Annotated in this window: 53 protein-coding genes and 1 tRNA gene (1 of these 54 running past the window's edge); 23 read left to right on the forward strand and 31 right to left on the reverse strand. The window is 64.9% G+C overall.

Going from position 1 to position 56,852, the window contains the following annotated elements:
- The 3 genes from AO057_RS13145 to lgt all read right to left on the reverse strand — a co-directional run.
- Window positions 1-1,247 (reverse strand): malonyl-CoA decarboxylase domain-containing protein (locus AO057_RS13145; RefSeq protein WP_240480784.1); only part of this gene is annotated, 1,247 nt, incomplete at its 3' end.
- Window positions 1,244-1,912: a GntR family transcriptional regulator gene (locus AO057_RS13150; protein ID WP_057677293.1), complete on the reverse strand. Its 669-nt coding sequence runs from the start codon at window positions 1,910-1,912 to the stop codon at window positions 1,244-1,246. The genes AO057_RS13150 and AO057_RS13145, both read right to left, overlap by 4 nt.
- A gap of 172 nt (window positions 1,913-2,084) precedes the next feature.
- Window positions 2,085-2,897 (reverse strand): prolipoprotein diacylglyceryl transferase, encoded by an 813-nt coding sequence (lgt, locus tag AO057_RS13155; RefSeq protein WP_057677294.1) that lies wholly within the window; start codon window positions 2,895-2,897, stop codon window positions 2,085-2,087.
- A 92-nt stretch (window positions 2,898-2,989) separates the two neighbouring features.
- On the opposite strand from lgt, the gene ilvD reads away from it, so the two are divergent.
- On the forward strand, window positions 2,990-4,684 hold the full coding sequence (ilvD, locus tag AO057_RS13160; RefSeq protein ID WP_057676381.1) for a dihydroxy-acid dehydratase: 1,695 nt from the start codon (window positions 2,990-2,992) through the stop codon (window positions 4,682-4,684).
- A gap of 63 nt (window positions 4,685-4,747) precedes the next feature.
- On the opposite strand, the gene AO057_RS13165 is transcribed toward ilvD, so the two are convergent.
- Window positions 4,748-4,984 carry a TIGR04438 family Trp-rich protein gene (locus AO057_RS13165; RefSeq protein ID WP_057676382.1) on the reverse strand — a complete coding sequence of 79 codons (237 nt, stop codon included), beginning with the start codon at window positions 4,982-4,984 and terminating at the stop codon, window positions 4,748-4,750.
- A 105-nt stretch (window positions 4,985-5,089) separates the two neighbouring features.
- On the opposite strand from AO057_RS13165, the gene AO057_RS13170 reads away from it, so the two are divergent.
- Window positions 5,090-5,395: a c-type cytochrome gene (locus AO057_RS13170; RefSeq protein ID WP_057676383.1), complete on the forward strand. Its 306-nt coding sequence runs from the start codon at window positions 5,090-5,092 to the stop codon at window positions 5,393-5,395.
- Between the two features lie 85 nt (window positions 5,396-5,480).
- On the opposite strand, the gene acs is transcribed toward AO057_RS13170, so the two are convergent.
- Window positions 5,481-7,475, reverse strand: a complete 1,995-nt coding sequence (acs, locus tag AO057_RS13175; protein ID WP_057676384.1) for an acetate--CoA ligase — start codon at window positions 7,473-7,475, stop codon at window positions 5,481-5,483.
- Window positions 7,476-7,904: 429 nt separating this feature from the next.
- On the opposite strand from acs, the gene AO057_RS13180 reads away from it, so the two are divergent.
- From AO057_RS13180 to murI, 3 genes are read left to right on the forward strand one after another with little or no spacing between them, the layout of a single operon-like run.
- On the forward strand, window positions 7,905-8,507 hold the full coding sequence (locus tag AO057_RS13180; protein WP_057676385.1) for a TIGR00645 family protein: 603 nt from the start codon (window positions 7,905-7,907) through the stop codon (window positions 8,505-8,507).
- 23 nt (window positions 8,508-8,530) lie between these two features.
- The gene (locus AO057_RS13185; RefSeq protein WP_057676386.1) at window positions 8,531-10,084 is read left to right on the forward strand and encodes a fumarate hydratase; all 1,554 of its coding nucleotides are present in this window, start codon (window positions 8,531-8,533) and stop codon (window positions 10,082-10,084) included.
- Window positions 10,081-10,884: a glutamate racemase gene (gene murI, locus AO057_RS13190; RefSeq protein WP_057677295.1), complete on the forward strand. Its 804-nt coding sequence runs from the start codon at window positions 10,081-10,083 to the stop codon at window positions 10,882-10,884. The genes AO057_RS13185 and murI overlap by 4 nt, the downstream gene beginning before the upstream one ends.
- Before the next feature lie 53 nt (window positions 10,885-10,937).
- Here the strand turns inward: murI and AO057_RS13195 are convergent, their stop codons facing one another.
- Window positions 10,938-11,432 (reverse strand): thermonuclease family protein, encoded by a 495-nt coding sequence (locus AO057_RS13195; protein ID WP_082605557.1) that lies wholly within the window; start codon window positions 11,430-11,432, stop codon window positions 10,938-10,940.
- 18 nt (window positions 11,433-11,450) lie between these two features.
- A tRNA-Pro gene (locus AO057_RS13200) sits at window positions 11,451-11,527 on the reverse strand.
- Between the two features lie 72 nt (window positions 11,528-11,599).
- Here AO057_RS13200 and aat point away from each other — a divergent pair.
- From aat to AO057_RS13215, 3 genes are read left to right on the forward strand one after another with little or no spacing between them, the layout of a single operon-like run.
- Window positions 11,600-12,364: a leucyl/phenylalanyl-tRNA--protein transferase gene (aat, locus tag AO057_RS13205; protein ID WP_057676387.1), complete on the forward strand. Its 765-nt coding sequence runs from the start codon at window positions 11,600-11,602 to the stop codon at window positions 12,362-12,364.
- Window positions 12,361-13,128 carry an arginyltransferase gene (locus tag AO057_RS13210; protein WP_057676388.1) on the forward strand — a complete coding sequence of 256 codons (768 nt, stop codon included), beginning with the start codon at window positions 12,361-12,363 and terminating at the stop codon, window positions 13,126-13,128. Before aat ends, AO057_RS13210 begins: the two co-directional genes overlap by 4 nt.
- Before the next feature lie 42 nt (window positions 13,129-13,170).
- Window positions 13,171-13,962, forward strand: a complete 792-nt coding sequence (locus AO057_RS13215; protein ID WP_057676389.1) for an IclR family transcriptional regulator — start codon at window positions 13,171-13,173, stop codon at window positions 13,960-13,962.
- A gap of 25 nt (window positions 13,963-13,987) precedes the next feature.
- Here the strand turns inward: AO057_RS13215 and AO057_RS13220 are convergent, their stop codons facing one another.
- From AO057_RS13220 to AO057_RS13245, 6 genes are all read right to left on the reverse strand, one after another.
- Complete coding sequence (locus AO057_RS13220) at window positions 13,988-15,034, reverse strand: serine hydrolase (protein ID WP_240480785.1); 1,047 nt, start codon at window positions 15,032-15,034, stop codon at window positions 13,988-13,990.
- A gap of 140 nt (window positions 15,035-15,174) precedes the next feature.
- Window positions 15,175-16,713 (reverse strand): 2-isopropylmalate synthase, encoded by a 1,539-nt coding sequence (locus AO057_RS13225; protein WP_057676391.1) that lies wholly within the window; start codon window positions 16,711-16,713, stop codon window positions 15,175-15,177.
- A 211-nt stretch (window positions 16,714-16,924) separates the two neighbouring features.
- Window positions 16,925-17,740: a CDP-diacylglycerol--serine O-phosphatidyltransferase gene (pssA, locus tag AO057_RS13230; RefSeq protein ID WP_057676392.1), complete on the reverse strand. Its 816-nt coding sequence runs from the start codon at window positions 17,738-17,740 to the stop codon at window positions 16,925-16,927.
- Between the two features lie 141 nt (window positions 17,741-17,881).
- Window positions 17,882-18,898 carry a ketol-acid reductoisomerase gene (gene ilvC / locus AO057_RS13235; RefSeq protein WP_057676393.1) on the reverse strand — a complete coding sequence of 339 codons (1,017 nt, stop codon included), beginning with the start codon at window positions 18,896-18,898 and terminating at the stop codon, window positions 17,882-17,884.
- A gap of 38 nt (window positions 18,899-18,936) precedes the next feature.
- A complete protein-coding gene (ilvN, locus tag AO057_RS13240) occupies window positions 18,937-19,428 on the reverse strand; it encodes an acetolactate synthase small subunit (RefSeq protein WP_057676394.1) in 492 nt (163 codons plus the stop codon).
- A 114-nt stretch (window positions 19,429-19,542) separates the two neighbouring features.
- Entirely contained in the window at window positions 19,543-21,321 is a 1,779-nt protein-coding gene (locus AO057_RS13245) for an acetolactate synthase 3 catalytic subunit (protein WP_057676395.1), read from the reverse strand.
- Window positions 21,322-21,613: 292 nt separating this feature from the next.
- Between AO057_RS13245 and AO057_RS13250 the strand changes: the two genes are divergently transcribed.
- Genes AO057_RS13250 through AO057_RS13275 form a run of 6 tightly spaced genes read left to right on the forward strand, consistent with a single transcriptional unit; the run spans window position 21,614 to window position 24,914 of the window.
- Window positions 21,614-22,180 carry an RNA polymerase sigma factor gene (locus AO057_RS13250; RefSeq protein ID WP_057676396.1) on the forward strand — a complete coding sequence of 189 codons (567 nt, stop codon included), beginning with the start codon at window positions 21,614-21,616 and terminating at the stop codon, window positions 22,178-22,180.
- On the forward strand, window positions 22,177-22,620 hold the full coding sequence (locus AO057_RS13255) for a DUF3619 family protein (RefSeq protein ID WP_057676397.1): 444 nt from the start codon (window positions 22,177-22,179) through the stop codon (window positions 22,618-22,620). Before AO057_RS13250 ends, AO057_RS13255 begins: the two co-directional genes overlap by 4 nt.
- A gap of 9 nt (window positions 22,621-22,629) precedes the next feature.
- Window positions 22,630-23,373, forward strand: coding sequence for a DUF3106 domain-containing protein (locus AO057_RS13260; RefSeq protein WP_082605558.1), 744 nt, complete (start codon window positions 22,630-22,632; stop codon window positions 23,371-23,373).
- The gene (locus tag AO057_RS13265; RefSeq protein ID WP_082605559.1) at window positions 23,370-23,906 is read left to right on the forward strand and encodes an RDD family protein; all 537 of its coding nucleotides are present in this window, start codon (window positions 23,370-23,372) and stop codon (window positions 23,904-23,906) included. Before AO057_RS13260 ends, AO057_RS13265 begins: the two co-directional genes overlap by 4 nt.
- Before the next feature lie 28 nt (window positions 23,907-23,934).
- On the forward strand, window positions 23,935-24,333 hold the full coding sequence (locus tag AO057_RS13270) for a diacylglycerol kinase (protein ID WP_057677297.1): 399 nt from the start codon (window positions 23,935-23,937) through the stop codon (window positions 24,331-24,333).
- Entirely contained in the window at window positions 24,330-24,914 is a 585-nt protein-coding gene (locus AO057_RS13275; RefSeq protein WP_057676400.1) for an LOG family protein, read from the forward strand. The genes AO057_RS13270 and AO057_RS13275 overlap by 4 nt, the downstream gene beginning before the upstream one ends.
- Here the strand turns inward: AO057_RS13275 and AO057_RS13280 are convergent.
- Both AO057_RS13280 and AO057_RS13285 read right to left on the reverse strand, forming a co-directional pair.
- Window positions 24,911-25,249 carry a P-II family nitrogen regulator gene (locus AO057_RS13280; protein ID WP_057676401.1) on the reverse strand — a complete coding sequence of 113 codons (339 nt, stop codon included), beginning with the start codon at window positions 25,247-25,249 and terminating at the stop codon, window positions 24,911-24,913. The genes AO057_RS13275 and AO057_RS13280 overlap by 4 nt on opposite strands.
- A gap of 55 nt (window positions 25,250-25,304) precedes the next feature.
- Window positions 25,305-26,990: an NAD+ synthase gene (locus AO057_RS13285; protein WP_057676402.1), complete on the reverse strand. Its 1,686-nt coding sequence runs from the start codon at window positions 26,988-26,990 to the stop codon at window positions 25,305-25,307.
- 27 nt (window positions 26,991-27,017) lie between these two features.
- Between AO057_RS13285 and AO057_RS13290 the strand changes: the two genes are divergently transcribed.
- Complete coding sequence (locus tag AO057_RS13290; protein ID WP_057676403.1) at window positions 27,018-28,190, forward strand: GNAT family N-acetyltransferase; 1,173 nt, start codon at window positions 27,018-27,020, stop codon at window positions 28,188-28,190.
- Between the two features lie 11 nt (window positions 28,191-28,201).
- Here AO057_RS13290 and AO057_RS13295 read toward each other — a convergent pair whose 3' ends face one another.
- From AO057_RS13295 to ppa, 3 genes are all read right to left on the reverse strand, one after another.
- Window positions 28,202-29,956: a methyl-accepting chemotaxis protein gene (locus AO057_RS13295; protein ID WP_057676404.1), complete on the reverse strand. Its 1,755-nt coding sequence runs from the start codon at window positions 29,954-29,956 to the stop codon at window positions 28,202-28,204.
- Between the two features lie 81 nt (window positions 29,957-30,037).
- Window positions 30,038-30,538 carry a chemotaxis protein CheW gene (locus tag AO057_RS13300; RefSeq protein ID WP_057676405.1) on the reverse strand — a complete coding sequence of 167 codons (501 nt, stop codon included), beginning with the start codon at window positions 30,536-30,538 and terminating at the stop codon, window positions 30,038-30,040.
- 176 nt (window positions 30,539-30,714) lie between these two features.
- Entirely contained in the window at window positions 30,715-31,257 is a 543-nt protein-coding gene (ppa, locus tag AO057_RS13305; protein WP_057676406.1) for an inorganic diphosphatase, read from the reverse strand.
- 224 nt (window positions 31,258-31,481) lie between these two features.
- Between ppa and AO057_RS13310 the strand changes: the two genes are divergently transcribed.
- The 3 genes from AO057_RS13310 (at window position 31,482) to AO057_RS13320 (ending at window position 35,169) form a co-directional block, all read left to right on the forward strand.
- Window positions 31,482-33,548 carry a sodium-translocating pyrophosphatase gene (locus tag AO057_RS13310; RefSeq protein ID WP_057676407.1) on the forward strand — a complete coding sequence of 689 codons (2,067 nt, stop codon included), beginning with the start codon at window positions 31,482-31,484 and terminating at the stop codon, window positions 33,546-33,548.
- A 333-nt stretch (window positions 33,549-33,881) separates the two neighbouring features.
- Window positions 33,882-34,397, forward strand: coding sequence for a hypothetical protein (locus AO057_RS13315; RefSeq protein WP_205630025.1), 516 nt, complete (start codon window positions 33,882-33,884; stop codon window positions 34,395-34,397).
- 112 nt (window positions 34,398-34,509) lie between these two features.
- On the forward strand, window positions 34,510-35,169 hold the full coding sequence (locus tag AO057_RS13320) for a response regulator transcription factor (RefSeq protein ID WP_240480786.1): 660 nt from the start codon (window positions 34,510-34,512) through the stop codon (window positions 35,167-35,169).
- Window positions 35,170-35,182: 13 nt separating this feature from the next.
- Here the strand turns inward: AO057_RS13320 and AO057_RS13325 are convergent, their stop codons facing one another.
- Genes AO057_RS13325 through AO057_RS13335 form a run of 3 tightly spaced genes read right to left on the reverse strand, consistent with a single transcriptional unit; the run spans window position 35,183 to window position 39,983 of the window.
- Window positions 35,183-37,108: a hybrid sensor histidine kinase/response regulator gene (locus AO057_RS13325; protein ID WP_057676409.1), complete on the reverse strand. Its 1,926-nt coding sequence runs from the start codon at window positions 37,106-37,108 to the stop codon at window positions 35,183-35,185.
- The gene (locus tag AO057_RS13330) at window positions 37,105-38,049 is read right to left on the reverse strand and encodes an ABC transporter substrate-binding protein (RefSeq protein ID WP_057676410.1); all 945 of its coding nucleotides are present in this window, start codon (window positions 38,047-38,049) and stop codon (window positions 37,105-37,107) included. The genes AO057_RS13325 and AO057_RS13330 overlap by 4 nt, the downstream gene beginning before the upstream one ends.
- Window positions 38,049-39,983, reverse strand: a complete 1,935-nt coding sequence (locus AO057_RS13335) for a TonB-dependent receptor plug domain-containing protein (protein ID WP_057676411.1) — start codon at window positions 39,981-39,983, stop codon at window positions 38,049-38,051. The genes AO057_RS13330 and AO057_RS13335 overlap by 1 nt, the downstream gene beginning before the upstream one ends.
- A 92-nt stretch (window positions 39,984-40,075) precedes the next feature.
- Between AO057_RS13335 and moaA the strand changes: the two genes are divergently transcribed.
- From moaA to glp, 3 genes are all read left to right on the forward strand, one after another.
- Window positions 40,076-41,227, forward strand: coding sequence for a GTP 3',8-cyclase MoaA (gene moaA, locus AO057_RS13340; RefSeq protein ID WP_057676412.1), 1,152 nt, complete (start codon window positions 40,076-40,078; stop codon window positions 41,225-41,227).
- An 88-nt stretch (window positions 41,228-41,315) separates the two neighbouring features.
- Complete coding sequence (gene mobA / locus AO057_RS13345; protein WP_057676413.1) at window positions 41,316-41,939, forward strand: molybdenum cofactor guanylyltransferase MobA; 624 nt, start codon at window positions 41,316-41,318, stop codon at window positions 41,937-41,939.
- Window positions 41,940-41,952: 13 nt separating this feature from the next.
- Window positions 41,953-43,218 carry a molybdopterin molybdotransferase MoeA gene (gene glp, locus AO057_RS13350; protein ID WP_057676414.1) on the forward strand — a complete coding sequence of 422 codons (1,266 nt, stop codon included), beginning with the start codon at window positions 41,953-41,955 and terminating at the stop codon, window positions 43,216-43,218.
- Here glp and AO057_RS13355 read toward each other — a convergent pair whose 3' ends face one another.
- From AO057_RS13355 to AO057_RS13375, 5 genes are all read right to left on the reverse strand, one after another.
- On the reverse strand, window positions 43,219-45,729 hold the full coding sequence (locus tag AO057_RS13355) for a cation-translocating P-type ATPase (protein WP_057676415.1): 2,511 nt from the start codon (window positions 45,727-45,729) through the stop codon (window positions 43,219-43,221).
- Window positions 45,730-45,763: 34 nt separating this feature from the next.
- Window positions 45,764-48,853 carry an efflux RND transporter permease subunit gene (locus AO057_RS13360; protein ID WP_057676416.1) on the reverse strand — a complete coding sequence of 1,030 codons (3,090 nt, stop codon included), beginning with the start codon at window positions 48,851-48,853 and terminating at the stop codon, window positions 45,764-45,766.
- A 21-nt stretch (window positions 48,854-48,874) separates the two neighbouring features.
- The gene (locus AO057_RS13365) at window positions 48,875-50,008 is read right to left on the reverse strand and encodes an efflux RND transporter periplasmic adaptor subunit (RefSeq protein WP_082605560.1); all 1,134 of its coding nucleotides are present in this window, start codon (window positions 50,006-50,008) and stop codon (window positions 48,875-48,877) included.
- Window positions 50,009-50,143: 135 nt separating this feature from the next.
- Window positions 50,144-50,593: a ribonuclease HI gene (gene rnhA, locus AO057_RS13370; protein ID WP_057676418.1), complete on the reverse strand. Its 450-nt coding sequence runs from the start codon at window positions 50,591-50,593 to the stop codon at window positions 50,144-50,146.
- Window positions 50,590-51,387 carry a class I SAM-dependent methyltransferase gene (locus AO057_RS13375; RefSeq protein ID WP_205630026.1) on the reverse strand — a complete coding sequence of 266 codons (798 nt, stop codon included), beginning with the start codon at window positions 51,385-51,387 and terminating at the stop codon, window positions 50,590-50,592. The genes rnhA and AO057_RS13375 overlap by 4 nt, the downstream gene beginning before the upstream one ends.
- On the opposite strand from AO057_RS13375, the gene gloB reads away from it, so the two are divergent.
- Complete coding sequence (gene gloB, locus AO057_RS13380; protein ID WP_057676420.1) at window positions 51,386-52,228, forward strand: hydroxyacylglutathione hydrolase; 843 nt, start codon at window positions 51,386-51,388, stop codon at window positions 52,226-52,228. The two genes, AO057_RS13375 and gloB, sit on opposite strands and share 2 nt — an antisense overlap.
- Window positions 52,225-53,742, forward strand: coding sequence for a transglycosylase SLT domain-containing protein (locus tag AO057_RS13385; protein WP_057676421.1), 1,518 nt, complete (start codon window positions 52,225-52,227; stop codon window positions 53,740-53,742). The genes gloB and AO057_RS13385 overlap by 4 nt, the downstream gene beginning before the upstream one ends.
- Window positions 53,743-53,751: 9 nt before the next feature.
- On the opposite strand, the gene AO057_RS13390 is transcribed toward AO057_RS13385, so the two are convergent.
- The 5 genes from AO057_RS13390 to AO057_RS13410 all read right to left on the reverse strand — a co-directional run.
- Entirely contained in the window at window positions 53,752-54,597 is an 846-nt protein-coding gene (locus AO057_RS13390) for an ABC transporter permease (RefSeq protein ID WP_057676422.1), read from the reverse strand.
- A 1-nt stretch (window position 54,598) separates the two neighbouring features.
- Entirely contained in the window at window positions 54,599-55,414 is an 816-nt protein-coding gene (locus tag AO057_RS13395) for an ABC transporter ATP-binding protein (RefSeq protein ID WP_057677299.1), read from the reverse strand.
- A gap of 19 nt (window positions 55,415-55,433) precedes the next feature.
- Window positions 55,434-56,072, reverse strand: a complete 639-nt coding sequence (locus AO057_RS13400; RefSeq protein WP_057676423.1) for a hypothetical protein — start codon at window positions 56,070-56,072, stop codon at window positions 55,434-55,436.
- Window positions 56,069-56,629, reverse strand: coding sequence for a hypothetical protein (locus AO057_RS13405; RefSeq protein WP_057676424.1), 561 nt, complete (start codon window positions 56,627-56,629; stop codon window positions 56,069-56,071). The genes AO057_RS13400 and AO057_RS13405 overlap by 4 nt, the downstream gene beginning before the upstream one ends.
- Window positions 56,630-56,734: 105 nt before the next feature.
- Window positions 56,735-56,852 carry the 3' portion of an ABC transporter substrate-binding protein gene (locus AO057_RS13410; RefSeq protein WP_057676425.1) on the reverse strand. 929 nt of this gene lie beyond the right edge of the window, so 118 of the gene's 1,047 nt are visible here — the last part of the coding sequence; the start codon falls outside the window, past its right edge — the gene reads right to left on this strand; the stop codon is at window positions 56,735-56,737.

Genomic DNA, 56,852 nt, shown 5'->3' on the forward strand with positions numbered 1-56,852 from the left:
ATCAGCTCACGCCCCAGGTAATGGGCGGCGCAGTGTAGCAGCCAGCGCTGCAGCGCGGACTTCGCGTCCAGCGACTCGACCTTGTCCAGGGCCAGCAGCACGTGGGCCGCGGCGGGCGGCTCAAAGCCCACGGACCGCCCCAGTTCGGCCAGCTCCTTGTCCGGCGTCAAGGCCAGCATGCGGTCGGCGTTCTGCGTCAGCCAGGACCGCAGCCCCGGGATCGGCGAGAGTGTGGCGAAATGCCTGAGCCGGGGGAACTCGGCGCACAGCGTCTCCACCACCCGCTTGATCAGCGAATCCCCGAAACTCACACCGCGCAGTCCGGTCTGGGTATTGCTGATCGAATAGAAAATCGCCGTGGTGGCCTTGTCCAGGTCGGAAGCCGCGGCCTGCTCGTCCAGCAGCGGGGGGATGCTGCCGGCCATATGGTCGATCAGGGCGACCTCCACGAAAATCAAAGGCTCCCCGGGCAGTCGGGGATGGAAAAAGCCGTAGCAGCGACGGTCGGAATCGAGCCGGTTCTTGACGTCGGCCCAACTGCGGATATCGTGCACGGCCTCGTACTTGATGAGCTTCTCGACCAGGGAGGCCGGCGAATCCCAGCTGATGCGCTGCAACTCCAGAAAACCGACATCGAACCAGGTGGAGAACATGTACTCCATCTCCACGTCCAGCGCCTGCAGCCGCTTGTCTTTCTTCAGGAAAGGCTGCATCTCGGCCCGCAGGTCCACCAGGAAACGGATGCCCTCGGGCAGCACGCTGAAACGCTGCAGCAGGCGCCGGCGCGGCGACACCGTGGCCCGGCGGTACTGCACTTCCGCGGCCGCCTCATCGGGTGTGCCCACGGCGGCAGCGAACTTGGCCTGCGCGCTTTTGACCTTTTCGGTATCGGCCGTGAACATCTCGCTCATCAGCAGCCACATGTCACGCCGCCGGGCCACCGTGGCACCCGCATAACGTTCGATCAGGACCTGGGCGCGCCGCCCGCCCTCGACCTCGCTGATGCGCGGATCGATGGTGGCCTTCAGCTCATCGAGCACGAGTCGCAGCATGCGCGGCGACATCGCCTCTTCCTTGTGGCGCCGGCTGGCCGCCAGGCGCTCACGCGTGGGCCGTTCAGCGGCCGGGCCCACCGCGCCGCCACGCACGGCCGGTGCGGGGCCGGCGGCATCGCTTGCCAGCAGACCCTTGCGGTCGATGGGGAAGAGTCGCGAGACGTTGCGGCTGATCCAGCTCGTTGCGTTCATGCCAGTCTCCGGCTTTTTTGATGACGGGCCAATTCGCGCAGGGCTTCGCGCTGGCGCGTCAGATGCGTGCGCATCGCCGCCTCCGCGCCCTCGCCGTCGCGCGCCTTGAGCGCGGCGAACACGGCCAGGTGCTCACTCAGGCTTTGCTCCAGCCGCCCCGGCGCATGCAGCTGCTGCAGCCGGGCCAGCTTGAGAATCTTGCGCAGGTCGCCAATGACCTGGGCCAGCCAGCGGTTGTTGGCCAGCGTAATGATGGCCTCGTGGATGGCGAAATTGGTTTCGTAGTAGTCGACGATGCGCTTGCTGCGCGCCGCCTTCTGCAAACGCTCATGCAAGGCCTCCAGGGCCTCCAGGTCGGCATCGCTGGCATGGCTTGCGGCCTCGTGCGCACACCGCCCCTCCAGCAGGGCGATCACGGGAAAGATTTCGTCGAGATCCTGCTCGGTGACCTCGTTCACGAAGCAGCCGCGCCGCGGCTCGTGCCGTACCAGCCCCTCGGCTGTCAAGACCTTGAGCGCTTCCCGCAAGGGCGTGCGCGAAATCTCCAGCCGCACACACAGGACGGCTTCGTCCACGAAGCTGCCCGGCGCCAGGGTGCCATTGAAGATCTCCTGCCGCAGGGTGTCTGCGACCTGTTCGTGCAAGGAGTTGTGGACGACACGCATGGGCAGGCTGACCGGGATGAGGAAACACCCTGCCACTTCGAGAACGGGCCTCGGCAGCAGCAGGACCATGGCTGTAATTTTACGTAATTACGCATAATTACAAAACTAGGTAATAACCCTGAGTCTCATGGGCGCAACAAAAGGCAGCCCAACCAGTGAAAACCAACCCGGCTCAAGGCCGCTGTGGCTGGCGGCCGAACCACCACCAAAGCCCCGCCCCCAGGGCGATCATGGGCAGGCAGAGCCATTGCCCCATGCTGAGGTTCAGGGCCAGCAGGCCGAGATAGTCATCGGGCTCGCGGAAGTATTCGGCAATGAAACGCAGCAGCCCATAGCCCAGCAAAAAGACGGCAGCCACCTGGCCGGTGCGCCGCGGCTTGCGGGCATAAAGCCACAGCAGCACGAACAGCAACAGGCCTTCGAGCAGGAACTGGTAGAGCTGCGAGGGATGGCGCGGGGCATCCCCGGCGCCGCGAAACACCATGGCCCAGGGCAAGGACGGGTCGGCCACGCGCCCCCAGAGTTCGCCATTGATGAAGTTGCCGATACGGCCTGCCGCCAGGCCCGTGGGCACACAGGGCGCCACGAAATCGGCGACCTGCAGCCAGTGCTTGTGGCGGGCACGCGCAAACCAGAGCATGGCGACCACCACCCCCAGCATGCCGCCGTGAAAGCTCATGCCACCCTGCCAGAGCGCAAAAATCTCCAGCGGGTGGCTCAGGTAATAGGCCGGCTTGTAGAACAGGCAGTAGCCCAGGCGCCCGCCGATGACCACGCCGATCACACCGTAGAACAGCACATCCTCGACGTCACGCCGGCTCCAGGCCCCTTCCCCGCGGGCCGAGGCATAAGGTTCGTGCCGCAGCCGGCGCAGACCCAGGAACATGAAGAGGGCAAAGGCCACCAGATAGGTGATGCCGTACCAGTGGATGGCCAGGGGTCCCAGGCGCAAGGCCACCGGATCGATCGCGGGGTGTATCAGCATGGGCGCCATTGTGCCGCAGCACCGCCCCGACCGGCCACGGCTTACACTCACGGTCTGCACTGATTTTTCGGCTCATTTACTGCACACGAACCATGGTTACCAAAGTCATCCAGATCAACCGCCGCTCGGCCAATATCACCGAGGGCAAGTCCCGCGCACCCAACCGCTCCATGTACTACGCCATGGGCTACGAGGAAAGCGATTTCAAGAAACCCATGGTCGGCGTGGCCAACGGCCACAGCACCATCACCCCCTGCAACTCGGGCCTTCAGAAGCTGGCCGACGCCGCGATCGCCGGCATCGAAGAGGCTGGCGGCAACGCCCAGGTCTTCGGCACACCCACTATCAGCGACGGCATGGCCATGGGCACCGAAGGCATGAAGTACTCGCTGGTCTCGCGTGAAGTGATTTCCGACTGCATCGAGACCTGCGTGCAGGGCCAGTGGATGGACGGCGTGCTGGTGGTCGGCGGCTGCGACAAGAACATGCCCGGCGGCATGATGGGCATGCTGCGCGCCAACGTGCCCGCCATCTACGTCTACGGTGGCACCATCCTGCCCGGCCACTACAAGGGCCAGGACCTGAACATCGTCAGCGTGTTCGAGGCCGTGGGCCAGAATGCCGCCGGCAACATGAGCGATGCCGACCTGCGCGAGATCGAGATGCGCGCCATCCCCGGCACCGGCTCCTGCGGCGGCATGTACACCGCCAACACCATGTCCAGCGCCTTCGAGGCCCTGGGCATGAGCCTGCCCTACTCCTCCACCATGGCCAATCCGCACGACGAGAAGCAGAACTCGGCCAAGGAATCCGCCAAGGTGCTGATCGAGGCGATCAAGAAGGACATCAAGCCGCGCGACATCGTGACGCGCAAGAGCATCGAGAACGCCGTGGCCGTCATCATGGCCACCGGCGGCTCCACCAACGCCGTGCTGCACTTCCTGGCCATCGCGCATGCGGCGGATGTGGAATGGACCATCGACGACTTCGAGCGCGTGCGCAAGAAGACCCCCGTGCTGTGCGACCTCAAGCCCAGCGGCAAGTACCTGGCGGTGGACCTGCACAAGGCGGGCGGCATCCCCCAGGTCATGAAGGTTTTGCTGAACGCCGGTCTGCTGCACGGCGACTGCATCACCATCACCGGCCAGACCATCGCCGAAGTGCTCAAGGACGTGCCGGACCAGCCGCGCGCCGACCAGGACGTGATCCGTCCCATCAACAAACCCATGTATGCCGAAGGCCATCTGGCCATCCTCAAGGGCAACCTCTCGCCCGAGGGCGCGGTCGCCAAGATCACCGGCCTGAAGAACCCGGTCATCACCGGCCCGGCCCGCGTGTTCGACGACGAGCAGTCGGCCCTCAAGGCCATCCTGGACGGCAAGATCAAGGCCGGGGACGTGATGGTGCTGCGCTACCTGGGCCCCAAGGGCGGCCCGGGCATGCCCGAGATGCTAGCCCCCACCGGTGCGCTGATCGGTGCCGGCCTGGGCGAGAGCGTGGGCCTGATCACCGACGGCCGCTTCTCCGGCGGCACCTGGGGCATGGTGGTGGGCCACGTGGCGCCCGAAGCCGCAGCCGGCGGCACCATCGCCTTCGTCAAGGAAGGCGACAGCATCACCATCGACGCGCATGAACTCAAGCTGGAACTGAATGTGCCGGCAGCTGAGTTGGCCAAGCGCCGCGAAGGCTGGACGCCGCCGCAACCGCGCTACACGCGTGGCGTTCAGGCCAAGTTCGCCTTCAACGCCTGCTCGGCCAGCAAGGGCGCGGTGCTGGACAACTACTGATCCGGCCAACCCAACAAAAAGCCCCGGCATGCCGGGGCTTTTTGTTGGGCCGCCATCGGAGGCTCAGCGTTTGCGTTTCATGCCCATGGCGTCACGCTGCTTGTTGATGCGGTCCAGGCGCCGTTTGTCCTCGCGCTCCATGGCCTTGCGCCGCGTATAGCCGCTGGCATCGGCCCAGGACCACCAGGCAACCGCCAGGCCAAACGGCGCCAGCACGATCAGCCAGCTCCAACTCACGACCGGATCGATATCGAGATATTTCATCAGCAGAAGAATGATGCCCAGTCCCAGCAAATACATGTGTAGCCCTCGGTCTTGGTGCTGCCGGCCCACCACGCAGGTCAACGGCAGCCCTTACAATTGCGTTCATTGATTATGTATTAACCCCCAGCCTAGAGGAAATCAATGAAACGCGCCCTGTTCATCCTGTTTGCCGCCACCGCCATCAGCGCCCCCGCGCTGGCCGATCAGGCCCTGGCCACTTCCAAGAACTGCATGGCCTGCCATGCCGTCGACAAGAAGCTGGTCGGCCCGTCCTTCAAGGACGTGGCCAAGAAGTATGCAGCCGACAAGTCCGCCGGCGACAAACTCGCCACCAAGATCATCAAGGGTGGCTCCGGCGTCTGGGGCCCCGTGCCCATGCCGGCCAACCCGCAAGTCAGCGAAGCCGAGTCCAAGAAGCTGGCTGCTTGGGTGCTGGCTGCCAAATAAGGCTCTCCCCTTGCATGAAAAAGCCCGCTCACGCGGGCTTTTCTGTTTGGGCGCCAGGCGCCACCAACGGCGCCGTGACATCGGCTCAGTTGTTCTGCGACAACTGATCCAGGATGGCCGGGTTCTCTAGTGTCGAGGTGTCCGAGGTGATGGCCTCGCCCTTGGCGATGGAGCGCAGCAGGCGGCGCATGATCTTGCCGCTGCGGGTCTTGGGCAGGTTGTCGCCAAAGCGGATGTCCTTGGGTTTCGCGATCGGACCGATCTCCTTGGCCACCCAGTCGCGTAACTCCTTGGCAATGGCCTTGGCTTCATCGCCGGTCGGACGCGAGCGCTTGAGCACGACAAAGGCGCAGATGGCCTCACCGGTCAGGTCGTCCGGGCGCCCCACCACGGCGGCCTCGGCCACCAGGTCGGTCTTGGAGACCAGGGCAGACTCGATCTCCATCGTGCCCATGCGGTGACCGGAGACGTTGAGCACGTCATCAATGCGGCCCGTGATGCGGAAATAACCGCGGTCGACACTGCGCACGGCGCCGTCGCCGGCCAGGTAATAGCCCTTGAGCTCCTCGGGGAAGTAGCTCTTCTTGAAGCGCTCGGGATCGCCCCAGATGGTGCGGATCATCGAGGGCCAGGGTTTCTTGATCACCAGGATGCCGCCCGAGCCGTTGGGCACGTCATGGCCCGCCTCGTCCACGATGGCCGCGGCGATGCCCGGCAGCGGCAGGGTGCAGGAGCCCGGCACCAGCGGCGTGGCGCCCGGCAGCGGGGTGATCACATGGCCGCCGGTTTCGGTCTGCCAGAAGGTGTCCACGATGGGGCAACGCTCGCCGCCGACATGCTTGTGGTACCACATCCAGGCTTCCGGATTGATGGGCTCGCCCACCGAGCCCAGGATGCGCAGGCTGCTGAGGTTGGAGCGGGCCGGATGCACGGCGGCATCGCCCTCGGCCGCCTTGATCAGCGAACGGATGGCCGTGGGTGCCGTGTAGAAGATCGTGCACTTGTGCTTCTCGATCATCTGCCAGAAGCGGCCGGCGTTCGGGTAGGTCGGCACGCCTTCGAAGACGATCTGCGTCGCGCCAGCGGCCAGCGGGCCATAAGCCACATAGGTGTGGCCGGTGATCCAGCCGATGTCGGCCGTGCACCAGAAGACATCGCTGGGCTGGAGGTCGAACGTCCAGTCCATGGTCAACCGGGCCCACAGCAGGTAGCCACCAGTGGCGTGCTGCACGCCCTTGGGTTTGCCGGTGGAACCCGAGGTGTAGAGGATGAAGAGCGGGTGCTCGGCGCCCACGGCCGTCGGCGCGCAGGTGCTGCTCTGCCCGGCCAAAGCCTCGGCAAAGGTCTTGTCGCGGCCGGCGACCATGTTGCAGGCCGTCGCCGTGCGCTGGTAGACCAGCACAGTCTTGATGGAGTCGCAGCCGCCCATGGACAGGCCCTCGTCCACGATGGCCTTGAGCGGCAGCTCCTTGCCGCCGCGCATCTGGTAGTTGGCCGTGATCACGGCCACGGCGCCGGCGTCGATGATGCGTTCCTGCAGCGACTTGGCCGAGAAGCCGCCGAACACCACCGAGTGGGTGGCACCGATACGCGCGCAGGCCTGCATGGCAACCACACCCTCGATGGTCATGGGCATGTAGACCAGGACGCGATCGCCCTTCTTGACGCCCTGGGCCTTGAGCGCGTTGGCAAACTGGCTGACCTTGGCCAGCAGTTCCTTGTACGTCACCTTGGTCACGGCGCCATCGTCGGCCTCGAAAATGATGGCGGTCTTGTTCTCGGTGGACGTGCCCATGTGCTTGTCCAGGCAGTTGGCCGAGGCGTTGAGTTCGCCGTCGTCGAACCACTTGTAGAAAGGCTTCCTGGAAGCATCCAGGGTGCGGGTGAAGGGCTTGTTCCAGACCAGGTTCTCACGTGCCAGCCTGGCCCATGTCCCCTCGAAATCCTTGTCGAAGGCGTCGCACATCGCCTGGTACTGCGCCATGCCGGAGATACGTGCCGCCTTGACGACCGCATCCGCCGGGGGAAAGACACGGTTCTCGACCAGGACGGACTCGATGGCGGACGAAGGTGAACTCATGGTTTGTTTCCTCTGGTTGAAATTGGATCGCCCCGCAATGTCGGGTTTTGCCCTTACAAGTCACTGACTTGACACCATCCTGCAATGTACCGAATCCCGGTCCGGTTTGAAATGCGGCCTAAAATCACGGGAGGGTATTCAAAACTCGCGCCGTGCGCGGCGTGGCTTTTGCGGGATGAGCCGCAAGGCGCAAAACCCAAGGCAAGCCTGGACGGCTTGCCTGGTTTTGCAACGCCGCGGATCGCCCGCAAAACCGCGCCCCTACGGGTTCGGCCAAAAACGGGCCCTTTGCCCACCAAACCGCTTGCGTGTGCTTCAGCACACGCTGCGTGGTGTTGGCGGTCAAATCATCCCGTTTTTGACTCGAACGCGCAAGGCGGGAGTTTTGAATACCCTCCCCAATCTACATAGAAACCCGCAGAACGCCCCATGTCCACCCCTGAACCGTCGAAGACCTCCCCCCTGCGCCCCCTGCCCGCGCTTATTTTTTCCAGCCGCTGGCTGCAACTGCCCCTCTACCTGGGTCTGATCGCGGCCCAGGGCGTCTACGTTTATCACTTCCTGTTCGAGCTGCTGCACCTGATCGAGGCCGCCTTTGGCAGCCAGGCCGCCCTGCAGGCCCTGGTCACGAGCATCGGCTACAAGACGACGGCGCCCATCACCACGCTGAACGAGACGGTCATCATGCTGGTGGTGTTGGCCCTGATCGACGTGGTCATGATCTCCAACCTGCTGATCATGGTGATCGTCGGCGGCTACGAGACCTTCGTCAGCCGCATGGATCTCGAAGGCCACCGCGACCAGCCCGAGTGGCTGAGCCACGTCAACGCCTCGGTCCTCAAGGTCAAGCTGGCCACCGCCATCATCGGCATCAGCTCGATCCACCTGCTCAAGACCTTCATCAACGCGGACAACTACACCGACCGGGTGTTGATCGCCCAGACGGCCATCCACATCACCTTCCTGCTGTCGGCCATCGCCATTGCCTACACCGACCGGTTGATGTCGGCCCCCGCCGCAGACCATCACTGACCCACTCTCCGAGCTTTCGCATCATGACCACGCACATCAAGCAGGCCGACCTGATCGAATCCGTCGCCGCCGCCCTGCAGTACATCAGCTACTACCACCCGGCCGACTACATTGCCCACCTGGCCCGTGCCTACGCGCGCGAGCAGAGCCCCGCGGCCAAGGACGCCATTGCGCAGATCCTGACCAACAGCAAGATGAGCGCCACGGGCCACCGCCCGATCTGCCAGGACACCGGCATCGTCAACGTCTTCCTCAAGGTCGGCATGGATGTCCGCTGGGAAGGCTTCAGCGGCAGCCTGGAAGACGCCATCAACGAAGGCGTGCGTCGCGCCTACAACCACCCGGACAACATGCTGCGCGCCTCGGTGCTGGCCGACCCGCAGTTTGCTCGCAAGAACACCAAGGACAACACCCCGGCGGTCATCTTCACCGAGATCGTGGCCGGCGACAAGGTCGAGGTCACTGTGGCCGCCAAGGGCGGCGGCAGCGAGAACAAGAGCAAGATGGTCATGATGAACCCCAGCGACTCCATCGTCGACTGGGTGCTCAAGACCGTGCCCACCATGGGCGCCGGCTGGTGTCCGCCGGGCATGCTGGGCATCGGCATCGGTGGCACCGCCGAGAAGGCCGTGCTGATGGCCAAGGAAAGCCTGATGGAAGACCTGGACATGTACGAGCTGCAGGCCAAGGCCACCAAGGGTGAAAAGCTCACCCAGGTGGAAGAGCTGCGCCTGGAACTGCACGAAAAGGTCAACGCGCTGGGCATCGGTGCCCAGGGCCTGGGCGGCCTGACCACGGTGCTGGACGTGAAGATCAAGATGTACCCCACGCATGCCGCCAGCAAGCCCGTGGCCATGATCCCCAACTGTGCCGCCACGCGCCACGCGCACTTCGTCATGGACGGCTCGGGCCCGGTCTATCTGGATCCGCCCAGCCTGGACCTCTGGCCCAATGTGAACTGGACGCCCGATACCCAGAAGAGCAAGCGCGTGAACCTCGACAAACTCAGCAAGGACGAAGTGGCGAGCTGGAAACCCGGCGACACCCTGCTGCTCAACGGCAAGATGCTCACCGGCCGCGACGCCGCGCACAAGCGCATCGCCGACATGCTGGCCAAGGGCGAGAAACTGCCGGTGGACTTCACCAACCGCGTGATCTACTACGTAGGCCCGGTGGACCCGGTCAAGGGTGAGGCCGTGGGCCCCGCCGGCCCGACCACCGCCACGCGCATGGACAAGTTCACCGAGACCATGCTGGGCCAGACCGGCCTGATCGCCATGATCGGCAAGGCCGAGCGCGGCCCCGAGGCCGTCGAGGTCATCCGCCAGCACAAGAGTGCCTACCTGATGGCCGTGGGTGGCGCCGCCTACCTGGTCAGCAAGGCCATCAAGACCGCCAAGGTGGTGGGGTTTGCCGACCTGGGCATGGAAGCCATCTACGAATTCGACGTGGTGGACATGCCGGTCACCGTGGCGGTGGACGCCGGTGGCACCAGCGCGCACGTGACCGGCCCGGCCGAGTGGAGCCGCCGCATCGCCAGCGGCGAGTTCAAGGGCATCGCGCTCGCCACCGCCTGAGTAGAGTGACAACACGACCGGTCGGCGTCTTCGATAGCGGCATCGGGGGCCTGAGCGTCCTGCAGGCGCTGCGCGCCGAGTTGCCGCACCAGCCCTTTGTCTACCTGGCCGACAGCGGCCACGCACCCTATGGGGAGCGTGAGCCTGGTCACGTGATCGAGCGCTCGCAGGCCATCGCGCGCCACCTGATCGAGGCCCATGACATCCAGGCCCTGGTTGTGGCCTGCAATACCGCCACAGCTGCTGCCATCAGCCTGCTGCGCGAACAGCACCCCGAACTCCCCATCGTGGGAGTGGAACCCGCCCTCAAGCCCGCTGTGCAACTCAGCAGGACCCGGCGCGTGGGCGTGCTGGCCACACGCAGCACGCTGCAAAGCACCAAGTTCCGGGTCCTGCTGGAATCCCTGCAAGGCCAGGTCGACTTCATGCTGCAAGCCTGCGACGGCCTCGCCGACGCCATTGAGCATCAGGACAGCGCACGCATCGAATCCCTGGGCCGCCGTTACACGCAGGCCCTGGGCGCCTGCGGCCGCGAGGCAGGCCAGATCGACACCGTGGTGCTGGGCTGTACCCATTACCCGCTGGTCGCCGAGAACCTGCAGTCCCTGTTGGGACCCGGTGTGGAACTGATGGCCAGCGGCGCCCCGGTCGCGCGACAGACGCGCCGCGTGCTGCAGCAAGTCGTTGACACAGGCCAGCCTACCTTGCGCTGGCTGACCACCGGCCCGGCGGATCAGCTGCAGATTGCCGTGCAACGCTGGCTGCAACCGCAGGCGCGTGTCGAGACATTGAAAATCTGAGGATGGCCTGCGCACAGCAGGCGACAGCACACCGGATACGGGCGGATCAAGACCTATTTGCGACGACCAGCCCGGTAGTCCCAGGGAGGGATGGGCTTGCTGTCACGCCAGAGTCCGGCACGCCGCTCACGGGCATCGGCCTGCGCGGCAGCATAGGCCTGACGATCCTGCGCCGCCAGGTCCTGCGCGCGGGATGGGTCGTACCAGGCAGCGCCGTCGGCAAGCAGTTCCAGGCCGACATCACGCCCTGCAACCACCACCTTGCCCAGACGCGGTGAGCCGCCCTGGCGTGGCACCTCCACCGTCACGTATTTCTGAAAAACGAACTCGCGCAAGGCGTCCTCCGAGCGCTGGGCATGCTTCTGGAACTTCTCCGGCGCATCGATACCCGCCAGGCGCACCGTGTGCTGGACCTTGCGCTCATCGCGCACGCGGATGGTGTCACCATTGACGATGGCGACCACCTGGCCCTGCAGGGTCCAGGCCACTGCCATCGGGCTCGACAGCAACAGGAACAGGAACGCGAAGTTGGTGAGGATGGATCTCATCGAGATCAGACAGAAAGATGGTCGGGGCGATACGATTCGAACGTACGACCCTCTGCTCCCAAAGCAGATGCGCTACCAGGCTGCGCTACGCCCCGACAAGCTGCGTATTCTACCGGCACACCCCGGCCATTCCACGTGACACGACGTCCTTGGGATAAAGTTTCTCCATGCGCACACGCTCCGTTCCCCTGCCCTGGCTCGAACCGGGCGAAGAATTTCCGGCCGCCAGCCAGGCGTGGGGGCCCGGCTCCGACGCTCCCGGCCTGCTGGCCGCTGGTGGCAGCCTGGATGTCGACAGCCTGTGCCGGGCCTACGGGCACGGCATCTTCCCGTGGTTCAGCACGGGGCAGCCCATCCTCTGGTGGAGCCCGGACCCGCGGATGGTGCTGAAGGTGGACCAGTTCAGGCTACATCGCTCACTGCGCAAGACCTTGCAGAAATTCATCTCGACCGACGGATGCGAAATCCGCTTCGATTCCGCTTTTGACGATGTGATCAGCGCCTGCGCCAACAGCCCGCGCGAAGGCCAGGACGGGACCTGGATCGTGCCGCCCATGGTGCAGGCCTATGGCGAACTGCACCGCGCCGGCCACGCACACAGCGTGGAGACCTGGATCAACGGACGGCTCGTGGGCGGGCTCTACTGCATGGCCCTGGGTCGCGCGGTGTTCGGTGAATCCATGTTCGCCCGCATGACCGACGCCTCCAAGATCGCGCTGGCCGCCCTGGTGGCCTTTTGTCGCCACCAGGGCATCACCCTGATCGACTGCCAGCAGAACACCCAGCACCTCGCCTCGCTGGGCGCCCATGAGATAACGCGTGTGGATTTTTTGCGCCATATCGCGGCGGCACAGGCGCAGCCCGGACCCCGCTGGCAGTTCGACCCCCTATACTGGCGTGAACTGATGATGTCCCCCGCGGAGTCGACGTGACGCACCTCAAGGACCTGCCCCTCCAGAGTCTGCAGTTCTATGCCACGGCCCCCTACCCGTGCAGCTACCTGAGTGGCCGTCTGGCACGCTCCCAGGTGGCCACACCCAGCCATCTGATCAACAACTCCACCTATTCGGAACTGGTCGCCCAGGGATTTCGCCGCAGTGGCATGTTCACCTATCGGCCGCACTGTGATGGCTGCCAGGCTTGCGTCCCGCTGCGCGTGCGCGTGCAGGACTTCCAGCCCACACGCAGCCAGCGCCGCGCCTGGAAGCAGCATCAGAACCTGCAGGCCCGCGTCTCGCGCCTGTGCTTCGTGCCGGAGCACTACCAGCTCTATCTGCGCTACCAGAACGGCCGGCACGCCGGCGGTGGCATGGACCAGGACAGCATCGACCAGTACACCCAGTTCCTGCTCCAGAGCCGGGTCAATTCGCGCCTGGTCGAGTTCCGCGAAACGCTGGGAGACGGCTCGCCCGGCCCGCTGCGCATGGTTTCCGTGCTCGACGTCCTGGACGACGGCCTCTCGGCGGTCTACACCTTCTACGAGCCGGGACGCGAAGCCAGTTATGGCACCCACAGCGTGCTCTGGCAGATCGAACAGGCGCGCCTGCTGGGGCTACCGCATGTCTATCTGGGCTACTGGATCGAGGACAGCCCGAAGATGAACTACAAGGCCCGTTTCAGCCCTCACGAACTGCTGCTGCAAGGACAATGGCAAGCTGTCAGCCCCGCGAGCAAGATGCCGCCGGCCAGAGGGTGATTTCACGAGGTAAAATCGGGGCCAGATGCAGGAGAGTACCCGATGAAGAAAAAAGATCCGGATGCCGTCGTCACGCCGACCGTGCAGGTAATTGAACGGATGTTCACCCTCATGGACGTGCTGGCCTCGCGCGAAGAAGCCATCTCACTCAAGGAAATCAGCGAGAAGACCGGGCTACACCCCTCCACGGCGCACCGCATCCTCAACGACCTGGCCACCGGCCGTTATGTCGACCGCCCCCAGCCGGGCACCTACCGCCTGGGCATGCGCCTGCTTGAACTGGGTAATCTGGTCAAGGCTCGCCTCAACGTGCGCGACGCAGCCATCACCCCCATGCGCGAACTGCACCGCCTGATCCAGCAACCGGTGAACCTGAGCATGCGCCAGGGGGACGAAATCGTCTACATCGAACGCGCCTACAGCGAACGCTCGGGCATGCAGGTGGTGCGCGCCATCGGCGGACGGGCGCCCCTGCACCTGACCTCGGTGGGCAAGCTCTTCCTGGCTGCCGACGATCCCCAGCGTGTCCGTGCGTACGCCACCCGTACGGGTCTGGCCGGCCACACCAAGAACAGCATCACCCAGCTGCCCGTGCTCGAACGCGAACTGGCCAAGGTACGCCAGTACGGGACCGCCCATGATGATGAGGAACTGGAACTGGGTGTGCACTGCATGGCCGCCGGTATCCATGACGATCAAGGCAAGCTGATCGCCGGCCTGTCGATCTCCGCGCCCACGGGCCGGCTCGACAAGGAATGGCTTCCCAAGCTGGAAGCGGTGGCCAGTGAGATTTCCCGCATGCTGGGCTATCAGCCCGGGGCAGAAAAGCGCTAGGCGGGCCTGGTGCCCGCCAGCCTCTTCAGAAGAAGACTGGCGACTTCGCGTCGAGGTGATTCTCGGTCAGGGGAACGACCGGCCGGGCGGGGATGGACTCGACCCAACGGCGCACGCGCTCGGCATCGCCCAGACGACTGAGCTTGCCAGCGGAATCCAGGAACACCATGATCAGATTACGCCCAGCCACCCTGGCTTGCATCACCAGGCACTGACCGGCCTCGGAGATGTAGCCTGTCTTCTGAAGACCGATCTCCCAGGTCGGGTTCTTGACCAGCCGATTGGTGTTGCTGAACATGAGTTTGCGCCGCCCCACGGCGACCTGATAGGCAGGAGAGGTGGAGTACTCGCGCAACAGCGGGTCGTCCGACGCCACGTTCACCAGCACCGCCAGGTCCCTGGCACTGGAGCGGTTCTTGCTGGACAGCCCCGTGGGCTCGACATATTGCGTGTCCTGCATACCCAACAGTTGTGCCTTGGCGTTCATCATTTCGACAAACACCTGCAGGCCACCCGGATAGGTTCGACCCAAGGCATGCGCCGCACGGTTTTCACTGGCCATCAGCGCCAGATGCATCAACTCCCCGCGGCTCAGGGTTGAGCCCACGCGCAAGCGAGAAGTGCTGCCCTTTTCGGTATCCACATCGGCCTGGGTGATGGTGACCATCTCGTCCAGGGGCAGCTCAGCCTCGCTGATCAGCAGGCCTGTCATGAGCTTGGTCAGTGACGCAATCGGCAGCACGGCCTCTTCGTTCTTGCTGAGGAGCACCTCCTGGGTTTCCTGGTCGATGACGTAGGCCACGCTGGAACGCAGGGACAGGGGATCGGTGGCGCCATGCAAGCCGGCGCGCATGCCATCCGAGGGACGGGCCGGGCGCACGATGCGGGCGGAGGGGCGCTTGGCATAAGCCTTGCGCTTGGCCTGGTAGGCGGTCTTGATGACCTTGGGTTTGGCGCCGGGCTGGGCGCTGCTGCTGCCAGACGGCGCAGCAAAAGCCTGCCCGGATGCAACCGACAGCGTCACAAAGAGCGACGCCGCCCAAGCCCAGATAAAACGATGTAAGTGGTTCACCAGTCCGACCCTGCACTAGAAAAAAACGGCACCCTCTCTTCATGGCACCCTCTGAAGAAAGGTTATACCGAAAATCTCATGCAGGATCAACCACTTGTGTGGCTTTTCTCAACAAACTCTTACATATATAGGTGGTAACCCTAGCCTTGCGCCGCTACCCGATCAGCTTTGCTGTGCAACTTGTTGAGCGCACTCAGATAAGCCTTGGCCGAGGCGACCACGATATCGGGATCAGACCCGACACCATTCACCACGCGGCCACTGTTTTGCAGGCGCACGGTCACCTCACCCTGGCTTTCGGTCGAGCCGCTGATGGCGTTGACTGAATACAACACCATCTCGGCACCGCTCTTGACGTTCGATTCGATGGCCTTCAGCGAAGCGTCCACCGGGCCGTTGCCATCCGACTCGCCATGCACCTCCTTGCCCTCTACCGTGATCACGATGGATGCATGCGGCCGTTCGCCGGTTTCGCTGTGCTGTGAAAGCGAGATGAAACCGTACTGCTCCTTCTCGCTGGTCACGCTCTCATCGCTCACCAGGGCCAGGATGTCCTCGTCGAAAATCTCGCTCTTCCGGTCAGCCAGTTCCTTGAAGCGGGCGAAGGCGGTGTTGAGCTCACCCTCGCTCTCCAGGCTCACGCCCAGATCCTGCAGGCGTTGCTTGAAGGCATTGCGCCCACTCAGTTTGCCCAGCACGATCTTGTTGGCGCTCCAGCCCACATCTTCGGCACGCATGATTTCATAGGTGTCGCGCGCCTTGAGCACGCCATCCTGGTGAATGCCGGAGGCGTGGGCAAAGGCATTGGCGCCCACCACGGCCTTGTTGGGCTGCACCACAAAACCGGTGGTCTGGCTCACCATGCGGCTGGCCGGAACGATCTGCGTGGTATCGATGCCGACATCCAGGTTGAAGTAGTCGCGGCGCGTCTTCACGGCCATGACAATCTCTTCCAGGCTGCAGTTACCCGCACGCTCGCCCAGGCCGTTGATGGTGCACTCGACCTGACGCGCACCGCCGATCTTCACGCCGGCCAGGGAATTGGCCACCGCCATGCCCAGATCGTTGTGGCAATGCACCGACCAGATCGCCTTGTCCGAGTTGGGAATGCGTTCGCGCAGGGTCTTGATGAAGTTGCCATACAGCTCGGGCACGGCATAACCCACAGTGTCCGGGATGTTGAGGGTGGTGGCGCCCTCCTTGATCACCGCCTCCAGCACGCGGCAGAGGAAGTCCACGTCGCTACGGTAACCATCCTCCGGGCTGAACTCGATGTCTTCCACCAGATTGCGCGCATAACGCACGGACAGCTTGGCCTGCTCCAGCACCTGCTCGGGGCTCATGCGCAGCTTTTTCTCCATGTGCAGGGCCGAGGTGGCAATGAAGGTGTGGATGCGAGCCCGGTTGGCACCCTTGAGCGCTTCGGCCGCGCGTGCGATATCGCGGTCGTTGGCACGCGAGAGCGAGCAGATCGTGGAATCCTTGATGGTGTTGGCAATGTTCTGGATCGCCTCGAAGTCCCCGTTGGAGCTGGCGGCGAAACCGGCCTCGATCACGTCCACCTTCAGGCGTTCGAGCTGGCGGGCGATACGCAGCTTCTCGTCCTTGGTCATGGAGGCGCCGGGCGACTGCTCACCATCACGCAGGGTGGTATCGAAAATGATCAGTTTCTCAGCCATTTCAAACTCCTGTTTGTCTTCAACTCAAAATCAACAACCGTAAAAGCAAAAGGCCCGCTGCGGATGCATACGGGCCTTTGATGGGAATTTCGCGCGCGCTACTAATTCCGCCCGTTGTGGCGTTGCAGCAGTAGTGCTAGCAGGAATTTCTTCATGCCTTCAATGTACCACAATCAAACGCCATATGCATAGCCATATCCTATGGTTTCAATTACTGGTGCAGTCCACGCTCTTCGGGCTCGTCGGTCGAAGTGCTGATGACGCTGGTCGGCTTGCCCTTGGCCTTGCGCCAGGCATAGACAAAATAACCACTCAGGCCATAGACCACGAAAACACCGAACAGCACCACAGGCGGATGGATGTTGACGACGGCAATGCCCAGGGCAATCAGGACGATCACCACGAAGGGCACGCTCTTCTTCATGTGGATATCCTTGAAGCTGTAGAACGGCACATTGCTGACCATGGTCAGGCCGGCATACAGGGCCAGCACGAACATGGGCCATGCCACGGCCGGGCCCGCTACGTCCAGCTCGGTCATGATCCAGATGAACCCCGTGACCAAGGCCGCTGCGGCAGGAGAGGGCAAGCCTTGGAAATAGCGCTTGTCCACCACGGCCGTGTTGACGTTGAAACGCGCCAGGCGCAATGCGGCACAAGCACAGTAGACAAAAGCCGCAATCCAGCCCCAACGTCCCAGCCCCTTGAGCGCCCACTCATAGGCGATCAGGGCCGGCGCCGCACCAAAGGACACCATGTCGGACAGCGAGTCCATCTGCTCGCCAAAAGCGCTCTGGGTATTGGTCATGCGCGCCACCCGCCCGTCCAGGCTGTCGAGCACCATGGCCGAGAAGACGCCGATGGCGGCCAGGTCGAACCGGCCATTCATGGCCATGACGATGGCATAAAAGCCGCCAAACAAGCCGCCCAGGGTGAACAGATTGGGCAGGATGTAGATGCCCTTGCGGCGCTTGCGCACCATCACGGCTTCCCCTTCGCCGATGCGCTCATCTGCACCATCATGCATATCGCACCTCCGTCCCGCAACCGCAGGTCTGTGTATCAAGGTCTTGAGTATTCATGGCGGCAAGTGTAAAGCAGGCCACGCCTGCGTGAGACAAAAAAAACAAGGCCACCGAAGTGGCCTTGTTGCAAGCGGCAAAACCGATCAGTTGCGGGTCTGGTCGACCAGCTTGTTCTTGGCAATCCAGGGCATCATGGCGCGCAGTTGGGCACCCACCACCTCGATCTGATGATCTGCAGTGTTGCGACGACGAGCCGTCATGCTGGGGTAGCCGGTACGGCCTTCCAGGATGAACATCTTGGCGTAGTCGCCGTTCTGGATGCGCTTGAGCGCATTGCGCATGGCGGCGCGCGACTGCTCGTTGATCACCTCGGGGCCGGTGACGTACTCGCCATACTCGGCATTGTTGGAGATCGAGTAGTTCATGTTGGCGATGCCGCCTTCATAGATCAGGTCCACGATGAGCTTGAGCTCGTGCAGGCATTCGAAGTAAGCCATCTCGGGAGCGTAGCCGGCCTCGACCAGGGTCTCGTAACCCATCTTGATCAGCTCGACAGCACCGCCGCACAGCACGGCCTGCTCGCCGAACAGGTCGGTCTCGGTCTCTTCCTTGAAGTTGGTCTCGATGATGCCGGCCTTGCCGCCACCATTGGCCATGGCATAGGACAGGGCCAGGTCACGGGCCTTGCCGCTCTTGTCCTGGTGCACGGCCACCAGGTGGGGCACGCCGCCACCCTGGGTGTAGGTGTTGCGCACCGTGTGGCCGGGGGCCTTGGGCGCCACCATCCACACGTCCAGATCAGCGCGCGGCACGACCTGGTTGTAGTGCACGTTGAAACCGTGGGCGAAGGCCAGCGAAGCACCCTTCTTGATGTTCGGCGCCACGTTGTTGGTGTACACCTCGGCGATCTGCTCGTCGGGCAACAGGATCATGACCACATCGGCCATCTTGACGGCGTCGTTCACTTCCATCACGGTCAGGCCGGCCTTGCCGACCTTGTCCCACGAGGCACCGCCCTTGCGCAAGCCGACCACGACCTTGACGCCGCTGTCGTTCAGGTTCTGGGCGTGGGCATGGCCCTGGCTGCCGTAACCGATGATGGCCACGGTCTTGCCCTTGATCAGGCTCAGGTCACAGTCCTTGTCGTAGAAAACTTTCACTTCTTTCTCCTTGGGATAAAACGGGTCTGTTAATTGATTCAAACGCGCAGAATGCGCTCGCCGCGACCGATGCCGCTGCTGCCGGTACGCACCGTCTCCAGGATCGCGCCGCGATCGATCGCCTCGATGAAGGCGTCGTTCTTGGACTGGTCACCCGTCATCTCGATGGTGTAGCTCTTGTCGGTGACGTCGATGATACGACCGCGGAAGATGTCCGCCATGCGTTTCATCTCCTCGCGCTCCTTGCCCACCGCCCGCACCTTGACCATCATGAGCTCGCGCTCGATGTAGGCGCCTTCGGTCAGGTCGACGACCTTGACGACCTCGATCAGACGGTTCAGGTGCTTGGTGATCTGTTCGATCACGTCATCGGAACCGGTGGTTTCAATGGTCATGCGCGAGAGGCTCGGGTCTTCCGTCGGTGCGACGGTCAGGGACTCGATGTTGTAGCCACGGGCCGAAAACAAGCCCACCACGCGGGAGAGCGCGCCAGGCTCGTTCTCCAGCAATACTGCAATGATGTGTTTCATGAATGGATTCCTCTTTTCGCCGCCCTCCCCCGGTCGCGGTAACGACCGGGCTCGGCGGACAATAGATTCGTCTTTGATAGGTAGTGACGCGACCTGAACGGCCGCACCACCGGCTTACAGGTCTTCGGCTCCCAACAGCATCTCGGTAATGCCCATGCCGGCCTTGACCATCGGGAACACGTTCTCGGTGGGGTCGGTGCGGAAGTCCATGAAGACCGTACGGTCCTTGAGCTTGCGCGCTTCACGCAGCGCCGGCTCCACGTCCTGCGGCTTCTCGATCAGCATGCCGACGTGACCATAGGCCTCGGCCAGCTTCACGAAGTCGGGCAGCGCATCCATATAGCTGTGGCTGTAGCGGCCGGAGTACTCGATCTCCTGCCACTGGCGCACCATGCCCAGGTAGCGGTTGTTCAGCGACAGGATCTTGATCGGCGTGTTGTATTGCAGGCAGGTCGAGAGTTCCTGGATGCACATCTGCACCGAGCCTTCACCCGTCACGCAGTAGACCTCGCTCTCGGGCTTGGCCAGCTTGATGCCCATGGCATAGGGGATGCCCACGCCCATGGTGCCCAGACCCCCGGAGTTGATCCAGCGGCGCGGCTCGTTGAACTTATAGTACTGCGCCGCCCACATCTGGTGCTGGCCAACGTCGGACGTGATGTAGGTGTCGACGTCCTTGGTCATGTTCCACAGGGTCTCGATCACGAACTGAGGCTTGATCACATCCTTGTTTCCACGGTCGTACTTCAGGCAGTCGCGCTTGCGCCAGCCATTGATGGCGTCCCACCAGGAACCCAGCACATTCGCATCGGGCCGGGTCGGGCTTTCCTTGATCATGGCGATCATCTCGGTCAGCACGTCCTTGACGTCGCCCACGATCGGGATATCGACCTTGACGCGCTTGGAAATGCTCGAAGGATCGATGTCGATGTGGATGATCTTGCGCTCGTTCTGCGCGAAGTGCTTGGGATTGCCGATCACGCGGTCGTCGAAACGTGCGCCCACGGCCAGTAGCACGTCGCAGTTCTGCATGGCGTTGTTGGCTTCGATCGTGCCGTGCATGCCCAGCATGCCCAGGAACTTGGGATCGGTCGCCGGGTAGGCACCCAGGCCCATCAGGGTATTGGTGACCGGGTAGCCCAGCATGTCCACCAGCGTGCGCAACTCGGCTGTGGCATTGCCCAGCAGAACACCGCCGCCGGTGTAGATATAGGGACGCTTGGCGGTCAGCAGCAATTGCAAGGCCTTGCGGATCTGACCGGCATGGCCCTTGCGCACCGGGTTGTAGGAGCGCATGGTCACCGACTCCGGGTAACCGGCGTAGGGCACTTTCTTGAAGGAGACGTCCTTCGGGATATCCACCACCACGGGGCCGGGACGGCCGCTGCGTGCGATGTGGAAGGCCTTCTTCATGGTTTCGGCCAGATCATTGGCGTCCTTGACCAGGAAGTTGTGCTTGACGATGGGGCGGGTGATGCCCACGGTGTCGCACTCCTGGAAGGCGTCCAGGCCGATGGCTGCGGTGGGCACCTGACCGGTGATGATCACCATCGGAATGCTGTCCATGTAGGCCGTGGCAATCCCGGTGATGGCATTGGTCACGCCAGGGCCGGAGGTCACCAGCGCCACGCCCACATCGCCGGTGGCGCGCGCATAACCATCGGCGGCGTGCACGGCGGCCTGCTCGTGACGCACCAGGATGTGCTGGATGGTGTCCTGCTTGTAGAAGGCGTCGTAGATGTGCAGGACGGCACCGCCGGGATAACCCCAGACGTACTTGACGTCCTCTGCCTGCAGCGCCTTGACCAGGATCTCGGCGCCACGCAACTCTTCGGCCTGGCCGGCAGCACTGGCTGCCGCGGCGGAAGTGATTTCAGCCTTGGAAATTTCCATGATGAACCTTTGTGAATTTCTCTGACGAAAAACCTTGGGTGCCCCTTCGCAAACGCTTGTGGCATCGCGTCGGGACTTGAGGTCAAGGACATGGGCGCCATGGATAGCCGCGCCGGACCGTGACCCGTTTGCTTTTTGATTTGCAAATGGCATTATCGCACTGCAGCATTCAAATTCGCAGCCGCGCGTGCATAAATGTGCAGGCACGATGCCATAATCCTGCCCCAAAGCGGCCTTTCCAGACCGCCCCCTCCTCCAGAGACACACTCGCGCCTCCCCCTGGTTCCTGCCCTTGGCCACCGAACAAGAACTGACCGAATTCCTCAAAAGCGTGGAAAAACGCGCTTTCAAGCGTTCTGTCTACCACGTGCGCAATGACGAGTCGGCGCTGGACATCGTGCAGGACAGCATGATGAAGCTGGTGGAGCACTACAGCCACAAGCCGCCCGATGAGCTGCCCATGCTGTTCCAGCGCATCCTGTCCAACACCACCCTGGACTGGTTTCGTCGGCAGAAGACGCGCAACGCCCTGTTTTCGAATCTCAGCGATTTCGAATCCGAGTCCGAGGACGGTGAATTCAACTTGTTGGAAAATCTCGACAGTTCGGACGCATCCACCCAAGTGGAAAGCGCTGAAAGCTCGACCCAGCGGGCCCAGATCTTTCGTGAAATCGAGCTGGAAATCCAGGAACTGCCCGCCCGTCAACGGGAAGCCTTCCTGATGCGTTACTGGGAGGAACTGGACGTGGCGGAAACCGCCGCGGCCATGGGCTGTTCCGAAGGCAGTGTGAAAACGCACTGTTCCAGGGCGGTCCAGGCTCTTAACAAAGCCTTGAGGGCCAAGGGAATACAACTATGAAGACCATGTCCGTCACCGCCAACCTGTCCGCCCAGGACCGCTACGGCCGCCAATTGGCGGCCTATCTGGACGCGTCCGCCCAGCAGTTGCCCCACGACATCAGCGAGCGGCTGCGTGTCGCACGCCAGCAGGCCCTCGGCAAGTACCGTGAAGTCCAGGTCCGGGAAACCGCCGGCATCTCCCTGGGCGGCGGCGTGGCGGCGCTGGGCGGCGGCGAGGATGAGCGTGGACTCTGGCCCCGACTGGTGTCCCTCATTCCCCTGCTGGCCCTGATCGCGGGTCTCGTGACCATCCAGATGGTGGGAACCGAGCAGATCGCCGAGGAACTGGCCGAACTCGATGCCGCCATCCTGACCGACGATCTGCCCCCCGATGCCTATTCCGACCCTGGCTTCGCCCAGTTCCTCAAAGCCCGCATCGATCAGCTGCGGCAAGACTGAGACTGCGCCATGGAACAGATGACCCGCCCCCTCTCCTCTCACCGGCACTTGTCCGGACCGGGTGGCTTGGTCGCGACCCTGCTGCTCGCCTTCTGGCTGCCGGCCTTGGCTGCGCCAGCCGAAGGCACGGCCGGGCAGACCGTCACCGGGCGCTCCCTCTACCGCCACGACAGCACCGCCCGGAGCGCCAGCAGCAATACCGTTGTGGCCGCCGCCCCCATCCAGAACAAACCGGCCTGGAAAGACCTGACCCCGGCCCAGCGCCAAGCCCTGCAGCCCCTGGCCCCGCATTGGGACCGCCTGACCGAGCAGCACAAGCTGAAATGGCTGGCTCTCTCCAAAAACTACCCGACCCTCAGCGCCGAGGAACAGGTCAAACTGCATCTGCATATGAGCAAGTGGGCCACCCTGAGCCAGCAGCAGCGCACCCAAGCCCGTCAGAATTTCAAGGAAATCAAGAAACTGACTCCTGAACAGAAAGCCAGCCAGTGGGAGGCCTACCAGGCCTTGAGCCCGGAAGAAAAACGCCAGCTGGCCAAGCAGGCGCAAACCCAGCCAGCCGGCGTGACCACGGTCAAGCCCGGCGCGAGCCCCAAACTGAGCCAGGTGCCCCGCCGGTCGGCCTCGCCGCGCCCCAACCTGGCTGATGCCACGTTGCCGGTCCAGCAGCACACCCTGCTACCGCGGCCGGAAGCCGCACGCAGCGAACCCGAACGCTCGCCTTACGAAGACGAGCCCGCCGAAGCGCAGTGAGTCCGGACCGCACGACGACCGCCCCTACGACAGCAGGGGACGGGAATTCCCCTGTCACCCCTGGCTTGTGGCGACGCATGGCCTGCTGGCTGTACGAAGGCATGCTGCTGTTTGGGGTGGTCTTCATCGCCAGCTACCTGTTCAGCTCCCTGTCCCAGACCCGGCACGCCCTGGACAACCGCCTCATGCAACAGGCCTTCCTTTTTGTCGTGCTGGGGATTTACTTTGCCTGGTTCTGGTCCAAGGGTCAGACCCTGGCCATGAAAACCTGGCATATCCGCGTGGTGGACCTGGCCGGTCGGCCCCTGACGCAGCGTCGCTCTCTGTTGCGCTATGTGCTGAGCTGGCTCTGGTTTCTGCCACCGCTGGCGGTCACCTCCGCCTTCGGCCTTTCGGGCGCAGAATCTGCGGTCATCGTGCTCGGCTGGGTACTGGTCTGGGCCCTGCTCAGCCGCTTTCATCCTGCCCAGCAGTTCTGGCATGACGCCCTGGCTGGCACCCGCCTGATCGATGCCCGCCCCCGGCAGGCCTGATGTCGCCGGGCTGGTGGACAATCAGCGCATGCCCGATTTACACGACACCACCGTCAACCCGCAAAAATCCCGCCGCGGCCTGAATCGCATGTGGCACGCCCTGGGTTACTCCTTCGAAGGCCTGCGGGCCGGCTGGCATGAGGCCGCGTTTCGCCAGGAAGCCCTGGCTGCCCTGGTCCTGCTACCGCTCTCGCTCTGGATCGGCCGCAACTGGGTAGAAACGGCCCTGCTGGCTGGCGCCGTCCTCTTTGTCATGATCGTCGAGCTGCTCAACACCGGTATCGAGACTGCCATCGACCGCATCGGTCCCGAATGGCACGACCTGTCCAAGCGTGCCAAGGACATGGGCAGCGCTGCCGTGCTGCTGAGCCTGCTGCTGTGCACAGGCATCTGGTGCGTCGCTCTCTACCACCGCTTCCTCGCATGACCCCCTCCTTCTCCCTTTGTGTCTACTGCGGCTCGCGCCCAGGCCTGGACCCGCAATTTGCCGACATGGCGCGCACCGTGGGGCAGTGGATCGGACGGCATGGCGGCCAGCTGGTCTACGGTGGCGGCAAGGCCGGACTGATGGGCCTCGTGGCTGAAGCCACCCTGCAAGCCGGCGGCCGCGTTGTCGGCATCATCCCGAAGGCGTTGGTGGAAAAGGAATGGGCGCTGCACGACTGCACCGAGCTGCACATCGTGGACACCATGCACGACCGCAAGCGCATGATGGCCGAGCGTGCCGACGCCTTTGTGGCCCTGCCGGGCGGCATCGGCACTTTCGAGGAACTGTTCGAGGTCTGGACGTGGCGCCAGCTGGGCTATCACGACAAGCCCGTCGGGATCCTGAACAGCGGAGGCTACTACGATGGTCTGCTGGCCTTCCTGGCCGCAACCGTACAGCAGCAATTCCTGAGTGACTGGCAGATGAGCCTGATCCAGACAGGAGAGGAGCCAGTAGCCCTGCTCAGCAGCCTGGTACAGGCCGCCGGCCTGGCGCCGGCACCCCGACTCGAAGAAATTTAGATCGCCGAGTTGTCGAGTTCACCGGTGCGGATGCGAACCACGCGCTCGATCGAGGTGATGAAGATCTTGCCGTCGCCGATCTTGCCGGTACGGGCCGCCTTGACGATGGCGTCGACGCAGCGGTCCACATCATCCGTCTTGACCACCACCTCGACCTTGACCTTGGGCAGGAAGTCCACCACGTACTCGGCGCCGCGGTAGAGCTCGGTATGGCCTTTCTGGCGGCCAAAGCCCTTGACCTCGGTGACGGTCAGGCCGGTCACACCGCACTCGGCCAGGGCCTCGCGCACTTCCTCGAGCTTGAAAGGCTTGATGATGGCGGTAATCTGCTTCATGAATCTTCTTCCTGTCGGTGAATAAGCTGACGTTCAGCCTGCCTTGCCATGCAAGTCAGGCGCGGAACTTGTTGGTAATAGGATAACGCCAATCCTTGCCGAAACTGCGGTGGGTAACCCGGATGCCCACCGGCGCCTGGCGCCGCTTGTATTCGTTCAACCTGATCAGGCGCGTCACCTTCTCGACGTCGGCCCTCGCGTAGCCCTGGGCCACGATTTCCTCGATGCCCTGGTCATTCTCCATGTAACGCTCGACGATGGCATCCAGCACCTCGTATTCCGGCAGGCTGTCCTGATCCTTCTGGTCGGGGCGCAACTCGGCGCTGGGCGGGCGCGTGATGATGCGCTCGGGGATCGGGTTGGCACCGCTGCCATGCGGATCGTGGGCATTGCGCCAGCGCGCCAGCCGGAACACCGTGGTCTTGGCCAGGTCCTTGATCACGGCAAAACCGCCGGCCATGTCGCCGTAGAGCGTGCAGTAGCCGGTCGCCATCTCGGACTTGTTACCAGTGGTCAGCACGATGCGTCCGCTCTTGTTGGACAGGGCCATCAAGAGCGTGCCACGGATGCGGGCCTGGATGTTCTCCTCGGTCGTGTCCTCGGGCAGGCCGCGGAACTCCTGCGCCAGCGAGGCCTTGAAGGCCTCGAACTCGGGCACGATGGAAATCTCGTCGTACTGCACGCCCATGCGGTGGGCCATCTCCCGTGCGTCGATCCAGCTGATATCGGCCGTGTAGGGCGAGGGCATCATGACCGTGCGCACCCGGTCGGCCCCCAGGGCATCGACAGCGATGGCCAGCACCAGGGCCGAGTCGATGCCACCAGACAGGCCGATGATCGCGCCCGGAAAACCGTTCTTGCCCACATAGTCGCGCACGCCCAGCACCAGGGCATCCCAGAGGTCGGCGTCGGCGCTGCGGTCGGGTTCGATCGCACCCTGCAATTGCACGCCCGCTGCGCTGCGGTGCAGGTCCACCACGAACGCGTCCTCGGCAAAACTCGGCGCCCGCGCCGCCAGCGCACCATCGGCCTGCAGGGCAAAGGAATGCCCCTCGAAGACCACCTCGTCCTGGCCACCGACCAGATGGGCGTAGACCAGCGGCAGGCCGCAGTCCCGGGCCCGCCGTCGCATCATGTCTTCGCGCTCGCTACCCTTGCCCACGTGAAAAGGCGAAGCATTGATCACTGCCAGCAGCTCGGCCCCGGCCGCGCGCGTCTCTCGCGCCGGCGCTTCGTACCAGGCGTCCTCGCAGATCAGCAGGCCGACCTTGACGCGCGCACCGGCCGCGCCGGCCTCGAACACACAGGTGTCCCGCCCCGGGACGAAATAACGCCGTTCGTCAAAGACCTGGTAGTTGGGCAGCTCGCGCTTGGCATAGGTGGCGATCACCTGCCCCTCGCGCAGGACGCTGGCAGCGTTCACGCGGTTGGGCACGGTGACCGAACGCGTGCGCAGACCGCCCGCCTCGACGGCGGCGGGGTGTCCCACCACCACCGTCATGTCCTTTAACCCGGCCAGCTCGCGGGCCACTGTTTTCACGGCATCATCACAGGCAGCGATGAACGATGGCCGGAAGAACAGGTCTTCCGCCGCGTAGCCACAGATGGAAAGTTCGGGCGTGAGCAATAGCCGGGCACCGGCCACGTGGGCCGCGCGGGCTGCCGCAATGATTTTTTGTGCATTGCCCGCCAGGTCGCCGACGACGAAGTTGAGCTGGGCAACGCAGATACGCAAGGTCATGGAAGGCAAGGAAAGTCGGGGAGCAGCGTGAGCAAAAGCAATTATGTCATCCGGGTGCTCGATTCCCCACTGGAGCTCGATGCCGGCGCCTGGAACGGCTTGCTGGCGCAGCAGCCCCAGCCCACACCCTTCATGCAGCACGAATACCTGGCCGCGCTGCACCGTAGCGGCAGTGCCTGCCCGGCCACGGGCTGGACACCGCGCTTCGTCACACTCTGGGACGCTACCGGAATCCTGCAGGCGGCCTGCCCGCTTTACCTCAAGTCCCACTCACGGGGTGAATACGTGTTCGACTGGGCCTGGGCTGATGCCCACCTACGTCATGGCCTCGCCTACTACCCCAAGGCCGTGGTGGCCGTACCTTTCACCCCGGTACCAGGCAGCCGTCTACTGGCACGTGACGCCGCCTCCCGCGCGGCCCTGGTCGAAGCGGTACTGGATCTGTGCCGTGACAAGGAGCTGTCCTCATTGCACCTGCTCTTCGGGCATCCACAGGATCTCCAGGCCTGCCAGCAGGCCGGCCTGATGCAGCGCCACACCGTGCAATTTCACTGGGAAAATCGGAAACCTGAACCCTACCGTAACTTCGATGATTTCCTTGCCGCGCTCAACCAGGAGAAGCGCAAGAAGATACGGCAGGAACGGCGCAAGGTGATCGAGGCCGGTGTGGTGCTGCGGCACGCCCGCGGACCGGCGATCACCCCGCAGGACTGGGATTTCTTCTATCGCTGTTACGAGCGAACCTATCTCGAACACGGCAACCCGCCCTACCTGAGCCGGATGTTCTTCGAGGAGATCTCCCACACCCAATCAGACCACTGGCTGCTCTTCATCGCCGAACGCCGGGGCCATCCCATCGCCTGCAGCCTGATCGCCATCAGCGACACGGGATCAGAGAAAGTGGCCTGGGGACGTTACTGGGGGGCGCTGGAGCGGGTCGACTGTCTGCACTTCGAGGCCTGCTATTACAGCCCGCTGCAATGGTGCATCGCCCAGGGCTACCAGCGCTTCGAGGGCGGGGCGCAGGGAGAGCACAAACTGGCCCGTGCCCTGCTGCCGGTGCGCACCAGCAGTGCCCACTGGCTGTCGCATCCGGAATTCGCCAGCGCCATCGAACGCTACCTGGAGCGCGAGGCCCTGGGTGTCGCCGACTACGTCGATGAACTGGAGCGGCACTCCCCGCTACGGCAGGAAGACTAGAAAAGGCCTGTTCAGAAGGTTTCCCAGTCGCCATCATCGCCACCGGCCTTGGCGCTGAGCTTGGGGGGCTCGCGCGGGGTCGCCGGCGCTGCTGGCGCAACAGCTGGAGCAGCCCTTGCACCCGTTTGACGGGGCACTGCTACACGCACAGGCAGACCGGCTGGCTTGGCCGCACGCACAGCAGGTGCCGGCGCTGAAGTCGGAGCGCTGAAGTCGTGCTGCTGCGCATCCACCTTGAACACAGCCACCGTCTGCACCAGGTCCTGTGCCTGGCTTTTGAGACTGCTGGCCGCCGCCGCCATTTCCTCTACCAACGCCGCGTTCTGCTGCGTGGCCTGGTCCATCTGCGTGACGGCCTCGCCAATCTGCGCCACACCCTGGCTCTGCTCGCTGCTGGCCGCGCTGATCTCGCCCATGATGTCGGTCACGCGCCGGATGCTGGCCACCACCTCGTTCATCGTGGTACCCGCCTGGTCCACCAGGGCCGTGCCCTGCCCCACGCGGCTCACGCTGTCGTTGATCAGGGTCTTGATTTCCTTGGCGGCTCCGGCCGAGCGACCCGCCAGGCTGCGCACTTCGGCGGCCACCACGGCAAAACCGCGACCCTGCTCGCCCGCACGCGCGGCTTCCACCGCAGCATTGAGCGCCAGGATGTTGGTCTGGAAGGCGATGCCGTCGATCACGCTGATGATGTCGGCAATCTTCTTGCTCGAATCATTGATGCCCTTCATGGTCTCGACCACCTGGGCCACGACTTCACCGCCCTGCATGGCCACGGCACTGGCGTTCTGGGCCAGCTGGTTGGCCTGCTTGGCGTTGTCGGCGTTCTGGCGCACGGTGGAGGACAACTCTTCCATGGACGCGGCCGTCTCTTCCAGCGCGCTGGCCTGGCTTTCGGTACGCGCGCTCAGGTCGTTGTTGCCCTGGGCGATCTCGGCGCTGGCGGTCGACACCGATTCACTCCCCTGGCGCACCCGGCTGACGATGCGGGCCAGGTTGTGCTGCATGGCAGCCAGGGACTGCAGCAATTGCGCGACTTCATCGGAGCCATGTGCAGGAATATGCGTCGTCAGGTCCCCTTCGGCAATATGGCGTGTGGAGGCTGCGGCCTGCCGGACTGGCTGGACGATGGAACGCGTCACCAGATAGGCCAGGACGATGCCCAGCAGCACGGCCAACACGGTACCGCCCGTCTGGGCCAGCTGGCTTCTGGCCGCAGTAGCCTCGGCTTCAGCCTGCGTCTCAGTCAGGATCCGGCGGGCATGGCCAGCCACCTGGTCCACGGCCTTGAGGTAGGTTTCCGCCAGCGGGCGCAAGTCGCTATCGACAGCGCCAAGAATGTCCTCACCGGCCTTTTGCCGTTTGATCAGTGCTGCGCGCGCATCAACATAGGTCTTGCGATCTTTGGCGACAAGCGCCAGCAGCTCCTTGCCCGCGGCGTCCTCCATCAGGCTCTCAAGCTGCTTCTGGTCGTCGCTGATGGCCTTGGAGGTGGCCGCCATGTCTTTCTGCAAGGCATCGATATAAGCCTCGTCGCGGGTTTTCAGCGCTGCCGAGGCCCGCACCCAGTTGATGGCAATCTGTGAAGCCCAGCGCTGGGCGAGCAGGCTGCGCTGCAACTCGACCGTAGCGATCTCATGGCTGGTGTCCTTGAGCGTTCCAAGCCGCCAGACCCCCAGCGCCGAAACGGTGGTGGTAATGATGAGCACCGCGGCAAACGCCAGGGCCAGTCGGGTGCCAATCCGGAGTCGAAGCCAGAATTCCATGCGTGTCTCCTGTTATCGCCACCCCCGTGCGCCACTCGGGCTCCAAGTGCCAGATTCGTGGGTGCGGGCTTGTCCTGTCGCTCAGCTGATGGCCGTGGCCAGCATGCCCATCTCGGCATTGTTCATCAGTGCTTCCATGTTCATGACGATCAGCATGCGTTCGCCTACATTGGCCAGCCCGGTGATGAAGCGGGTGTCGAGCGTGGTCTCGAACTGGGGCGCCGGCTTGATGGCATCTGCCGCCAGCGTGACGACGTCGGAGACCGAATCCACGACAGCACCGATCACGGTACCGCGCACGTTGAGGATGATGACCACGGTGAATTCGTTGTACTCGACCTTGTCCAGGGCGAGCTTCATGCGCAGATCGACGATGGGCACGATCACGCCGCGCAGGTTGACCACCCCCTTGATGAAGGCCGGCGCATTGACCATGCGGGTCGGCTCTTCGTAGGAGCGGATCTCCTGCACGCGCAGGATGTCGATGGCATATTCCTCCTTGCCCAGGCGCAGGGTGAGGTACTGACCGGAAGCCGCTGTGGCGGTCGCGGTGCCGGAACGGGTTTCGCTGGTGGTCTGCATGATCTTTGTTCCTTCCTGGCGTGGTGCGCCGGATTGACCTTCGAACCATGATACACGCGGGGGTTCACGAGGTGTAGCTCAAATTGAACCGGAAAAACCCTGCGATTCTCGCGCGTGCGCATGAAAAAACGCCGGCAGGCCCATGGGCCTGCCGGCGTTGCTTTCAGTGGAGACGATTAACCTTTGGAGGCCTTGCTGTTGTAATTGGCGATGCCATCCATGATTTCCTTCTTGGCCGACTCCGGGCCTTCCCAGCCCAGCACCTTGACCCACTTGCCCGGCTCCAGATCCTTGTAGTGTTCGAAGAAATGCTGGATGGTATTCAGGCGCATCGGGTTCAGGTCTTCGGGTTTTTGCCACTGGGTGTAGATCGACAGGATCTTGTCGATCGGCACCGCCAGCACCTTGCCGTCCTCGCCGGCCTCGTCCTGCATCTTCAGGATGCCGATGGCACGGCAGGGCACGACCACGCCGGGGATCAGCGGCACCGGCGTGATGACCAGCACATCGACCGGATCGCCGTCGCCCGAGATGGTCTTGGGCACATAACCGTAGTTGGTCGGGTAGTGCATGGCCGTGCTCATGAAACGGTCCACGAAGATGGCGCCGGTTTCCTTGTCCACCTCGTACTTGATGGGATCGGCGTTCATCGGGATCTCGATGATCACGTTGAAAGCTTCGGGAACATTCTTGCCAGGGGTGACGTTGTCGAGGGACATGGTTGCTTCTTGCTGAGTTGAGACGGAAAGAGATCGGTATTAACCCTGATTTTACTTGCTCCGCCCTGACGCCCTCTTGAAACGGGCTGTTTTCACGTTACAGTCCGCCCGTTGGCCAATCGTCCTGTCAGACCTGTGGGCTGTCGCGGCGAGGAAGCAACGCATCGGTGGCCCCGCCCCCTGCGTTGCCACCCCTACGCGATACAACAACACAGGAGTTTGATATGACAGGCAATTCAGCGCTGATACTGGCGCTCGTATGCGGACTGATCGCCGTGGCCTACGGCATCTGGGCCCGCAGCTGGATCCTCTCGCAAGACGCCGGCAATGCCCGCATGCAGGAGATCGCAGCCGCCATCCAGACCGGCGCGGCCGCCTACCTGGCCCGCCAGTACAAGACCATCGGCATCGTCGGCGTGGTGCTGGCCATCCTGATCGGCCTCTTCCTCGACGGCCAGACGGCCGTCGGCTTCATCATCGGTGCCGTGCTCTCGGGCGCCTGCGGTTTCATCGGCATGAACGTCTCGGTACGCGCCAACGTGCGCACCGCGCAGGCCGCCACCCGGGGCATCGGCCCGGCACTGGACGTGGCCTTCCGCGGCGGTGCCATCACCGGCATGCTGGTGGTGGGCCTGGGCCTGCTGGGCGTGACCGCCTTCTACTGGTTCCTGGTCGGCAACGGCAACCTGAACGCCAGCAGCAACCTGGCCAAGCTGCTCAACCCGCTGATCGGTTTTGCCTTCGGTTCCTCGCTGATCTCCATCTTCGCCCGTCTGGGCGGTGGCATCTTCACCAAGGGTGCCGACGTCGGCGCCGACCTGGTGGGCAAGGTCGAGGCCGGCATCCCCGAGGATGATCCGCGCAACCCGGCCGTGATCGCCGACAACGTGGGCGACAACGTGGGCGACTGCGCCGGCATGGCTGCCGACCTGTTCGAGACCTACGCGGTGACGCTGATCGCCACCATGGTGCTGGGCGCCCTGCTGGTCACCGGCTCGGGCACCAGTGCCGTGGTCTATCCGCTGGCCCTGGGCGCGGTGTCCATCATCGCCTCCATCATCGGCTGCTTCTTCGTCAAGGCCTCCCCGGGCATGAAGAACGTGATGCCGGCCCTGTACAAGGGCCTGGCCGTGGCCGGCGGGCTCTCGCTGATCGCCTTCTTCTTCGTCACGATGTGGCTGATGCCGGACAACGCCATCACCGCCAGCGGCAGCCAGATGCGCCTGTTCGGCGCCTGCGCCGTCGGCCTGGTGCTGACCGCCTCCCTGGTGTGGATCACCGAGTACTACACCGGCACGCAATACGCCCCGGTGCAGCACATTGCACAAGCCTCCACCACCGGCCACGGCACCAACATCATTGCCGGCCTGGGTGTGTCCATGCGCTCCACTGCCTGGCCGGTGATCTTCGTCTGCATCGCCATCTGGGTGTCCTTCCAGCTGGCCGGCCTGTACGGCATCGCCATTGCCGCCACCTCCATGCTGAGCATGGCCGGCATCGTGGTGGCGCTCGACGCCTACGGCCCGATCACCGACAACGCCGGCGGCATTGCCGAAATGGCCGAGCTGCCCTCCAGCGTGCGTGACATCACCGACCCGCTGGACGCCGTGGGCAACACCACCAAGGCCGTGACCAAGGGTTACGCCATCGGCTCGGCCGGCCTGGCCGCGCTGGTGCTGTTCGCCGACTACACCCACAAACTGGAAGCCTATGGCAAGGTGATCAGCTTCGACCTGAGCAATCCGATGGTCATCATCGGCCTCATCATCGGCGGCCTGATCCCCTACCTGTTCGGCGCCATGGCCATGGAAGCCGTGGGCCGCGCTGCCGGTGCGGTGGTGGTGGAAGTGCGTCGCCAGTTCCGTGACATCAAGGGCATCATGGACGGCTCGGGCAAGCCCGAGTACGACACCGCGGTCGACATGCTGACCACGGCCGCCATCAAGGAGATGATGATCCCCTCCCTGTTGCCGGTCGTGGTGCCGATCCTGGTCGGCCTGCTGCTGGGGCCGGCCGCACTGGGCGGCCTGTTGATGGGCACCATCGTCACGGGCCTCTTTGTCGCCATCTCGATGTGCACGGGCGGCGGTGCCTGGGACAACGCCAAGAAGTACATCGAGGACGGCCATCACGGCGGCAAGGGCTCGGACGCCCACAAGGCGGCCGTCACGGGCGATACCGTGGGCGATCCCTACAAGGACACCGCCGGCCCTGCCATCAACCCGCTGATCAAGATCATCAACATCGTGGCGCTGCTGATCGTGCCGTTGATGATGAAGTTCCACGGCTGAAGAAAATCACCCGTTCCAGCAAGCCCGCCATCCGGCGGGCTTTTTTTTGCCTGCGCAACAAGCCGATGGACCGGGGCAGGCGCCAGCTGGCTGGCGGACCGTCGCGAGTGACGATCAATCGATAAGAATCGTCAATGTCATCACCGCGGCGATAGTGCAAACGAGCCCAACCCAGTACCACCAGCACCGAGTCAGTGCATGGACCTTCCTTGCAAGGGGCGGACGTATTTCCCCTGGGTTCCACCTGAAGTACATATAATGGCCTCGTCGGTGGTGGAGAGCCCGGGCATCACGGGCAAGGTCGGTTCCGTTTCTGTCCTTCGGAGTGCTCCCATGTTCGAATTGTTTCGTTCTTCTCGCAGCCCTGCATCCCACAGCCCGTCGGCTGACAGTCCTTCGACGCTGGGTGCCTCCAATCATTCCCAAAATCCGATCAACTATCGGGATCTGGTGCGCATGGTGTTGCGCGACACCCTGCGTCTCAATGGCATCCCGATCGACTGGATCGGCTGTGAAGTCATTGCGCGGCCGCACACCGGCCAGGCACCGAACTTCCAGATCAACCTGGTCGTCTACACTTGGCATGAGGGCCTGCTGCGTTATGCCCCCCTGCTCAAACAACAGATTCTGCAGGGGCTGCAACACTTCGATCCCGCCAACAATCACAACTCGCATGTGATGGCCTGGGTGTTTGCCCCGACCTGCGGCTTCCCCCACACCCGCATGCCGGGACCGGCCTACTGGCGGGTCTCCGCCGAACTGGGGAAATTCGATCTGCCGCCCTCGCGTAACGATCTGCGCCGCGACGACCAGGACCACATCCCCACGGTGCCCACGCCCCTGCGTTGACGTCCCATTCTGAGTGTTGCCGGGGCGGCTCTGGTCGCGTTCCGGTCATGCGCCTTGTCTAGCGGGCCTTGCGCTACCATGCCAGCCATTGCGCCCATCGTTGGGAAACACATTGAAGATACTGGTCGTTGATGATCACGCCCTGATCCGAGAAGGCCTGCGCCAGGTTCTGCGCGGACTGGAAAATGACGTCGACGTACTGGAAGCCGGCTCCTGCGCCCGCGCCTTCGAACTGGCGCAACAGGAACCCGAACTCGATCTGGTGCTGCTGGACTACCACCTGCCCGACATGAACGGACTGGAGGCGCTGGACGTCTTTGGCCGCCAGCACCCGGCCCTGCCCATCATCGTCCTGTCCGGCTCGGTCAATCCGCGCGTGATGCAACAAGTCATGCAAAAAGGTGCGGCGGCTTTCCTGACCAAGTCCGGCATGAGTGATGAACTGCTCTCGGTCACCCGCCTGGTGCTGGCTGGCGGCATCCATATGCCGGCCCTGCCCAGGATCATGGGCGACGAAGTCACGATGGCCGAACTCCCCTCCTCTCTGCTCACACCGCGCCAGGAAGAAGTGCTGCAGCTGCTGCTCGACGGCTACACCAACAAGGAGATCGGGCGCATGCTCTACCTCTCCGAGGAAACGGTGAAGAACCACGTCAGCAGCATTCTGCGCAACTTTGGCGTCACCACTCGCACCCAGGCGGTGCTGGCCGCCAACCGACACGGTTATGCCGGTACGGGCCGGCCGCAGATGGCACCCGACGACGCCAGCTAGGCCCCGCGACGCCCTAGACCGGTTGGGGTCGCGCCAGGCGGCGGATCAGGGTGCGAAGCTTGGCGGGCCGCACTGGCTTGTGCAGCAGCGGCAGGCCAGCGTCGCGGCAGGACTGGATCAGCTCCGGATCGGTGTCACCACTCATCAGACAGGCCGGCAGCGACCTCACCAGGGTCGTGCGCAGGTGCTCCAGGGTCTGCATGCCGCTCTCACCGGCCCGCAAGCGGAAATCACTGAGGACCAGGTCGGGCACGAAACCACCGTCGACGACGGTCAAGGCGCCCTGCAGCCCTTCGACGACAGCCACCACGCAACCCCAGGAATCGAGCAGGCCGCGCAGTGCCTGGGCGGACTGGCGATCATCCTCGATCACCAGGATGCGCAGGCCGCGTACATCGTCCACAGGCAGCGGATCGGCTGCCGCCAGCAAGGACTGCAAATCACCGGGCTGGGCCAGCGGCAGTTCGATGCGAAAGCGCGTACCGTGGCCGGGTACGGAACACAGCTGCAGCGGGTGCCCCAGCAGGCGCGCCGTGCGGTCCACGATGTTGAGTCCCAGGCCCAGGCCCTTGCTGCGGTCGCGCTCGGGATTGCCGATCTGGTAGAACTCGCGGAAGATGTCCTGCTGGTACTCGGGCGCGATGCCCACGCCCGTATCCCAGACCTCGATCCACAAATGGCTGCCGCCGCGGCTGCGTCGACAGCCCACCAGGACCCCGCCGTTTCCCGTGTAGCGCAGGGCATTGCTGATCAGATTGAGGAGGATGCGATGCAGCAGGGTCGGGTCGCTTTGCACCCATGTCTCGCTGCTGCGCAGACGCAGACGCAGGCCCTTGTCACTGGCCACCGGTTGCAGCGCACCGCGCAACTGATCGAACAGGGGCGCCAGTGGCACCGGCTGCAACTGGACCCGCACCGCGTCGGCATCGAGGCGGGAGATGTCGAGCAGCGCGTCCAGCAGGTCCTGCATGGCGCGCACCGAGGCCTCCAGATTACCGATCAGGTGACGTGTCTCGCGGTCATGCGGCAGCTGGGCCAGCCGCGCGACAAACATGCCAAGCGCGTGTATGGGCTGGCGCAGGTCGTGGCTGGCCGCGGCCAGGAAACGCGACTTGGCCCGGGTAGCGGTCTCGGCTTCCTCCTTCTTGGCGCGCAGTTCGGAGGTCGCGAGGGCCACCCGCTGCTCCAGCTCATCGCGCCCCTGCTGCAGGTGCTCGGCCATCTGGTTCAGGCCCAGCTGCAGGTCGCGCAAGGGATCGTCGGGCTGCACCTGGCCGCGCACCGACAACTCCCCCCGGCCTATGCGGTGGATCATGTCGGAGACACGCAGGATGGGCCGGATCACGCCGCGCCCGATACGCACCGCCAGCACAACGCCGAAGAGCACCCCCCCCAGCGTGACGGCCAGGCCGATGGCCAGCATGTCGTGACTGCGCGAGACCATGGCCGCGCGCGAAATTTCCATCACCACGTGTCCCAGCGGTGCCGCATCCATCTGGTTTGCCAGGGTGCCGCCTTCAAACAGGTCATCAAGCCGCAGCTGCGAAGCATTGACCGGCTGGAGCAACAGTTCAAGACCGGTCGTGGCGTCGACCCAGCGCTGCTCCTGCGGCCCGAGCGCAGGCAGGGTCGTCAACCCGGAGGAACCCGCCCGTGCCAGCGCCTGCCCCTGCGCATTCAGGATCATGACCGAGCGCACATCCGGCTCGCGCAGGGCACCCGCGGCAATCGCCTGCAGGCTGCTGGCATTGGCGGAGAACAGGCCGTATTCGCTGGCACTGGCCAGCTGGCGCGCCAGGGAACGGGCGCGCTGCTGATGGGCTTCATCCAGGTCGGCATAGCGCCCGGCCAGGAAAACACTCGACAGCAGCACAGCCACCAGGGTCACCGGCAACAGCGCCGCGAGCAGCATGCGGTCACGGATATCGAAGAATTTCATGAGCCTCGTTCCTGTCGACGCAGACGCTCGGCCAGGTTGCCGGCATCCAGCTTCAGCCCCAGGGAGCGTGCCACGTGCTCGTTGACGCTGACCTCGAACTGCAAGGGGTACTGCGGCACCCCCAGCGGCTGCCCCTGCAGCACGCCCCGGGCGATCAGACCGGCCTGCTGACCGATCTGCACCGGCGTCGAGTAGACCGCCATCAAGGCGCCGGCGCGCACATAGGCCGGCGAGAAAGCCAGCATGGGCACCTGGGCGCGGAAGGAAGCCAGGAGGATGTTCTGGATGCTGCTGCCGTTGTAGATCTGCGGATCAGCCAGCGCCAGCAACAGGTCGGACTCGTCGAGAATCTTCTTCAAGCCGTTGAACACCGGCTCGTCCGGCTTCACCGGCACGCCGATCACCTTGAGCCCGCGCGCCTGGGCGGCCGCTTCCAGCATGGCTTCGCTGGCCTGTGAGTCAGCGCCCCACAACACGCCCACGCGCCGCGCCTGTGGCAGGGCCAGGCGCACCAGGTCGAGCTGGCGGCCCAGCGGCTGGTTCAGGTACAGGGCGGAAAGCGATGCCCCGGCACGCCGGCCGGTCTCGCGCAACACCCGCTCGAAACTGGCACGTGGCAGCAAGGCACACAACACCGGCGCCGGGGCCGGGGTGCGTACCAGCAGGCCACAGGCCTCGGCCCCCAGGGCAACATAGAGGCGCGGGGCGGCTCCCCGGTAAGCCGGCAAATCGGCCACCGTGAACTGCAGAACCTGACGCCGGGTTTCGGTCGTCAGCCGGCCCAGTTCACTGGCGACCGCCTCGGCCGCCTCCAGGTAGGCCGGACTGCGTTCGCTGCTCACGACCAGCACCGCCGGTTCGTTGGCACGCACGACGCCCGCCGAGAAAGTCAGCAAAAGCAGAAGCGGCAGGCCATGCCGCAACAGGGCGGACAAGGGCATCAGTTCTCCAGTCGCAGCATCACATAGGCCTGCTGATGGAAGCGGAAACTCGGCATGAAGTCCTGGTACGAAGCCCCCAGGTTCTGAACCACCAGGGACAGTTCAGCCCGCCGGCCGCCCAGGCGCATGGCCCTGGCCAGACGCACATCGGTGCGGCTGATGGCCGGCGCCGCCTGGTCGGCACCGGGGAAGTGGCTGGCATCGGCCTGGTAATACATCAGGCTGAAATCGAAACCCTGCGGCAGGTGCTGCATGAACATGAAGCTCTGGCTGCCGTACAGGCCGACCCGTCCTGTCCCGACCGATTGCGTGCTGTCGACCCAGGCCTGACCATAGATCAGCTGGCCGTCCTGCCAAGGCTTCCATTTGAGCTGGTACTCGTAGCCATGGATGTTGAAATCCTCGCCATTGACGTAATCGAAAGCCTCGTTGTTGTTGCCGCTGCCAGGCAGGCTGTAACTGGGGCGCTTGACGAAGTCGATGACCCTTTCCTCGAACACCCGCACATCCAGGCTCAATACCTTGCCAGGCAGTTCGGCCAGGTAGCCCAGTTCCCGTGTCTGGACCTTCTCCGAGCTCACGTTGCCGCGCGCCACATCGGTCGAATCCGCGAGCGCGCCACCGAGGTAATAGCGCACGTTGGCGAATTTTTCAAAAGTGCTCGGTGGCCGGAAGGCCTGTGTCAGACCATAACGCAGGGTATGCCCTTCGGTCACCTGCCAGTTCAGCATGACCCGCGGCGAGGTGTGCTCTCCGCCGATGCTGCTGCGCTCGTACAGGGCGCCGGCATTGAGCAGCAGGTCCGGATGCAGGCGCCACTCGGCGTTGCTGAACAGACGGGTGAAGTCTGTCACGAAGGCTGAGTCGGTGTCGTACAGCGGGCGCGAAACGATGGTCTCGCGTCGCAACTCGCCACCCCAGACCAGGCGCAGCGTTGGAGTGGCCCGCAGGGTGTGCTGCAACGAGACGTTCTCATTGGTGGCACGGCCACCAAAATCGATGGTGAGAGCGGGCGCCGGCGCATAGGGAAAACGGTCCCGGATGGACTCGGCCGTGTGTGAGACCTGCAGGGCCAGGTCCTGGTCCACGCCCAGGCTGCGCTTCCAGTCGAGCTGGATGAAAGCCGTGTCGAGCTGGCGTGTCCGCGGCGCATTGCCGTCCTGGCCGGCAAAACCGACCCCCGCCTCGATCACGCTCTGGCCGGTGCGCAACTCCACCATGTCCTGGTTGCTGGTACGCAGGTCGGCACGCAGGTTGACACGCTGGACGCGGGCGCCGCCACTGTCGCCACGCAAGCCGTCGTCAGCGCGTCCATCGGCACTGAGCCGGAAACGCGCCTGGTCACTCCCCCAGCCCAGGCGCACCAGCGTATCCTGGATGCCGTTGTCACCCGTGGCGGCCTGGACGTGCGCTCCCATGGTGTCAACCGGATCGCGTGTGACGATGTTGATCGTTCCCAGGAAGGCTCGCGCGCCATAGGCCGCCGAGTTGGAGCCGCGATGCACCTCGATGCGCTCGATGTCCTCCAGCGCCACGGCCTGCAAACCCGGCCCGGTGCCGCCACGCAGATAGACCGAATAGACCGAGCGGCCATCGACCAGGATCTGCATGTGATTGGAATAATCACTCTGGCTGGTGTGATAGCTACCCTGGGGCGAGTTGCTCTCGAAGGAGTTGCTCACGCGAAAGCCCGGCACCAGGCGCAGCAGGTCGGCCACGTCGCGCGCGCCACTCATGCGGATCACCTGTCTGTCGATGATGGTGACCGCGCCCGGCGTTTCGTCCAGCCGCTGGGGCAGGCGCGAGACCGAGAGGACGATGGGCACCTCGTCCAGGTAATCCTTTTCCGAGACGGTATCCGGCTGCTGGGCCGCAGCCCAGCCGACCATCCCCCAGAGGACACACAGGCAGATGAGATTGTTCTTGCGTTTCATGAGCGGGTTTTCCGGGGATTTGGTCTTTTTCTTATCCCTGCCCTGATTCTGCCTTGCCGCCAGGGGTATGCCGGCTGGGTCACAATAAGGGTATGTCCGAACGTGTCATCCCCCTGGTCGACCAGCGCATCCCGACGCTGAGGGCTCCTGCGGCCGCCTTCGACCCGGCCACCCGCATTGCAGCCAATGGCCTGCTCGCCGACCAGTTGGGGCGCCCCCTGCGCGACCTGCGCATCAGCGTGACCGACCGCTGCAATTTCCGCTGCAGCTACTGCATGCCCAAGGAAATCTTCGACAAGGACTATGCCTATCTGCCGCACAGCGCCCTGCTGAGCTTCGAGGAAATCACCCGGGTGGCACGCCTCTTTGCCGCCCATGGTGTGCGCAAGATCCGCCTGACGGGCGGCGAGCCCTTGCTGCGCAAGAACATCGAGGTGCTGATCGAACAGCTGGCCGCTTTGCGCACCGTCGATGGTGAGCCCCTGGACCTGACGCTGACCACCAACGGCTCGCTGCTGGCGCGCAAGGCCCAGGCCCTCAAGGCCGCCGGCCTGCAGCGCGTGACCGTCAGCCTGGACGGGCTGGACGATGCCGTGTTTCGCCGCATGAACGACGTCGACTTCCCCGTGGCCGACGTGCTGGAAGGCATCCAGGCCGCCAAGGAAGCCGGTCTGGGCCCGATCAAGATCAATATGGTGGTCAAGCGCGGCACCAACGAGCATGAAATCCTGCGCATGGCACGCCATTTCCACGGCTCCGGCATGGTGCTTCGTTTCATCGAGTACATGGACGTGGGCGCCACCAACGGATGGTGCATGGACGAGGTGCTGCCCTCGGCCGAGGTGGTCAAGCTCATCCACGCAGAACTGCCCCTGGTGCAGCTCGGGCACAGCGCGCCGGGCGAAACCGCCGAGCGCTGGGGTTACGCCGATGCCGCCGGCCACCATGACCAGGCCGCGGGCGAGATCGGTGTGATCAGCAGCGTCACCCACGCCTTCTGCGGCGACTGCAACCGTGCCCGTCTCTCCACCGAAGGGCGGCTCTACCTCTGCCTGTTCGCGACCCAGGGCCATGACTTGCGCTCGTTGATCCGCAACGGCGCCAGCGACGCCGACATCGAATCGGCCATCGGCCACATCTGGGGCGCACGCGACGACCGATACTCCGAACAACGCGGCGCCCAGCCGCCCGACAGCGGGCACGGCGGCCAGCGCCGCGTCGAGATGAGCTACATCGGCGGCTAGGATGTGACTCCCTGCCCCCAGAGTGGGCCGTGTTTTTCCTTGGGACGGCCCGGCGGCAAAACTTTCCTCTCGCTAAAGAAATTCTTCAATGATCGACTCTTCTGAAATCACCGGCCTGATCCTGGCGGGCGGCCGCGGCAGCCGCATGGGCGGCGTCGACAAGGGCCTGCAGAACTTCAACGGCATGCCCATGGCCCTGCACACGCTGATGCGCCTGCAGATGCAGGTGGGTCAGGTCATGATCAACGCCAATCGCAACCTGGCGGCCTACGAATCCTTCGGCGCCGAGGTCTGGCCCGACGTGCTGGCCGATTACGCCGGCCCGCTGGCCGGTTTCCTGACCGGGCTGGAGCGCTGCGAAACGCCCTACCTGGTGACGGCGCCCTGCGACTCGCCGCGTTTCCCGCTGGACCTGGTCGCTCGCCTGGCCGAGGCCATGGACCGCGAGCAGGCCGAGATCGCCATGGCCGCTGCCCCGGAGAAAGATGAGCAGGGCGAGGTGAAAGTGCGCACCCAGCCGGTGTTCTGCCTGCTGCGCATCGAGCTGCTGGAAAGCCTGGTCCAGTTCACCCAGGGGGGTGGGCGCAAGATCGACGCCTGGACCGCGTTGCACAAGACCGTGGTCGTCCCCTTCGACAGGCCCGGCGACGACCCGCTGGCTTTTGCCAATGCCAACACCCTGGCCGAGCTCAAGCAACTCGAAAATTCCTGACCCGGTCTCCCGCATGAAAAGCATCGAGCAGATCGCCGCCGAGCTGCAGGGCTACGACCCGCAGGCCCTGAGCGCCGCCGCCGTCAACGACTTCCTGGCCCGCCTGGTCGAGCCCGTCACGCAGGCCGAGGAACTGACCCTCTTCGACGCGCTGGACCGTGTGCTGGCGCAGGACGTGATCTCCCCGGTCAGCGTGCCGCCGCACGACAACTCGGCCATGGATGGTTATGCCTTCGACGGCCGCCAGCTGCGCGCCGACAGCCCGCTCACGCTGACCCCGGTGGGCACCGCGCTGGCCGGCAAGGCCTGGCAAGGTCAGGTCGGGCCCGGCCAGTGCGTACGCATCATGACCGGCGCCATCATGCCCGCCGGCCTGGACACCGTGGTGCCGCAGGAGTTCGTCAGGACCGAAGGCGAGATCATCACGATTCCCCCCGGCCTGCTGCAGCCCGGCGACAACCGCCGCTTCAAGGGTGAGGACGTGATGCAGGGCCAGCCCGCCCTGCGCCAGGGCACCCGGCTCTCTCCGGCCGCGCTGGGCCTGGCCGCCAGCCTGGGCATCCCCACGGTGCGGGTCTGGCGCCGCCTCAAGGTGGCCTACTTCTCCACCGGCGACGAGATCCTGAGCCTGGGTGAGGCGCCGCGCGAAGGCGCGGTCTACGACAGCAACCGCTACACCGTCTTCGGCCTGCTCAAACGGCTGGGCATCGAGGTGCTGGACTATGGTGTCGTGGGTGACAGCCCCGAGAAACTGGAAGCCACCTTCCGCCGTGCAGCGGCCGAGGCCGACGCCATCATCACCAGCGGTGGCGTGAGCGTGGGCGAGGCCGACTACACCAAGGCCATGATGAAAAAACTCGGCGACGTGGCCTTCTGGCGCATCGCCATGCGCCCGGGCCGCCCCATGGCGGTGGGCCGCATAGACAAGTCTGTCCTGTTTGGATTACCGGGCAACCCCGTGGCCGTGATGGTGACCTTCCTGGCTTTCGTGCGCCCGGCCTTGCTGCAGATGATGGGCTGCACCGCCGCACCGCCCCCCTTGCTGCGCGCACGCAGTCTGGAAGCCCTGCGCAAGAAGCCGGGGCGCACCGAGTACCAGCGCGGTTTCGTCAGCGCCGCTGCCGACGGCGGCCTGCAGGTGCGCACCACCGGCAACCAGGGCTCCGGTGTGCTCAGCTCCATGGTGCAGGGCAACGGGCTCATCGTGCTGCATCACGGCCAGGGCAACGTCGCCGTGGGCGACGAAGTCGACGTGATGATGTTCGACGGCGTGATCTGATCAGACCCGACGGAAAACACGCCGGCGCGCCAGCACCCGGAGCGCCTCAAACCACAGCAGACAGCCCCCCGCCCCCGCCAGGGCGATGCCCAGTTGCCCCGCAGACAGCGGCGTCATGTGCAGCACGCCGGTCAGCGGCGGCAGGTAGAGTGCCAGCGCGAGCAATCCCAGCGTGAAGACCATCACGCCCCACAGCATGCCATTGGGCACCCACAGCGAGGCCAGCAGGCCGCGCGGGCCGGCGCGGTTGGACACGATCAGCGCCAGGTTGCCCAGCACCAGGGTGCTGAAGGCCAGCGATCGTGCCTGCGCCTCGTCCAGCTGCTGCGTCCCCCAGAGATAAACCCCCAGCACCGCCACCAGCACACCCAGGCCCTGCAGCACCGCCTGCACCAGCGTGCCGCCGGCAAACAGCGGGGCGGCCGGGTCGCGCGGCGGCTGGCGCATCACGTCGTCGTCGGCCGGCTCGTTCTCGAACACCATGGCGCAGGCCGGGTCGATGGCCAGCTCCAGCAGCGCGATGTGCATGGGAAACAGCACGATGGGCCAGCCCAGCAAGAGCGGCAGCAAGGCCATGCCGGCGATGGGCACGTGCACCGCCATGATGTAGCTCATGGACTTGCGCAGATTGGTGTAGATGCGCCGGCCCTGGCGCACGGCACGCACGATGGAGGCAAAGTTGTCATCCACCAGAACGATGGCCGCCGCCTCGCGCGCCACGTCGGTGCCACGCGCCCCCATGGCCACGCCCACGTGCGCCGCCTTGAGGGCCGGCGCATCGTTGACACCGTCGCCCGTCATGGCCACCACCGCACCGGTGGCCTGCAGGGCCTGCACGATGCGCAACTTCTGCGCCGGGGTGATACGCGCGCAGATGCTGGCGGTGCGCAGGCGCTGCTGCAGTTCGGCATCCGGCAGTCGTTCCATCTCGTCGCCGCTGAGCACCTCCTGCGCATCGAGCCCGGCCTGGCGTGCGATGGCACGCGCCGTGACCGGGTAGTCGCCGGTGATCATCACCACGCGGATGCCGGCCTCGCGGCACTCGCGCACGGCCTGCGGGATTTCCTCGCGCAGCGGGTCCGCCAGGCCCAGCAGACCGATGAACTCGAAGTTGAAATCATGCTCGCCCGCCGGCCAGGGCGGACCAGGATGCCGGGCGCGCGCCACGCCCAGCACGCGCAGGCCACGCGCGGCCATGGCATCGACGGCGGCGGCCACCTCGCCTCGACGCGATGCATCGAGATGGCAGAGATCGACGATGGCTTCCGGTGACCCCTTGGCCGCCACCACGTGGGAGTCCTGCGCATCGCCCTTCCAGACGTGGGCCATGGCCCGCAACTCCGGTGTCAGCGCGTATTCGTGCACCAGTGACCAGCGGGCGTGCAGGTGTTCGGTCTGCGCCAGGAACTGCTGACCCAGCGCATGAAAGGCCTGCTCCATCGGATCGTAGGGATCGACCCGGCTGGCCAGGATGGCGTACTCCACGAGCGTGTGGAAGTCCTCGGGCAAGTCACTGCGCGGCGTCCCGTCCAGCGTCAGTTCGGCGCCGCCCGCGCTCAGGCTGGCCACGCGCATGCGGTTCTGGGTCAGCGTGCCAGTCTTGTCCACACACAGCACCGAGGTCGCGCCCAGCGTCTCGATGGCAGCGATGCGGCGCGTCAGGACCTGCTGGTGCGAGAGACGCCAGGCCCCCAGCGCCGGCAGCACGGTCAGCACCACCGTGAACTCCTCGGGCAGCATGGAGATGGCCAGGGCAATGCCGGCCAGCAGGGCCTGCAGCCAGTCATCCCGCATCAGGCCCTGGATCACGACCAGCAGCACACTCACACCCAGGCCCAGCCAGGCCAGCCGGTGCACCAGGGTGCGGGTCTGGCGCCGCAGCGGCGACTCCTCGGCCTGCACGGTCTGCAGCGCGTGACCGATCTGCCCCATCTGGCTGCGCGGCCCGGTCGCTGTCACACGCGCCAGGCCCTGCCCGTCTACCACCAGCGTGCCGGCATGCAGCGCCGACACCCCACCCGCGCTCTTGCTGACCGGCACCGATTCGCCCGTGAGCAGGGATTCGTCCACCTGCAGCTCGCCAGCCGAGAGCAGCTCGGCATCGGCCGCCACGCGGTCGCCTTCGGCCAGCAACAGTAGATCGCCACGCACCAGCTCACGGCCGGCCAGGGTCTGTGCTTGGCCGTCGCGTATGACACGCGCGCGCGGGCTGGACAGGTCGCGCAGCGCCTGGATGGCGCGCTCCGTCTTGCCCTCCTGGTAGAGCGTCAAGCCGATCACCACACACACCATCACAGCCAGGCTCAGGCTCTCCTGCAGTTCCCCCAGCAGCAGGTAAAGACCGACTGCAGCGAGAAGCAGGGAGAACATGGGATCGCGCACGGTCTCGCGCACGATGTGCAGCCAACTGCGGCCACCGTCGCCCGGCAGGGCATTGGGGCCGTCCTCGGCCAGGCGCCGCGCGGCTTCGACGGAACTCAGGCCAGATTCATTGGGGGGAGACAGGCTCATGCCGCTGATTGTGCGGCATGGCCTGAGGGGCTGACTACTTGGCGATCAGCTCAGTCTCGTGCGCTGCGGCCTCACTGACCGTGCGCTTGTCAGCCCCGGGTGCGTGCTTGCGCGCCAGCAGGGTGTACATAGTGGGCACGACGAAGATGGTCAGCAGCGTGCCCAGGGTCATGCCGCCGACGATGACCCAGCCGATCTGGATGCGGCTCTCGGCGCCAGCACCGGTGGACAGCGCCAGCGGGACAGCCCCCAGCACCATGGCACCGGTGGTCATGAGGATGGGACGCAGGCGCTGGCTGGAGGCCTTGACCACGGCCTCGAACATGTCCATGCCCTGCTCGCGCATCTGGTTGGCAAATTCGACGATCAGGATGCCGTGTTTGGTGATCAGGCCCACCAGCGTGATCAGGCCGATCTGCGAGTAGACGTTGAGCGAGCCATTGCTCAGCTTCAGGGCCAGCAGCGCGCCGATCATGGACAGCGGCACCGACAGCATGATGACCAGCGGATCCACAAAGCTCTCGAACTGGGCCGCCAGCACCAGGAAGATGAACAGCAGCGCCAGCACGAACACGATGGTGAGCGAACCCTGCGAGTTCTTGAACTCGCGCGAGGTGCCGTTGAGATCGGTGGTGTAACCCGGCTTGAGCACCCGGGCACTGACATCGTCCAGGAAATCGAGTGCCTGCCCCAGGGAATAGTCGGGCGCCAGATTGGCCGTGATGGTGACCGCGCGACGCTGGCTGAAGTGGTTGAGTTCACGCGGCGAGACTGATTCACGCACCGTCACCAGCGAAGCCAGCGGGATCATGGTGTCGTTGCGACCGCGCACGAAGATGCGTTCGATGTCATCGGGCGTGTCGCGCCCCACGGACTGGGTCTGCACGATCACGTCGTACTGGTCGCCGCCCTTCTTGTAGCGTGTCACCAGACGACCGCCCAGCATGGTCTCGATGGCACGCGCCACGGCGTCCACGCCGACCCCCAGGTCCGAGGCCTTTTCGCGGTTCACGTCGATCTTGAGTTCGGGCTTGTTCAGGCGCAAATCCACGTCGGCCCCCTGGATGCCCGGGTTCTTGGCGATCTCGTCGAGGAACTGGCGCACCACCTGGTTCAGGTTTTCGTAACTCTCCGAGGTCAGGATCACGAAATTGACGGGTCGCTCACGGAAACCCTGGCCCAGCGAAGGCGGGGTGATGGGAAAAGCTGCCACCCCCGGCAGCGCGGCAATGCGGGGCTGCATCTCGCGCGCCATCTCCAGCGTGGTGCGCTTGCGCTCATCCCAGTCCACCGCGCGCAAGGTCACGTTGGCCTGGCTCACCGTCGGATTGCCGAGCACGACGAAGACCCGGTCGAACTCCGGGTACTGGCTGCCGATCTTCTCGATGGCGCTGGCGTACTTGTCGGTGTAGGCCATGGTGGCGCCGTCGGGCGCATTGATCACGTTGAGGATCACGCCGCGGTCTTCCAGCGGCGCCAACTCGCGCTTCATGCCGGGCAATATCAGCACAATGGCCAGCACCACGGCACTCATGACCGCCAGCACCAGCCAACGCATGCCGAGCACGCGGCGCAGCAGGTGCTCGTAGCCATTGCTGAGCGCCGTCAGCCTGGCCTCCATCCAGCGGTCGAAGAAGGAGGGCTTGGGGTTGTGGCGCAGCAGGCGCGAGCACATCATGGGCGAGAGCGTCAGCGCGATGAAACCCGAGACAATCACCGCGCCGGCCAGCGCCAGTGCAAATTCGACGAACAGGCGGCCGGTGCGTCCCGGCGTGAAGGCCAGCGGCGCATAAACGGCCGCCAGGGTCAGGGTCATGGCCACCACCGCAAACCCCACCTCCTTGGCACCTTTGATGGCGGCACTGAAGGGCTCCATGCCTTCTTCGATGTGGCGGTAGATGTTTTCCAGCACCACGATGGCATCGTCCACCACCAGGCCGATGGCCAGTACCAGGGCCAGCAGCGTCAGCGTGTTGATGGTGAAGCCCGCCAGCGCCATCAGCGCGAAGGTGCCGATCAGGCTGACCGGGATGGTGACGATGGGAATGATGGAGGCACGGAAGGTGCGCAGGAAGACGAAGATCACCAGCGCCACCAGCAGCACCGCTTCCAGGATGGTGGTGAAGACGTTCTTGATGGAGCGGTCGATGAAGACCGAGTTGTCGTTGGCGATGGTGATGCTGATGCCCTTGGGCAGGTCGGCCTCCAGCCGGGGCAGCATCTCGCGCACGCCGCGGCTGAGCTCCAGCGGGTTGGCCGTGGCCTGGCGGATCACGCCGGCGGAAATCGCCGGGCGCCCGTTGATGCGCACCGAGGTGCGTTCCTCGGCTGCCCCCTCCTCGATGCGCGCCACGTCGCGCAGCTTGACCGGGAAGCCGTTGACGGTGCGGATCACGATCTCGCCGAACTGGGCCGGTTTCATCAGGTCGGTGTTGGAAGTGACGGAGAACTCGCGCTGGCGGCTTTCGATGCGGCCGGCCGGCACTTCCAGATTGCTGCGGCGGATCGCGTCCTCGGCGTCCTGCGTCGTCAGCTTGTAGGCGGCCAGGCGGTCCGGGTCCAGCCAGACCCGCATGGCGTACTTGCGCTCGCCGAAGATGCGTACGTCGGCGGCGCCGCTGACGGTCTGCAGGCGCGGCTTGACGACGCGGTTGATCAGCTCGTTGAGCTGCAGCGGGGTGTGGGTGTCACTGGAGAAGGCCAGCCAGATCACAGGGAAAGCATCGGCCTCGACCTTGGCGATGACGGGCTCGTCGATGGCTTGCGGCAGCTTGTTGCGCACGCGCGAGGTGCGGTCGCGCACCTCGGCGGCGGCGGCGTCGGCATCCTTCTCCAGGCGGAAACGAACGGTGATCTGCGCCTGCTCGGCGCGCGAGATCGAGGTGATGACGTCCACCGCATCAATGCCGGCGATCGAATCCTCCAGCGGCTTGGCCACCTGCGACTCCACCACCTCGGCCGAGGCGCCGGCATAACGCACGGTGACGGTGACCACCGGCTCGTCGATCTTGGGGTACTCGCGTACCGGCAGCTTGGTGAAGCTCACCGCGCCGATCAACAGGACCAGCAGCGATAGCACGGTGGCAAACACCGGCCGGCGGATCGCTATTTCAGGCAGTTGCATGGAGACTCCTGGTGCCTGTTTTCAGTTGGCAGGACGGCTCAGCTCCAGCACCCGGACCGGGCTGCCGTCGCGCTGCAGGCGCTGCTGGCCCGCCGTGACCACGGTATCGCCTTCCTTGAGCCCCTCGAGAATCTCGACCTGGCCCGGACGGCGGATACCCACCGTCACCGGGACGCGCTGAGACACCAGGCCATCGTTGTCCGGCCCTGGCACCAGCTTGATGACGAACTGCCGCCCCCCCTGGGGCACGATGGCCTCTTCGGGGATCACACGGGCTTTTTCACGCGAACCGAACACAGTGCTCACGCGCGCAAACATGCCGGGACGCAGCAGCAGTTGCTGGTTGGTGATGCTGGCACGCACGCCGATGGAACGGCCATTGGCGTCGATCAGCGGATCGACGGCTTGCACCCGCGCCTCGAACCTGCGCCCAGGCAGTGCGTCGAGCTCGACCGTGGCCTTCTGCCCCGACTTGAGCAGGGTCTGGAAACGCTCGGGCAGGCGGTAGTCGACATAGACCGTATCGATGTCCTCCAGGTTCACGATGTCGGTGCCGTCCTTGAGGTAATCCCCCACGTTGACGTTGCGGATGCCGGCGATGCCGTCGAAGGGCGCCAGGATCTTCAGGCGCGCGGCGGTGGCCTGCGCCAGCGCCAGCTTGGCCTGCGCCACCTCCAGATTGGCCGCGCTCTCGTCCAGGGAACGCTGGCTGACGAAGTTCTGCGCCAGCAGCTCCTGGTTGCGCTTGTGGTTGGCCTGGGCAATGGACAACTCGGCCTGGCTCTGCTTGATCTGCGCCAGTTGCAGCTGGTCGTCGAACTGCACCAGCAGCTGACCCTTGCGCACGCGCTCGCCGTCACGGAAATTGAGCTGGGTGATGCGCCCGCTGACCTCGGGGCGCAACATCACGCCCTGGCGCGAGCGCAGGCTGCCCACGGCCTGCGCATCGTCCGTCAGCTTCATGATCTGGACCTTGGCCACCTCCACGGTGACCGGACGTGCTGGCCCTCCTGCGGCTGGCGCGCCACCGGATGCCGGACCGGCACTCGCACGGTTCGTGGCCGTGGGCGTCTTGTTCTGGTACCACCACGCGGCACCGGATGCCGCCACGATGCCGACAACGGCAATCACCGGGTAAAGAAATTTGGAAGCCATGGATGAATCGAAAACTCGGGCTGTTTCCCCGCCCGGGATGGGGCGAGACAGCTGACGACTGTAACAGTCAGTGCCCGTTTCCGCATGCGCAATAGCCCTTAGGGCCGGCAAGCCGCGCGCGGCTTTGCACAAGCTTTACAAACGCCCCAGGGCCCGTTCGACACCCCGGTTGGCCAGCATGTCGGCACGCTCGTTGCCGGGGTCGCCGTCATGCCCCTTGACCCAGCGCCAATCGATGCGATGGCCCGCCCCCGCCACCAGAGCATCGAGCCGTTGCCACAGGTCCACGTTCTTCACCGGCTGCTTGGCCGCGGTTTTCCAGCCCCTGGCCTTCCAGCCGGCCAGCCACTCGGTGATGCCCTTGAGCACGTACTGGCTGTCGGCGTGCAACACCACGTGGCAGGGACGCTTGAGCGACTCCAGTGCCATGATCACGGCCAGCATCTCCATGCGATTGTTGGTGGTCTCGCGCTCGCCGCCAAACAGCTCCTTCTCCACGCCGCCGGATTTCAGCAGCACGCCCCAGCCGCCCGGGCCGGGGTTGCCCTTGCAGGCGCCATCGGTATAGATCTCGACCGTGTTCACGTTTCTTGTCCCTCATTCATGCGGGCCTGATTGTCGCCGCTGCGGCGTACCAGGGGCGCGGTGGCCGCGGCATTGGTGTTCGCTTTTCTCCAGGCCGGCTCCAGCAGTCGCACGCCATACACGCGCTTGACGGCTACCAGGAAGTAGCTGGCGCCAAAGAAGGGCCACCAGCGCGCGCCGACGCGGTCCATCCAGCCATAGCGCCCCAGCCATTTCTCGCTGCGCACCAGCGGCCGGTAACAGCCATGGTGTGCGACCTCGACCTCGAAGTCGAGCAGGCGCAGCCAGTCGCGCAGTCGCCAGTTGCCGATGAACTCCAGCGGCTGCGGCAGCAGCGGCGTGCCCAGGCCGACGCGCCGGCACAGCTGTTCGCGCCGCTGGCGCAAGCCCCACAGGCTGGCAGGGTTGAAGCCGCTGAGCACCACGCGGCCGCCCGGCACCAGCACGCGCGCCACCTCGCGCAGGGTGGCGTGCGGATCCGGGTGGCTGTCCAGCGCGTGCGGCAGGGCCACCAGGTCCAGGCTGGCCTCGGGAAACGGCAGGGCCGCATAGTCGCTCAGCAGGGCGGCGCGCGTATTCGCGGCCCCGGGCGCAACGGGATGGCTGGTCGCCAGCCAGCGGTGCGACATGCGGTTGGCGGCCAGCGCATCGAGTGCAGGCAGGCCCAGCTGCAGGGCGTGGTAGCCGAAGATGTCGGCCACCAGCAGATCGAACTGCTGTTGTTCCCACGCCAACAGATAAGACCCGGCGGGGGTCTCAAACCAGTCCTGCAAACCTATAATTCCGTCATTCATGACACTGCTTCCACTGCCCGCCTTCGACGATAACTACATCTGGATGCTGCATGACGGGCGCCAGGCTCTCGTCGTCGACCCCGGTGATGAGCAACCGGTGTTGCAGGCGCTGCAGGCCCAAGGCCTGCAACTCAAGGCGATTCTAGTCACCCACCACCATGCCGACCACGTCGGCGGCGTGGACGAGCTGCGCGCGGCCACCGGTGCCGCCGTCTACGGCCCGGCCGGCGAAACCATGCCCGAGCCGCTGCAGCGCTTCGCTGATGGCGACACACTGGACCTGCTGGGCCTGCACTTCACCGTGCTCGACGTGCCGGGGCACACCGCCGGCCACATCGCCTGGTACTGTGGCCCCCACGGGACTGCGTCCCTGCCCCCCGAGGGGGCTCAGCCGGCTTGGGGCGGCCCGGCGCCGGCTGGCGCTGACTGCGACGGCCAGCCCCTGCTGTTCTGCGGCGACACCCTGTTTTCCGGCGGCTGTGGCCGCCTCTTCGAAGGCACGCCGGCGCAGATGCTGGCCTCGCTGGATCGCCTGGCCGCCCTGCCCGGCAATACGCGCGTGTGCTGTGCGCATGAATACACCCTGAGCAACCTGCGCTTTGCGCGCGCGGTGGAGCCCGACAACGCAGCGCTGCAGGACTACAGCCGGCAGTGCGAAGCGCTGCGGGCACGCCAGCTGCCCACCCTGCCCTCGACCATCGCCGTCGAGCGCGACATCAACCCCTTCCTGCGCTCGCGCCAGCCCGCCGTGGCCCGCGCCATGCAGGCCCGTGCTGCAGCAGCCGACGACGACGTCAGCGTTTTCGCGACCCTGCGCGAGTGGAAAAACCAGTTCAAATGAAATTCTTCAGCCATGCCTTCCTGGCCGGCCTGTTCCTCGTCCTGGGCGGCTGCGCCAGCATGGGCCCGAATGAGCAGACCACCACCTCGCCTTCTTCCGAGGCACCCAGCGTCGCCGACACCCAGCCCTACAGCCCACCCGCCCAGCCCAGCCGCAAGCCCGAATACCCGGCCGGCGACCTGACGCCCATCGCCCCGCATGAAGCCGCGCCGCGCACCGTGGCAGCGATGACCCCGCCCGCCGACCTCTGGGAGCGCATCCGCCGCGGATTTGCCATGCCCGACCTGCAGAGCAATCTGGTACCCGGCCGCGAGCAGTGGTACGCCGCGCGCCCCCAGGATCTGGAGAACATGGCCGAACGCTCGCGCAAGTACCTGTTCCACATCGTCGAAGAGCTGGAGCGCCGCGGCCTGCCGACCGAGCTGGCCCTGCTGCCCTTCATCGAGAGCGCCTTCAACCCGCAGGCCTACTCGCGCGCGCGCGCCGCCGGCATGTGGCAGTTCATTCCCAGCACCGGCAAGCTCTACCAGCTCAAGCAGAACGCCTTTCGCGACGACCGGCGCGACGTGCTGGCCTCCACGCGCGCCGCCCTCGATTACCTGGAACGGCTGCACGGCATGTTCGGCGACTGGCACCTGGCCCTGGCCTCCTACAACTGGGGCGAAGGCAGCGTGGGGCGCGCCATTGCGAAAAACCGCAGACAAGGCAAGGGCACGGGTTACCTGGACCTGAACATGCCCATGGAGACGCGTTACTACATCCCCAAGCTGCAGGCCATGAAAAACATCGTGGCCAACCCCGGGGCTTTCCGCATCCAGCTGCCGGTGATCGATAACCACCCCTACTTCGACACCGTCACCATCACCCGCGACATCGACGTGGCCCTGGCCGCCAAGCTGGCCGAGGTGCCGCTGGCCGACTTCAAGGCACTCAACCCCTCGCTGCACCGGCCCGTCATCCTGGCCGCCGGCACGCCGCAGATCCTGCTGCCCTGGGACAACGCCGCCATCTTCCAGCGCAACCTCGACGCCTACGCCGGCGACCGCCTCTCGAGCTGGACGGTCTGGATCGCGCCGTCGACCATGAAGACCGCCGATGCGGCCAAGCGCCTGAAGATGAGCGAAGCCGATCTGCGCTACGCCAACGACATCCCGACGCACATGATCATCCGCGCCGGCTCCACCCTGCTCGTGCCGCGCCCGGCCAGCCAGGAGCGTGACGTGACCGTGCGCATCGCCGACAACGGCCAGCTGGCACTGGTGCCGGAGACCGTGCTGCGCCGCGTCGTGCTGAAAGCCGGGAAAAAGGACTCGGTGGCCACCGTCGCGCGCCGCTACGGCCTGGCCCCGGCCAAGGTGGCCGAATGGAACAACGTCGGCACCTCGGCCAGCTTCAAGCCGGGCCAGCAGATCGTGATCCACCGCTGGGTGCCGGTGCGCTCCAACATCGGCACCCCCCTGCCGTCGGCCACCAAGGCCGCGGTGCGCACACCGACACGCGTGGCCAACCGCTGAGTCGAAAAGCTAGAGCTTTTCCGTCTCGCCCTGGCGCGGCTGCCATTTCATGAGCCGGCGCTCGATGCGCCCGACCAGGCCGTCGAGCAGCAGCGCAAACGTGGTGAGCACCACGATGCCGGCAAACACCGTGTTGACGTCAAACGTCCCCTCGGCCTGCAGGATCAGGTAGCCCACGCCGCGCGCCGAGCCCAGGTACTCGCCCACCACCGCCCCCACGAAGGCCAGGCCCACCGAGGTGTGCAGGCTGGAGAACACCCAGGCCGTGGCGCTGGGCAGGTAGACCGTGCGCAGCAGCTGGCGCTGGTTCGCGCCCAGCATGCGGGCGTTGGACAGCACCACGGGGCTGACCTCGCGCACGCCCTGGTAGACGTTGAAGAAAACGATGAAAAACACCAGCGTGACAGCCAGCGCCACCTTGCTCCAGATCCCCAGGCCGAACCACATGGCGAAGATGGGGGCCAGGATCACGCGCGGCATGGCGTTGGCCGCCTTGATGTAGGGATCGAGGATGGCGCTGGCCAGGGGCGAGAGCGCCAGCCACAGGCCGCAGGCCAGGCCCAGCACCGTGCCGATGCCGAAGGCCAGGAAGGTCTCCAGCAGCGTGGTGCCCAGATGGCGGTAGATGTCGGCATTGCCGCTCAGGCCGTCGGGAAACAGCAGGTTGGGCGCGATGGGCCAGGGCAGGAACCAGGACCAGACACGTCCGGCCACCTTGATGGGTTCGCCCAGGAAGAAGGCCAGCTGCACGTCGCGCGAGGCCAGCTGCCACAGGCCCAGGAAGACCAGCAGCACGCCGACCTGCCACAGGCGCAGATTGCCGGTATGGGGTTTGAAGCGTTGCCAGAGCGTCATGTCATGCGGCCCGCTTCAATTGCTGCTGGTAGCCCTTGAGCACTTCCTCGCGCAGCACGTCCCAGATCTGCGTGTGCAGCTCGATGAAGCGCGGCGTGCTGCGCACCTCGGCCACGTTGCGCGGGCGTGCCAGGTCGATGCTGAACTCGCCCATGGGCCGTGTGGCCGGCCCGGCCGACAGCACCACGACGCGGTCGCTCATGGCGATGGCCTCGTCCAGGTCGTGCGTGATGAAGAGCACGGCCTTCTTTTTGGCCGCCCAGAGCTCCAGCACCTCGTCCTCCATCAACTGGCGGGTCTGGATGTCCAGCGCACTGAAGGGCTCGTCCATCAGGATGATGTCCGGGTCCAGCGCCAGGGTCTGGGCCAGTGCCGTGCGCTTGCGCATACCGCCCGAGAGCTGGTGCGGGTAGCGGTCGCCGAAGCCGGCCAGGCCCACGCGTGCCAGCCAGTCCTGGGCCTGCGCGCGCGCCTGCGCATCCGGCACGCCGCGGTACTGCAGGCCCAACATCACGTTGTCCAGCGCACTGCGCCAGGGCAGCAGGGCTTCGGTCTGGAACATGTAACCGGCGCGCCGGTTGAGGCCGCGCAGCGGCTCGCCGAACACACGCACCTCGCCGGCGCTGGGCACCAGCAGACCGGCCCCCACATTGAGCAGGGTGGACTTGCCGCAACCGGTGGGGCCGACCACGGAGACAAACTCGCCGGCCGCCACACGCAGGGTGGTGTCGGCCACGGCCGTGTAGGACGGCCCGCCGCCGGGCGCGGCGAAGGTGCAGGTGATGCCCAGAAGTTCCAGTGCGTGGGGAGAGCCCATGGGCATGCGTGACGGGCTCTCAGGGACGGGGGGCAGGAACGGCGAGGGATTTGCGCAGGCTCAGGCTCTTGCCGAAGCGGCGCTGGAACTCGGCGTTGGCGCTGGCGTAATCGTCGCGCACCACGACCTTGGTGGTGCCGAAGAACTCGTCGCGGTGGTAACGGATGGTGCCGATGTAGACCGCCTTGTCGCCGGGATGCACATCGACGCGGAACAGGCCCTGCAGGGGCGCGGTCGTATCGGCTGGCGAAGACGAGTTGCCGGAACGGACCTCGATCTTGGCGTACATCACTACCCAGGATTTGACAATGTAGAAGGGCTGGGCCGGATGGCTGACAAAGAAGTGCTGGTCGAAAGGTGCATTGATGCGCTGCTTCAGGTCGCCCAGGGACAAGCGGTCCATCTCGCGCGGCTCCTCGTCCAGGATCACCAGGGCCAGGCGCTCGTACTCTGCATAGCGTTCGCTGAGCTTCTGTTCGCCGGGCTTGAGCGGCGGGTCGAGTTCGATGCGCCCCACCAGCAGGGTCTCGCCGGCGGGAACCTGGGCCAGGTTCTCGACCGGCTTGATGCGGCTGGTGGGCACACAGGCCGCCAGCAGCAGCGCCGCGCCCAAGGCCGGCGCCAGGCGGCGCAGGGCATGGAGAACCGCCGCGCTCATTTTTTCCCTAGCTCCGCGAGACGGCTGCGGATGCGCGCCTCCCACTGTGTGCCCTTGACCCAGTCTTCTTTCTGGATGCGCTGCAGCAGTTCGGCCTCGGAGGGCGACTTGACACGCTCGATGGCAAACTTGCTGCCCTCGAAGAAGCCGGTCTTGACCTTGGTGTAGCGATAGGCGCCCATGAAATAGATGCCGGGCTTCTGGATGCGCACGGCCGTCTCGTTGCGGCCATAGGTCGGGAAGCGGTAGACGTTGTTGCCGGCAAAGAAGCCCGAGCCCTGCAGCGTGGCCAGCTGGTAGGCACCCAGGGGCAGGTAGGGCTGGGTCAGCAGCTGGCCGTCTCCGGCCACGGTCATGTGCCAGTAGCCTTCCTCGCCCTGGGGCTTGAGGCTGGCGCCGTCGATCTTGGTCGGAGCTTCCGACATGTCGACATAGGCAAAGACCAGTGAGTTGGTCGGATCGTTGATGTCGCGCTCAGGGCCGATCGAGTTCGAGCCGCACGACGCCAGCATGACGGCCAGGAGCACCAGGCTCCAGCGCCGGATGTTTGCAATCATGAAATCTCCCAAGGACAAGTTGAAAACTGGATGAGGGCCGGACGCACCAGCCACCCTGCGATTCTGGCACCGCTTGCGCACGGACTACCCGCCCGGCAGCAGGACTCAGGCCTTGAAACGGGCCTTGGCCCGGGCCGCGAACTGGTTGGTCCAGGTCTTGGCCAGATCGATCTTGTCGGCCTTGAGCGTGGCGTCGAAGCTGGCCAGCGCGCGCAGCGCCGTC

Source organism: Curvibacter sp. PAE-UM, from assembly GCF_001432305.1.
In the GTDB taxonomy this organism is placed as follows: Bacteria; Pseudomonadota; Gammaproteobacteria; order Burkholderiales; family Burkholderiaceae_C; genus Hylemonella.

Bases quoted from the DNA above. Each gene is read 5' to 3' on its own strand.
- mobA (WP_057676413.1), top strand. From the start codon at position 41,316: ATGATCGACTCTTCTGAAATCACCGGCCTGATCCTGGCGGGCGGCCGC.
- AO057_RS13355 (WP_057676415.1), bottom strand. From the start codon at position 45,729: ATGAGCCTGTCTCCCCCCAATGAATCTGGCCTGAGTTCCGTCGAAGCC.
- pssA (WP_057676392.1), bottom strand. From the start codon at position 17,740: ATGCATGATGGTGCAGATGAGCGCATCGGCGAAGGGGAAGCCGTGATG.
- AO057_RS13360 (WP_057676416.1), bottom strand. From the start codon at position 48,853: ATGCAACTGCCTGAAATAGCGATCCGCCGGCCGGTGTTTGCCACCGTG.
- acs (WP_057676384.1), bottom strand. From the start codon at position 7,475: ATGAGTTCACCTTCGTCCGCCATCGAGTCCGTCCTGGTCGAGAACCGT.
- glp (WP_057676414.1), top strand. From the start codon at position 41,953: ATGAAAAGCATCGAGCAGATCGCCGCCGAGCTGCAGGGCTACGACCCG.
- AO057_RS13255 (WP_057676397.1), top strand. From the start codon at position 22,177: ATGAAGACCATGTCCGTCACCGCCAACCTGTCCGCCCAGGACCGCTAC.
- AO057_RS13215 (WP_057676389.1), top strand. From the start codon at position 13,171: ATGAAGAAAAAAGATCCGGATGCCGTCGTCACGCCGACCGTGCAGGTA.
- AO057_RS13315 (WP_205630025.1), top strand. From the start codon at position 33,882: ATGTTCGAATTGTTTCGTTCTTCTCGCAGCCCTGCATCCCACAGCCCG.
- AO057_RS13170 (WP_057676383.1), top strand. From the start codon at position 5,090: ATGAAACGCGCCCTGTTCATCCTGTTTGCCGCCACCGCCATCAGCGCC.
- AO057_RS13300 (WP_057676405.1), bottom strand. From the start codon at position 30,538: ATGCAGACCACCAGCGAAACCCGTTCCGGCACCGCGACCGCCACAGCG.
- AO057_RS13270 (WP_057677297.1), top strand. From the start codon at position 23,935: ATGCCCGATTTACACGACACCACCGTCAACCCGCAAAAATCCCGCCGC.
- AO057_RS13285 (WP_057676402.1), bottom strand. From the start codon at position 26,990: ATGACCTTGCGTATCTGCGTTGCCCAGCTCAACTTCGTCGTCGGCGAC.
- AO057_RS13330 (WP_057676410.1), bottom strand. From the start codon at position 38,049: ATGCCCTTGTCCGCCCTGTTGCGGCATGGCCTGCCGCTTCTGCTTTTG.
- lgt (WP_057677294.1), bottom strand. From the start codon at position 2,897: ATGCTGATACACCCCGCGATCGATCCGGTGGCCTTGCGCCTGGGACCC.
- AO057_RS13225 (WP_057676391.1), bottom strand. From the start codon at position 16,713: ATGGCTGAGAAACTGATCATTTTCGATACCACCCTGCGTGATGGTGAG.
- AO057_RS13275 (WP_057676400.1), top strand. From the start codon at position 24,330: ATGACCCCCTCCTTCTCCCTTTGTGTCTACTGCGGCTCGCGCCCAGGC.
- ppa (WP_057676406.1), bottom strand. From the start codon at position 31,257: ATGTCCCTCGACAACGTCACCCCTGGCAAGAATGTTCCCGAAGCTTTC.
- ilvN (WP_057676394.1), bottom strand. From the start codon at position 19,428: ATGAAACACATCATTGCAGTATTGCTGGAGAACGAGCCTGGCGCGCTC.
- AO057_RS13390 (WP_057676422.1), bottom strand. From the start codon at position 54,597: ATGACGCTCTGGCAACGCTTCAAACCCCATACCGGCAATCTGCGCCTG.
- AO057_RS13180 (WP_057676385.1), top strand. From the start codon at position 7,905: ATGTCCACCCCTGAACCGTCGAAGACCTCCCCCCTGCGCCCCCTGCCC.
- AO057_RS13295 (WP_057676404.1), bottom strand. From the start codon at position 29,956: ATGGAATTCTGGCTTCGACTCCGGATTGGCACCCGACTGGCCCTGGCG.
- AO057_RS13335 (WP_057676411.1), bottom strand. From the start codon at position 39,983: ATGAAACGCAAGAACAATCTCATCTGCCTGTGTGTCCTCTGGGGGATG.
- AO057_RS13280 (WP_057676401.1), bottom strand. From the start codon at position 25,249: ATGAAGCAGATTACCGCCATCATCAAGCCTTTCAAGCTCGAGGAAGTG.
- AO057_RS13165 (WP_057676382.1), bottom strand. From the start codon at position 4,984: ATGTATTTGCTGGGACTGGGCATCATTCTTCTGCTGATGAAATATCTC.
- ilvD (WP_057676381.1), top strand. From the start codon at position 2,990: ATGGTTACCAAAGTCATCCAGATCAACCGCCGCTCGGCCAATATCACC.
- AO057_RS13405 (WP_057676424.1), bottom strand. From the start codon at position 56,629: ATGATTGCAAACATCCGGCGCTGGAGCCTGGTGCTCCTGGCCGTCATG.
- AO057_RS13365 (WP_082605560.1), bottom strand. From the start codon at position 50,008: ATGGCTTCCAAATTTCTTTACCCGGTGATTGCCGTTGTCGGCATCGTG.
- AO057_RS13325 (WP_057676409.1), bottom strand. From the start codon at position 37,108: ATGAAATTCTTCGATATCCGTGACCGCATGCTGCTCGCGGCGCTGTTG.
- AO057_RS13385 (WP_057676421.1), top strand. From the start codon at position 52,225: ATGAAATTCTTCAGCCATGCCTTCCTGGCCGGCCTGTTCCTCGTCCTG.
- AO057_RS13195 (WP_082605557.1), bottom strand. From the start codon at position 11,432: ATGAGATCCATCCTCACCAACTTCGCGTTCCTGTTCCTGTTGCTGTCG.
- aat (WP_057676387.1), top strand. From the start codon at position 11,600: ATGCGCACACGCTCCGTTCCCCTGCCCTGGCTCGAACCGGGCGAAGAA.
- AO057_RS13375 (WP_205630026.1), bottom strand. From the start codon at position 51,387: ATGAATGACGGAATTATAGGTTTGCAGGACTGGTTTGAGACCCCCGCC.
- AO057_RS13245 (WP_057676395.1), bottom strand. From the start codon at position 21,321: ATGGAAATTTCCAAGGCTGAAATCACTTCCGCCGCGGCAGCCAGTGCT.
- AO057_RS13260 (WP_082605558.1), top strand. From the start codon at position 22,630: ATGGAACAGATGACCCGCCCCCTCTCCTCTCACCGGCACTTGTCCGGA.
- moaA (WP_057676412.1), top strand. From the start codon at position 40,076: ATGTCCGAACGTGTCATCCCCCTGGTCGACCAGCGCATCCCGACGCTG.
- AO057_RS13400 (WP_057676423.1), bottom strand. From the start codon at position 56,072: ATGAGCGCGGCGGTTCTCCATGCCCTGCGCCGCCTGGCGCCGGCCTTG.
- AO057_RS13310 (WP_057676407.1), top strand. From the start codon at position 31,482: ATGACAGGCAATTCAGCGCTGATACTGGCGCTCGTATGCGGACTGATC.
- gloB (WP_057676420.1), top strand. From the start codon at position 51,386: ATGACACTGCTTCCACTGCCCGCCTTCGACGATAACTACATCTGGATG.
- AO057_RS13185 (WP_057676386.1), top strand. From the start codon at position 8,531: ATGACCACGCACATCAAGCAGGCCGACCTGATCGAATCCGTCGCCGCC.
- AO057_RS13395 (WP_057677299.1), bottom strand. From the start codon at position 55,414: ATGGGCTCTCCCCACGCACTGGAACTTCTGGGCATCACCTGCACCTTC.
- AO057_RS13150 (WP_057677293.1), bottom strand. From the start codon at position 1,912: ATGCGTGTCGTCCACAACTCCTTGCACGAACAGGTCGCAGACACCCTG.